The sequence below is a fragment of the Scandinavium sp. genome (assembly GCF_051650185.1).
In the GTDB taxonomy this organism is placed as follows: Bacteria; Pseudomonadota; Gammaproteobacteria; order Enterobacterales; family Enterobacteriaceae; genus Scandinavium.
This window is the reverse complement of the sequence record NZ_JBOFIN010000056.1, coordinates 1-45,111: the sequence shown is the minus strand read 5'-3', so window position 1 is coordinate 45,111 and position 45,111 is coordinate 1. Positions and strand designations below refer to the sequence as shown.

The window sequence follows — 45,111 nt, the reverse complement described above, 5'->3', positions numbered from 1 at the left end:
GTTGCGGAGGCAATGGCCATGGTGCGAGCGCTGAACAAAATGACGAAAGCAGGTATGCCAGAAAGCGTGCGTATTGCCTGAAAACACAACCTGCTTCGGGGAGACTTACCCGAAATCTGATTTATTCAACAAAGCCGTTCCACGCATCAGAGTGAAGAATGTTCCCGTCTTTATAAAGATGGGTGATTTTCTCATAGCTCAAGGAAACATCTTCCATGTGTCCTGTGCCTGTTACGTTGCGGGTATCGTGCATAATAGGGTTATGGCTAACCACTTTCACATTTTCTAAAGTGATGGTGTAGTAAATTTCTTCTTGTCCACTGTAGTTAATCCGGTAGAACTGAAATTCAGCGCTTTTAAGTGTCTGGCCTGTTGCAACGGCTTTAAACAGGTAAGGTGATGAACTGTCAATTTCTTTGGTGAAATTGAATGAGCAGTGTTGACGGCTACCAGTAACTTTACCAGTGAGCGGATCTGTGGGGATAACTACGCCATGCTGCAAACTGCGTAATTCTATGCTTCCATCACGTCCGTGAACATCGCAAGATCCCATAATCTGGGAACCGCCATCGTCTTTTAAAATCAGGTGAACAGGTACAGCCATTTATTAAGCTCCTTGCAATTAGTCGTATAACCATTTCCCGGCTTTAGCCGATTTAATAAACATGTCAATTGTGAAATCAGGAACATCTATAGGATCAGGTTTCTTGAATGGATTCCATGAATGTTTTACTTCGGGGTAATAGGTTTCAAGATGGAAATTAGACATGTCTACACCAAATTCTTTTGCAAAATCTTCAACTAACTCTTCAACATCATCCTGATCAAGCTGTACATCAAAATAAATGTTCGATTCTGCTGTATACGTGTCGTATTTCTTTTTCCTGAACATGTAAGCGCCAGCACGAACAGAAAACATGTGTAGCACTCGCTGTGCAATGTCGTCTTCACCAATTACCATAACTTATCGTTGCCTCTCGCTATGGTGTTGTATTCGCGGATCGAATTGTAGGTTATCTGTAAAACATCAGCCGAAAGAATAACCTCACCAACTAACGGAATAGTACGGCCAACCCATGTACCGACCTTCCTCACCATCCTGCGTTTTACAGTCCACGGAGTATAACCACCGATCCATGTCGGCATTTTCAACCCGAAAGGGAACATTCTATTTCCGAAAACTTTCCTCACACCTTTTGAAAGTCTGGAAGTTCCTTTCAGCGCCGTTTCTGGTTTAGCCCGAGTATCCTGATCGTTCATACCTGCATACAGTGCATAGATTGCGGCAATGTCTTTAATGCCGAACTGATCAGCCGTGTTGAAGATAAACACCATGAAAAAGAGTTCAGAGGCGGTAAGATTCGATTTTCCCGCATAGAAGTACGTTCCGTTTAGCTCTTCTACTGTATCCATCAGTAACCCTATAATCTCTAATGATTTGCTCGCTTATCGTACACCTACGCAACCGGATAGGGGAAAAAATCTTCCGGGAAAAGTCTGATTCTCTGAAACAAAATGAGGGTGATAAACCAGATCAGAACATCGTATTAGCAGCCCTGGCTAATTTGATCTCTGCTTCTTCTTCCTGCTTTCTCGCAAGCCAGGCTTTACCTTCTGGAGTTGCCAGAAATTTACGGGCGTGGATCTTACGGTTATTGCGCTTTGTCGCGGCGCTTTTGGTAGCGTTTGCCATGTTCTCACCTCGATTTGTTAATTTTTCTATACGGATCAGGACACTGGAGGCTATCCAAAATTGAGGAACAATGACAAATACAAAACCTTTGGGTAATACTCACCTTTACGTGCCGTGATGGGCACATAAGAAAACGGGGAGCATAGCGACTTCGTTAGAAGATCTGCGGCTGTCAGATTGTCTCTCTATCTTCCTGTTATCAGGTGATCGTTGTGTTCCGGTGATCGCTACCGTGGCAGAGCCGGATTCTTTCCCGATCCGGTTAGTCTTCCCATCATTTCGCCTGTTTATCCATTCAGCCATAAACCATACAAAGCCAAAGGGCTTACGAATGAGGTATTTCTGAACTTTCGGCTTTCTGGTGCTTCACAGCACGGATCGCCCACAGCCCCCGCACGAAGGGGAGAAGATAGAGTTTCGTTATCATGTTGTGTGGGCCTGGCTGCCCCATATCACGATTCAGTTTTACAAAGCAAGTGATGCTGGTCATGCAAGATTCACATGCTTCTACAGGTTGGACGCTTCGCACACCTGCCCATGCAATGTATACTGATAACCGCCCATACATTACACAGGCGTTTAAACGTGTTAAGACAGGATCAAAAGTGACGGGGAAAATCACGTAAGCCTTTGATTTTGTTGAATGGTGCCGATAAGAGGAGTCGAACCTACGACCTTCGCATTACGAATGCGCTGCTCTACCAACTGAGCTATATCGGCTTTTTGAGGACGGGAAAAAGCTTAAAACTCTGCGGGTGATGCGTCAATGGCCTTATGAATCAATCGGCTATTTTTGCATCACCCGTTTTCAGTTACGCACGAATCGTATCATCGCCGAAGCCGATCCACTTGTAGGTGGTCAGCGCTTCGAGGCCCATTGGGCCACGGGCGTGCAGTTTTTGGGTGCTGACGGCCACTTCAGCGCCGAGCCCAAATTGCCCACCGTCGGTGAAACGGGTTGAAGCGTTGACGTATACCGCTGAGGAATCCACTTCGTTGATAAAACGATTGGCGTTGCGCAGCGTGCGGGTCAGGATCGCATCGGAGTGCTGGGTACCATGCTCTCGAATGTGAGCGATAGCGTCATCGAGATCGTCCACCAGCTTCACGCTCAAATCCAGCGACAGATATTCGTCGTCGTACTCTTCCGCTTTCACCGCCACCACTTTCGCCGGGCCATTTTGCAGCAAGGCCAACGCATTCACATCGGCGTGCAGCGTCACGCCGCTTTCTGCCATTTGCTTGCTTAGCGCTGGCAGGAAAGTGTCAGCAATCGCTTTGTTCACCAGCAGCGTTTCGACCGTATTACAGGTGCTCGGGCGCTGGGTTTTCGCATTGACGATGATCTTCAGCGCTGGGTCAAACTCGGCGGAATCATCAACATAGATATGACACACGCCAATCCCGCCGGTGATCACCGGGATGGTGGACTGCTCGCGACACAGCTTGTGCAGCCCAGCGCCACCGCGTGGGATCAGCATGTCGATGTATTTGTCCATCCGCAGCATTTCACTCACCAGCGCGCGATCCGGGCTTTCAATGGCCTGTACTGCTCCGGTTGGCAATCCGCATTCTTCCAGTGCCTGCTGAATCACTTTCACCGTGGCGGCATTGGTGCGCCAGGTTTCTTTCCCGCCGCGCAGGATAGCCGCATTGCCGGTCTTCAGGCATAGAGAGGCGACATCAACGGTGACATTCGGGCGGGCTTCATAGATAACGCCGACCACGCCGAGCGGCACGCGACGACGCTCGATGCGCAGGCCGCTGTCCAGCATGCCGCCATCCATCACCTGCCCTACCGGATCGGCGAGATTGCAAACCTGACGAACATCGTCGGCAATGCTTTTCAGGCGTGCAGGCGTGAGCGCCAGACGATCCAACAGCGCTTCGCTCAGGCCGTTGCTGCGAGCTTCTGCAAGATCCTGCTCATTTGCGGAGAGGATATCGGCGGTCTGTGCTTCCAGATAATCAGCAATCCTTTCCAGAACCTGATTTTTTTCGCGAGCGGAAAGCTGCGCCAGTTTATACGAGGCCGCTTTGGCAGCTATGCCCATTTGTTCCAGCATTGAAAGCTCCTTAACGGGTGATCATATCGTCGCGATGGACAGCAACCGGGCCATATTCATAGCCTAGAATGGCATCGATTTGCTGTGAGTGGTGTCCGGCAATGCGGCGTAATGCGTCACTGTTATAACGAGAAACGCCATGCGCGATGTCGCGACCTTCAAGGTTACGGATACGAATTACTTCACCACGGGAGAAGTTACCTGTCACGCTTTTAATTCCTTTAGGAAGCAATGAACTCCCCCTTTCCAGAATTGCCGACACAGCCCCTTCATCGACGGTGATCTCACCGGCTGGCGGTGCGCCGAAGATCCAGCGCTTGCGGGTTTCCAGCGGTGAAGTCTGAGCATGGAAGCGCGTGCCAACGGCAATGCCTTCCATTACATCGCCAATCACACCAGGGCGGCTGCCAGCAGCAATAATGGTGTCGATGCCTGCGCGGCAAGCCACGTCCGCAGCCTGAAGTTTGGTGCCCATGCCACCCGTGCCAAGCCCTGAAACGCTGTCTCCGGCGATGGCGCGCAGCGCATCATCAATGCCGTGAACATCCTGAATCAGCTCAGCCTGCGGGTTATTGCGCGGGTCTGCCGTGAACAGGCCTTGCTGATCGGTCAGCAGCAGCAATTTATCCGCTCCGGCAAGGATTGCCGCCAGCGCAGACAGGTTATCGTTATCGCCCACTTTAATTTCAGCTGTCGCGACTGCGTCGTTTTCGTTAATAACGGGAACGATATGGTTATCCAGCAGCGCCCGCAGGGTATCTCGCGCATTCAGGAAGCGCTCTCTGTCTTCCATATCGGCGCGCGTCAGCAGCATTTGCCCGACGTGAATGCCATAGATAGAAAAGAGCTGTTCCCAGAGCTGAATAAGACGGCTCTGGCCTACCGCGGCCAGCAGCTGCTTAGAGGCGATGGTGGCAGGAAGTTCCGGGTAGCCGAGGTGCTCACGTCCGGCAGCTATCGCCCCGGAGGTCACAATCACTATGCGATGCCCTGCGGCATGCAGCTGGGCGCACTGACGCACCAACTCGACAATATGGGCGCGATTAAGGCGGCGCGAACCCCCGGTTAAAACACTGGTTCCCAGTTTGATAACCAGCGTCTGACTGTCACTCATGTTTCTCTGCCATTCAGTAATGAGGAAAAGGACGTTTTAGCAGGACTCAGGGCGCTTGCCAACTCCCACAACGGGTTGCGGCTGACTTTGTTGCGCGGGATCAGGAAGCGTAGCGGCAGAGAATGACTTTTTTATGACAGAAATAGCTAATCACAGTTTTTTAAAATTATTCTTACTTTGTCATAAAACTTTCATTTCTGAAGGTTACAACCCTTCCTGTTTTTTACATCGGGCGAGTTCCCAAATTACAGCGCGTTTATAAATCAGGGTTGAAAATGAAAAAGAGCACACTGGCATTAATGGTACTGGGCGTAATGTCTTCCACCGTCGCACAGGCCGCCGAAATTTATAATAAAGATGGCAACAAACTGGATCTGTACGGTCGCGTGAAAGCTGAACACTATATGAGCGACAACGATGCAGTGGATGGCGATCAGTCCTATATTCGTCTGGGCTTTAAAGGTCAGACGCAAATTAATGACCAACTGACTGGTTTTGGTCAGTGGGAATACCAGGTTGCGGCAAACAAAATTGAAGGTGACCCGGCAACCGCGAAAACCCGTCTGGCATTCGCAGGCCTGAAAGCCGGGGATTTTGGTTCTTTTGACTACGGTCGTAACTACGGCATTCTGTACAACGTCGCGGCTTACACCGATATGATCCCAGAGTTCGGTGATGACTCCTTCGTCAAGACCGACAACTTCATGACCGGCCGTGCTAACGGTCTGGCCACCTATCGCAACAACAACTTCTTTGGCCTGGTCGACGGTCTGAAGCTGGCGCTGCAATACCAGGGCAAGAACGAAAACGACGGTCGCGCCGCCACTAAAGCCAACGGCGACGGCTTCGGTACTTCCCTGAGCTATGATTTCGGTGACTCTGGCTTCACCCTGGGCGCGGCTTATGCGAACTCCAACCGTACACTGACCCAGCAGGACAGCAGCTTCGGCAAAGGGACTGACGCAGAAGCCTGGACCACCGGTTTCAAATACGATGCTAACAACGTCTACGTTGCCGCCATTTATGCAGAAACCCGCAACATGACTCCAATTTCCGGCACGGCTTCTATTGGCGGCGTGGATACGAAAGTCAGTGGCTTCGCGAATAAAAACCAGGCCTTCGAAGTGGTTGCACAATATCAGTTCGACTTTGGTCTGCGTCCGTCCATCGGTTATATCCAGTCGAAAGGCAAGGATATTGAAGGCGTAGGCGATGCAGACCTGGTGAAATACATCGACATGGCTGCAACCTACTATTTCAACAAAAACATGTCCGCCTTTGTTGATTATAAAATCAACCAGCTGAGCGACGACAATAAACTCGCCCTGAATAACGACGACGTGGTTGCGCTGGGTCTGGTTTATCAGTTCTGATTCATTAATCAGAAGCCGAAAAAAAACCCTCGATTGCGAGGGTTTTTTATTTATTCATGCTGAGAGCCGTATCGGTTGATCAACGTCATCTGCGGGCTCTAACGCCAGGTCGAACGTTTTCAGCAGTTCACGAGCGCGTTCATGGAAACCACGCAGAGTCTGTTCGAGGCGATCGGCCACTTCAGTATCCTTGATGACCGTCGGCTGCCAGACGCCGTCTTTGTCGAATAAGCCAAACTGATAGCTGTAGGTGAAACGCTTTTCCTGCGCTTCCATTTCCAGCCACCATCCCCAAAACTCACGCTTTTCCGGTGCCGGTTTGACATTGACGCACACTGCCAGGCAATCGAAAAAGAAGCGATTGTCTTCACACTGCTCTTCCCGGATGTACGGGCCAAGGGCAGTGAATTTCTTGATCAGTTTACTCTTCGGGTGTCCACTCGGTAACGTCATTGCGATCTCCTTTAGTGATGCAACTGTTTTACCAAATCAATAGAATTTAGCAAACCATTAACCTAATCTATGGTTGATCCACGCAGCAATTTCCTTCAAAGCCTTGTCAAAATTACGATATACCGGCTTAAACGGGATCTGCATCAGCTTGCCATCCGCAGAGGATGAAGTGATCAACCGCGATTCTTCTTCAGGACTAAACGGATCATTCTGCCAGTAGCCAGAAAGCATCGGCGTAGGGCAGCGGCGCCCCAGTAAGCCTTGCGTTTTCAGCGAGTAACGGTTGAGCTCAACCCGCAGCGCATCGTCGGAAGCATCATGCATGCCCAGACGTGAAGCCAGTACATCGAGGTACATCTCCGGCACATTGCCTTGACGCATCGGGTCACACAGCAAGCCGTGAACCACCGGGCCAAGACAGGCCACGGCCTTCAGGCGAGGAGATTCCAGATACGCCAGTCGTACTGCTACGTTGGCACCAAAACGGAAACCAAACGCCGCCACACGCGTGTGATCCACCCACGGAATGTTAGGTAAAGATTTGAGCACCTGCTGATGCAGGAAGCTGGAATCCTGCGTCAGTTTCCATTTCGAAGAGAAACCAATCGAAGGCATGTCCAGCGTCAGCATCGCGATGCCGAGCGGGGCAAGATAACGCTCAAACAGGGAGTAGTTGTCACTTTGCAGCGCATCCAGGCCACCGCACATCAGAACGGTCGGGAAAGGGCCTTCACCTGGTGGCATATGTAAAAAACCGCTTATCGATGCCCCACCGGGAATGGTGAATTCCAGTTCACGCATTGAGCCCGGCAGACGGTTGGCGGCCTCTTCGTAGGCACGATTTGCCAGCGCCTGCGCCTGCTCAGCCAGCTCGTCACCTTTAAGATGCGGGTATGCCGCGATGCTGTAGAGGTTCGAGGCGTGCAGCCAGTGACGGCCACTCAGGGTGTCATCCTGCTCCTGCCCGGCTTTTTGCTGCCAGAGCATCGCCTGCTTTGACCATTCGTAGATCCAGTTACCACCGCGATAGCCGACAACCGTATCGTAGAGATCGTCATCGGTACGTTCCGCCTGGCTCATGACAATGCGCGCCTGCACGTCGAGGATTTCCTGCGGCGACACGCCACGCCAGATCCACATCAGACGGTTCACCATCCGATACCAGTGCGGCACATTTTTGCCGTCCAGCGCGGACTGTACCGACGGCTGTGGGCCACGGTTGAAACGACGCACCAGCGTCGAGGTTTCCGGGTGCTTAAAGCGGGGTTTGAAAAGCACTTCGCTCAGGTTGGCTTCTGGCATCGCATAGACTCCATTAATACGACATGGCTTCTATTGTAACCCGCCGGACGCTAAAAAGGACAACGCCCGCGAAAGCGGGCGTTGTGTTTTGTCTTTTTTTGTCAGCAGAACTGAATCAGCGACCGGAAATTGGCGGCACAAACACCACGCCCATATCCCACGGCTGCTCAATCCAGGTGTCCTGCGGGATATCAATCACGTAATCGTCTACCAGCGGCTTACCAGCCGGTTTGGCGAAGATAGTGACGAAATGCGCTTTCGGGTACATCTCACGAATCGCAACGGCGGTGCCACCGGTATCAACCAGATCGTCGATAACGATAAAGCCTTCGCCATCGCCTTCAGCACGCTTGAGGACCGTCAGCTCGCGCTGGTTGTCGTGGTCGTAGCTGGAAATGCAGACGGTGTCCACATGACGAATACCCAGTTCACGAGCCAGCAGAGCGCCCGGTACCAGACCTCCACGGCTGACGGCAATAATGCCTTTCCACTGTTCGGACGGCATCAGGCGTGCAGCCAGCTTGCGTGCATGGATCTGCAACATGTCCCAGGTAACGACGTATTTTTCGCTCATGTGATTGTATCCCAGCCTGTAAAACGGCTTAAAAAATGTTCGGGGTGATTCCAGGTTGCGCGAGATTATAGAGATCTGACGCACTAAAAACCAGTGTTTCACGGCCTGTGCGGGAGTTTTTGCGCGCGATGTACTACCAGAGCAGGCAGAAAGTGGTATTCTCAACGGCATCTTGCAAGTCAGGCTGCACGCCTGTTTGCCCTCGCTAACCCATTACCTGCAAGTCACTTTTGCAGGAGCCGTAAGGAGACTTACCGTGTCTGAACTGTCTCAACTGTCCCCGCAGCCGCTGTGGGACATTTTTGCAAAAATCTGCTCCATTCCTCACCCGTCCTATCACGAAGAACAGCTTGCCGAACACATCATGGGCTGGGCGAAGGAAAAAGGCCTGCACGCTGAACGCGACCAGGTCGGCAATATTCTGATCCGTAAAGGTGCTACGGCGGGCATGGAAAACCGCAAACCTGTGGTGATGCAGGCGCACCTGGACATGGTTCCGCAGAAAAACAACGATACCGTTCATGACTTCACCAAAGACCCGATTCAGCCGTACATCGATGGCGAATGGATTAAAGCGCGCGGCACCACGCTGGGCGCAGATAACGGTATAGGCATGGCCTCTGCGCTGGCAGTGCTGGCTGACGACAGCGTTGAGCACGGCCCACTGGAAGTCCTGCTGACCATGACCGAAGAAGCCGGCATGGACGGCGCATTTGGTCTGCAGGCAAACTGGCTGCAGGCAGATATCCTGATCAACACCGACTCCGAAGAAGAAGGTGAGATCTACATGGGTTGTGCGGGCGGTATTGATTTTATCACCACTCTGCCGCTGAGCCGTGAAGCCGTACCTGCGGGCTTCGAAAGCTTCAAGCTGACCCTGAAAGGCCTGAAAGGCGGTCACTCCGGTGGCGACATTCACTTAGGTCTGGGCAACGCCAACAAACTGCTGGCGCGCTTCCTGGCGGGCCACGCTGCCGAGCTGGACTTACGTCTGGTTGATTTCAACGGCGGTACTCTGCGTAATGCGATCCCTCGTGAAGCCTTTGCGACCGTAGCGGTTCCGGCAGCTAAAGCCGATGAGCTGAAAAAAATGGCTAACGTTTATCTGGATATCCTGAAAAACGAACTGTCTGTTAAAGAGAAAAACCTGACCGTGGTGCTGGAGTCCGTTTCTGCGGATAAAGCCGCGCTGACTGCGCAGTCTCGCGACAGCTTCATTCAGTTACTGAACGCCACCCCGAACGGCGTGATCCGCAACTCTGACGTCGCAAAAGGCGTGGTGGAAACCTCCCTGAACGTCGGCGTGGTGTCCATGCATGACGACAACGTCGAAATCATCTGCCTGATTCGTTCATTGATCGACAGCGGCAAAGATTACGTGGTGAGCATGCTGGAATCACTGGGCAAAATGGCGGGTGCCAAAACCGCACCGAAAGGCGGCTACCCGGGCTGGCAGCCAGATGCTAACTCTCCGGTTATGCATCTGGTGCGCGAAACCTATCAGCGCCTGTTCGACAAAATGCCGAACATCCAGATCATCCACGCCGGTCTGGAATGTGGCCTGTTCAAGAAGCCGTACCCAAACATGGACATGGTTTCCATCGGCCCAACCATCACCGGCCCGCACTCGCCGGATGAACAGGTTCATATCGAAAGCGTGGGCCAGTACTGGACGCTGCTGACTGAACTGCTGAAAGCAATTCCTGCGAAGTAATACGCAGATTGATGAATAACGAAAGCCTCCTGATGGAGGCTTTTTTATGGGTAACGTGCCACGAATTGCCGGGCGGCACTGCGTTTGCCCGGCCTACACATTTATTCGCCCTGCAGGCCTGTGCCAGCGAAGCGCCGCCAGGCACTTCTCACAGCCCCAACACGAGCTGCCGTTCAAGCTGTGGATCCAACAACGTGACGTGAACGCCCACCAACCTGACACCGCGCCCCCCGCGTCGCTCCTGCCAGGTTTTATGCGCCGTGGCGATCAGATCGTCCTGGCTGAGCTTCGGCCAGACGTGCTCCTGGGTAGTTTGCTGGAAATCATTGAATTTGAGTTTGACCCCCTGACGTGCTATCAGCAGGTCTGGCTTCACTTTTGCCAGCCTTCGCTCCAGCTCGGGATAAAGCTGATTCACGATGATAGCCTCACACTCTTCCCACTCGTGGATATCTTCCGCCAGAGTACGCTCAACGCCGATCGATTTACGCAGACGTTCATTGTTCACATCTCGCTCGTCGATGCCGTTGCTGCGTTCCCACAGTACACGACCAAACTTCCCGAAGCGTTTAAGCAGCGTCGCCAGGTCCGCGTGCTGCACATCCTCGCAGGTTCGCAGCCCCATATTTTCAAGCTTAGCCGCCGAGACCTTTCCCACGCCGGGGATTTTCGCAAGCGCCAGAGTTTTCAGGAAAACAGGGACTTCATCAGGCGTGATGACATATTGTCCGTTGGGCTTGTTGAGATCGGAGGCAATTTTGGCGAGAAACTTCACCGGTGCCACGCCAGCAGAGGCGGTGAGGTTCAGCTCCTGGTGAATAGTCTGGCGGATCTCTTCCGCCATCAGCGTTGCAGAGCCGTGGCAGTGCAGACTGTCGGTCACATCCAGATAGGCTTCATCCAGCGAGAGAGGTTCTATCAGCGAGGTGTAGCGCGAGAAAATTTCACGGATATGCTGAGAGGCTTCTTTGTAAGCCTCAAATCGGCCCGGCAATAACGTTAAATGAGGACAAAGTTTGAGGGCCATTGCGGTAGGCATGGCGCTGCGAACGCCAAACTTACGAGCCGGATAGTTGGCGGTGCTGATAACGCCACGCCGTTCACGGCTGCCACCAATGGCAACAGGAATGTCGCGCAGGGCTGGATTATCCCGCATTTCAACCGCGGCAAAAAAGCAGTCCATATCGACATGGATAATTTTTCGCATACTCAGCCCTCAATAATTACTGGTTAAGTATACAGTAAAATAATGAGAGATGAGAAGTGCTGGAGGGTTTAGTGCGTTCTGATGCCCTCTCCCCCGGCCCCTCTCCCACAGGGCGAGGGGAGAAGAATGAGCACCGAGTGGTCCCCTCTCCCCTGGGGAGAGGGTTAGGGAGAGGGGAAACTACAGGATCCGATTTTGCTGGCGCTGCGCTTCGCGAGCCATGCGTTTTTTACGCGCATCGCACGGCTCGGGGCAATCGCACACTTTCTCCAGCCCCAGCGAGGAGATCCCGCCGCAGCTGCCCTGAATGCTTTTACGCTTCACCAGATAGCCGAGCGACATCCCCAAAATCACCAGTACAAACACGGCAAAGGTCGCCAGAAAAACCGTTAACATCATCAGCCTCCGAAATCATCCAGCATGATGTTTTCATCCTCAACGCCCAGGTCTTTCAGCATTTTGATTACCGCGGCGTTCATCACTGGTGGCCCACACATGTAGAACTCGCAGTCTTCCGGTGCCGCATGATTTTTCAGGTAATTTTCATACAACACGTTATGGATGAAGCCAGTATGCCCAGTCCAGTTATCTTCCGGCTGCGGATCAGAGAGCGCCACATGGAAGGTAAAGTTCGGGTTTTCACGTGCGAGCTGTTCGAACTCGTCGTCATAGAACATTTCACGCAGTGAACGTGCGCCGTACCAGAAGCTGATTTTACGCTTGCTTCCCAGACGCTTGAGCTGATCAAAGATGTGCGAACGCATCGGTGCCATACCCGCACCGCCGCCGATGAATACCATTTCCGCGTCAGTCTCTTTTGCAAAGAACTCACCAAACGGCCCGGAAATCGTCACTTTATCGCCCGCTTTCAGCGACCAAATGTAGGACGACATTATGCCCGGCGGCACGTCCGGCGCTGACGGTGGCGGCGTGGCGATACGGACGTTGAGCATGATGATGCCCTTCTCATCCGGATAGTTTGCCATCGAGTAAGCGCGCAGCGTCGGCTCTTTCACTTCCGATACGTAACGGAACAGATTGAATTTATCCCAGTCGCCACGGTATTCATCCGGCACGTCAAAATCGGCATAGGCCACTTTGTGTGACGGACACTCAATCTGAATATAGCCGCCCGCGCGGAACGGCACGCTTTCGCCCTCCGGAATGGCCAGTTTCAGCTCTTTGATGAAGGTCGCTTTGTTATCGTTGGAGATAACCTCGCACTCCCACTTCTTCACCCCGAAGATCTCTTCCGGCAGCTCGATTTTCATGTTCTGACGAACCGCCACCTGGCAAGCCAGACGACAGCCCTCTTTCGCTTCACGTTTGGTGATGTGAGAAAGCTCGGTCGGCAGGATGTCACCGCCGCCCTCTTTCACCGTCACACGGCACTGACCGCAGGAGCCGCCCCCGCCACACGCAGAAGAGACAAAAATCCCGTTGCTGGAGAGCGTATTCAGCAACTTGTCGCCCGCTGGCGTGTGAATTTGCTTGTCGGCTTCGTTATTGATTTCAATAACCACATCGCCGGAGTTTACCAGCTTCGCGCGCGCCGCGAGGATCAGCAGCGACAGCGCCAGTACAATCAGCGTGAACATCACCACGCCAAGAATAATTTCCATCATTTACGCCCTTATAGCTGCACGCCGGAGAATGACATAAAGCCGAGCGCCATCAGTCCGGTGGTGATAAAGGTGATCCCTAAGCCGCGCAGTCCTGCGGGCACGTTGGCGTATTTCATCTTCTCGCGGATCCCTGCCATCGCCACAATCGCCAGCATCCAGCCGATGCCGGAACCAAAACCGTAAACAATGGATTCAGGGAAGTTGTAATCACGCTGAACCATGAACGAGACGCCGCCAAAGATGGCGCAGTTCACGGCGATCAACGGCAGGAAGATCCCCAGCGCGTTATAGAGCGACGGGAAATACTTATCGAGGATCATTTCGAGAATTTGTACCAGCGCTGCGATCACCCCAATGAAGGTGATGAAGTTGAGGAAGCTCAGATCGACCCCTTCAACCAGCGCACCGTCGCGCAGTACCAGATTGTAGATGAGGTTGTTGACCGGCACGGAGATCCCCAGAACCACCGTGACCGCCACGCCCAGACCAAAGGCCGTGGAGACTTTCTTCGACACCGCAAGGAACGTACACATGCCGAGGAAGAAGGCCAGCGCCATGTTTTCAACAAACACCGCGCGGACAAAAAGACTGATGTAATGAGCCATAATCGGTTACTCCTTCTCCTGCTGTTCAGGCTTCCAGCTACGCAGCGCCCAAATCAACAGACCGATGATGAAAAACGCACTCGGCGCGAGCAGGAACAGGCCGTTTGGCTGATACCAGCCGCCGTTCTGTACCGTTTGCAGCACGGTGATGCCAAACAGTTTGCCGCTGCCGATAAGCTCACGCAGGAACCCAACAATCATCAGGATGGCGCCGTAGCCCAACCCGTTGCCGATGCCGTCCATAAAGCTCGCCAGCGGCGGCGATTTCATGGCGTAGGCTTCCGCACGCCCCATCACGATACAGTTGGTGATGATCAGGCCGACGAAGACCGACAGCTGTTTTGAGGTTTCATAGGCGAAGGCCCGCAACAGCTGATCGACCACGATAACCAGTGAGGCGATGATCGCCATCTGCACGATAATGCGCACGCTGTTGGGTATGTGGTAGCGGATCATCGAGATAAACATGCTGGAAAACGCGGTCACCAGCGTCACGGCAATGGTCATCACAAACGCGGTTTCCAGTTTGGTGGTCACCGCCAGCGCCGAACACACGCCCAATACCTGCAAGGCAATCGGGTTGTTGGCGATGAGCGGCCCCGTCAGGACGCGTTTTACTTCTTTCATATCACCGAGTTCAGCCATTGTTCAGGCCTCCTTCACGAATCTGCTTCAGGAAGGGACCAAAACCTTGCTCCCCCATCCAGAAATCAAAGCTGTGCTGTACGCCGTTTGAGGTGAGCGTCGCCCCGGACAGACCATCCACCGCATATTCGTCGCCCGGACGCGCTGCGCCTTTCATCACTTTCAGTGCTGGCATGCCGTTGTCATCGAGAATTTTTTTACCGATGAACTGTTTACGCCATGACGGATTTTCAACTTCGCCACCCAACCCCGGCGTTTCACCCTGATCGTAATAGGTGATGCCCTTCATCGTTCTGCCATCGACATCGAGCGCCACAAAGGCATACATCATCGACCACAGGCCGTTGCCGTAAATCGGCAGCACCACTTCCTGGATTTTCTGCTGCTCGTTTTTGACGAGGTAGATTTCCACGACGTTGCTGCGACGCTTGATGCCTGCCGGATCCTGATTTGCCTCTAGCACCGTGCTTTGCGCCGGATCTTTCAGTGCCAGCCCCTGGTTGAAAGAGGCGGGGTCTTTATCCAGCAGATCGCCGCTTTTCAAATCCAGCAGGCGTGGCGTGATGCGCTCAGCAAACACGGATGCAACCTCTTCCGGCTTCATCTCTGGCTGCATCAGCCCGGCAACGGAGAGAATGTTACGTTGCTTATCCAGTGCTTTCTGCTCTTGCTGGCGAGATTTCAGGCCAACTGCTGAGCCTGCCACGACTATCGAGCAGACCAGGCAAAGCACCAGCACCACCAGCAGCGTTTTGCCGATGCTATCGTTACTTTTTACTTCAGCCACGCGACTTCCTCCGCTTGATATTGGCCTGCACCACCAGGTAATCGAACAGCGGTGCGAACAGGTTGGCGAACAGAATCGCCAGCATCATCCCTTCCGGGTATGCCGGGTTCACCACGCGGATCAGCACGCACATCGCACCAATCAACGCGCCATAGGCCCATTTTCCTTTATCCGTAAACGACGCAGACACCGGGTCAGTCGCCATAAACATCATGCCGAAAGCAAAACCACCCAGCACCAGATGCCAGTACCACGGCATGGCGAACATCGGGTTGGTGGCTGAACCAATCAGGTTAAACAGGGTGGAAACGGCAATCATGCCGACCATCACCCCGGCGACGATGCGCCAGGAGGCAACGCGACCGAAAATGATGATGGCACCACCAATCAGGATCATCAGCGTCGAGACTTCACCGATGGAGCCAGGAATATTGCCGAGGAAGGCGTCCATCCAGGTCACTGGCTGGCCGGTTGAGATATTCATCAACGCTTCGCCGCCGTGGCTCGCCCACTGAGAAAGCGGCGTTGCGCCAGAGAAACCGTCTGCGGCTGTCCACACCAGGTCACCAGAGATTTGAGCCGGATAAGCAAAGAACAGGAACGCACGCCCGGCGAGCGCAGGGTTGAGGAAGTTACGCCCGGTGCCACCAAAAATCTCTTTGCCAATTACCACGCCAAAACTGATGCCCAGCGCCGCCTGCCACAGAGGCAGCGTCGGTGGCACAATCAGCGCGAACAGGATGGAGGTAACAAAGAAACCTTCGTTGATTTCATGTTTGCGCACGATGGCAAACAGCACTTCCCAGAAACCGCCGACGATAAACACGGTGATATAGATGGGCAGGAAGAACACTGCGCCTAATCCCATCATGCTTAGCCAGCCCGCATCCGGGCCAAAGTTAACGCCAAGCCATTGCGCTACGCTGTAGTGCCAGTGGCTGGCAATCACTTGCTGAAGTTGCTCCGCTCCGTAGAGTTTATGCAACGCAGGAATGGTTTGCAGACCCACGTTGTACATGCCCCAGAACATCGCCGGGAACACCGCCAGCCACACCAGAATCATCATACGCTTGAGATCGATGGCATCACGGACGTGAGAAGCGCCCTTCGTGACCAGACCCGGCGTATAAAAAATGGTGGCCGCCGCTTCATAGAGCGGGTAGTACTTTTCAAGTTTGCCGCCGTGAGTGAAGTGCGGCTCTATTTTTTCCAGCAGATTTTTCAAGCCCATCACTTATCCTTCCTGCTCAATGCGGGTTAATACTTCACGTAGCACCGGCCCGTATTCGTATTTCGCCGGACAAACGTAGGTGCAGAGCGCCAAATCTTCTTCGTCGAGTTCAAGACAGCCCAGCGCCTGCGCGCTGTCAGTGTCACCCGCCAGAAGGTCACGCAGTAGCATGGTTGGCAGAATATCGAGCGGCATAACGCGTTCGTAGTTGCCAATCGGCACCATCGCGCGCTCGCCGCCGTTGGTATCCGTCGAGAAGCTGAACAGCTTAGCTTTGAGGAAGTGACCCAAAGTGGTACGCGTGATGGAGAACTTCTCTTTGCCCGGCATCACCCAGCCAAAAAGCTCTTTGTCTCGCCCTTCTTTCACCACGCTCACCTGCAGGTGATAACGGCCAAGGAAAGCCTGTGGCCCCAGCGCGTGCGTGCCGCTTAGCACAGAGCCGGAAATCACACGGTTCTCGCCTTCCGCCAGTTCGCCCACCGTAAGCTGTTCGACGCTAGCGCCCAGCAGGGTTTTCACCAGGCGAGGGGTTCTCACCTGTGGCCCGGCCAGCGAGATAATGCGCTCAGCCCACAGCTCACCTTCAGTAAACAGTTTGCCGATGGCAATCACGTCCTGATAATTCAGATACCAGACCTGCTTATGCAGACTGACAGGCTCCAGAAAGTGAATGTGCGTGCCCGGTAAACCCGCAGGGTGCGGGCCGGTGAATTCATTAAACGTCACCTGACCCGCAGCATGGCCGCCAAGCTTGCCGCCGCTGGCCTGACAAACGTGAATTTTGCCGTCCGTCAACTGCGCCAGCACCGTTAACCCGGCGTTAAACGCCTCGCGATAGTGAAAGATGATAGGCTGCGGATCGGCAGCCAAAGGATTGGTATCCATGGCGGTGACGAAAATCGCCGTAGGCACGCTTTCAGGTGCCGGGATTTTACTGAACGGACGAGTGCGCAGGCTGGTCCATAACCCGGATTCCAGTAGCTGCTGCTGCACCTCTTCGCGCTTCAACGTTTTCAGTTCAGCGACATCTCTGCGTGCAAAACGGATGGAGTCATCGCCCTCAACATCAATCACCACAGACTGCAATACGCGACGCTCACCGCGATGAATCGCGCTGATGACGCCACTTGCAGGCGCAGTGAAGCGCACGCCCGGGTTCTTTTTGTCTTCGAACAGCAGTTGCCCTTTGGCGACGCGGTCGCCTTCCTGGACCGCCATGGAGGGGCGCATGCCAATGTATTCTTCGCCCAGCACAGCCACCCGCGTGACCTGCACGCCTTCGGCTATGTGCTGGGACGGTGCGCCAGCGATGGGCAGATTCAGCCCTTTTGTGATTTTAATCATGTCGTTAGCAGGTATCCGTAAACGTTACTGTACTGTCACTGAACCCAGCGAAGTAAAAATAAAAAAGAAAGGAAAATCCGGTGCCAGAGAGCGCTGCTGGCGGCAGTACGATGAGAGTAAAGCATCCTTTCTTAACCTGGTCGTGAGACGCGGGAAGTTTACAGGATCACTGGCATGAACGCAGCATTTGCGCGGCTTGCAGGTTGTTATTTGCGAGCAAATACGCAAAGTTCTGACTGTATCAGGGAAAAAAATGCTTTATAACGTAAAACTATCTCTGTAAACACGGCGGCCCGGACTTGCGAAAAACTTTGGTGATGCTAATGTGAGCGCACCTAATCGAGACAATTCTGATTTCGGTACCGTTTTGGCCTCCCCGGCCTTTTATCACCGTTTTATCAAGGAACATGTAGTATGCGCAAAATCGCATTGTTACTTGCGATGCTGTTGATCCCGTGCGTTTCGTTTGCCGGTTTGCTTAGCAGTAATAGCTCGACCACCCCGGTCAGCAAAGAATATAAGCAGCAGCTTATGGGGTCACCGGTTTATATCCAGATCTTTAAAGAAGAGCGCACCCTTGATCTGTACGTGAAAATGGGTGAAACGTACCAGTTGCTCGACAGCTATAAAATTTGTAACTACTCCGGTGGTCTTGGCCCAAAACAGCGCCAGGGCGATTTCAAATCTCCGGAAGGGTTCTACAACGTCTCCCGCAGCCAGCTCAAACCTGACAGCCGTTTTTATAAAGCCATCAACATCGGCTTCCCGAACGCTTACGATCAGGCACACGGCTATGAAGGGAAATACCTGATGATTCACGGTGCCTGCGTGTCAATTGGCTGTTATGCCATGACCGACACGGGCATTGATGAGATTTTTCAGTTCGTGACCGGTGCGCTGGTGTTTGGTCAGTCAAGCGTGCAGGTGAGCATTTATCCGTTCCGCATGACCGATGCGAATATGGAACGCCATAAATTCTCTTACTACAAAGATTTCTGGTCGCAGCTGAAACCGGGCTATGACTACTTTGAGCAGACCCACAAGCCGCCGATGGTGACAGTTCAGAACGGGCGCTACGTGGTCAGCAAGCCGCTGAGCCACGAAATCCAGCGCTCCCAGTTGGCGTCAAACTATACGCTCCCCGAGGCAAAATAACGCCCACTCGCCTGGCGCAATCTTGTGCCAGGTTTCGTTGCCTGTCAGCGGCTGCGTCGCAATCACAGTGACCACATCGTTCGGTGTGGTCTCTCGCTGAAAATCAATCTCCACGTCCTGATCCAACAGCGTTGCCACACCAAATGGCGCACGTCGCGTTATCCAGTAGAGATTCGTCGAGCAGAACGCCATCACATAGCGCCCATCGGATAGCAGCATGTTGAACACGCCCTTTTCCCGCAGTTCACCTGCAAGCGTGGCGATGTATTTGAACACCCCAGTCATGTTGCCGGGCGTGCGCGGGTAGCGAGCGGTGAGTTTGTTCAGCAGCCAGCAAAACGCTTTTTCGCTGTCGGTTTCACCCACAGGGCGGAACTGGCCCGTTTCCAGTGATTTGTAACCTTTCAGCTGCCCGTTATGCGCGTAGGTCCAGTTGCGGCCCCACAGCTCACGGGTAAAAGGATGGGTGTTTTCCAGCGCGACTTCACCGCGATTGGCCTGGCGAATATGCGCGATGACCGAGCAGGATTTAATCGGATAGTCCTGCACCAGTCTGGCAATCGGTGACTGATAGCTGGGTTGCGGATCTTTAAAGGTGCGACAGCCTTTGCCCTCGTAGAAGGTGATCCCCCAGCCGTCTTTATGCGGCCCGGTTCCGCCCCCGCGCTGAACCAGCCCGGTGAAACTGAAGCAGATATCGGTTGGGACATTGGCGCTCATCCCGAGCAGTTCGCACATAAATCACCTCTTGCACTTTCAGGCAGTGCCGGGTGGCGCGTCGCTTACCCGGCATCGTCGGGCGGCACTTCGTTGGCCCGACCTACGAAGGAAAACGCGCCACCCGGCACACCGCTATCAGGCTTTCACCATCTCTTTTTCGATAAGCATGATCAGGATGTGAATCACTTTAATGTGAATCTCCTGGATGCGGTCAGCGAAGCCAAAGTGCGGAACGCGGATTTCCACGTCTGCGGAACCAGCCATTTTGCCGCCGTCTTTGCCGGTCAGTGTGATGACTTTCATCCCCTGCGCGCGCGCAGCTTCAATCGCTTTGATCACGTTACCGGAGTTTCCGGAGGTGGAAATACCCAGCAGAACATCGCCCGCGCGGCCCACAGACTCAACGTAACGAGAGAAGACGTAGTCATAACCGAAGTCATTGCTGACGCAAGACAGATGGCTGACGTCAGAAATGGCAATCGCCGGGTAGCCTGGACGGTTTTCACGGTAGCGACCGGTCAGCTCTTCTGCGAAGTGCATGGCGTCGCAATGGGAACCGCCGTTACCGCAAGAAAGCACTTTGCCACCGGCTTTGAAGCTGTCCGCCAGCAGCACCGCAGCGCGCTGAATGGCGTGAATGTTTGCTTCATCAGCCAGAAAATTAGTCAGTGTTTCTGCTGCTTCGTTCAGTTCGTTACGAATCAGATCCTGGTACATGAGGAATGTCCTTCCGCTTTGATTATTAACCCCAGCAGTGTAACGGATAGCGGGTAAAGCGAGAAGTGGTCGACCCCGTTATCCCACGCTGTTTTGATTTTCCGTGCCCCGTTAAGCGGCAACAGTGTGAGCCAGGTTGTAATTATTTTGTAAACACATTGATAAAAGAAATAACATCCACTACAACCATATCATCACAAGTGGTCAGACCTCCTACAAGCAAGGGAGCATTTCTTTATGATGATTTTGAGTATTGTTGCAACCATCGTGTTACTCGGTGCGCTGTTCTATCACCGTGTTAACCTGCTGCTCAGTAGCCTCATCCTGCTGGTCTGGACGGGCGCTCTGGGCGCGGCCGGGCTGTGGAATATGTGGTTACTGCTGCCGCTGGCGATTATTCTGCTGCCCTTCAACTTCACCCCGATGCGCAAAGCGATGATTTCCGCACCGGTGTTCCGCACCTTCAGTAAAGTGATGCCGCCAATGTCGCGTACCGAGAAAGAAGCGATTGATGCGGGCACCACCTGGTGGGAAGGCGATCTGTTCCAGGGGAATCCCGACTGGAAAAAGCTGCACAACTACCCGCAGCCGCGCCTGACAGCGGAAGAACAAGCCTTTATCGACGGCCCGGTGGAAGAAGCCTGCCGCATGGCGAACGACTTCCAGATCACTCACGAAATGGCTGACCTGCCGCCAGAGCTGTGGGCTTACCTGAAAGAACATCGCTTCTTCGCGATGATCATTAAGAAAGAGTACGGCGGCCTGGAATTCTCCGCTTATGCCCAGTCACGCGTGCTGCAAAAACTCTCTGGCGTGTCCGGCATTCTGGCGATCACCGTCGGCGTACCGAACTCTTTAGGCCCAGGCGAACTGCTGCAACACTACGGCACTGACGAGCAGAAAGATCACTATCTGCCACGTCTGGCACGCGGCCAGGAGATCCCTTGCTTCGCGCTGACCAGCCCGGAAGCAGGCTCCGATGCCGGGGCTATTCCGGATACCGGCGTCGTCTGCATGGGCGAATGGCAGGGCGAACAGGTGCTCGGTATGCGCCTCACCTGGAACAAACGCTACATCACGCTGGCCCCTATCGCCACCGTGCTGGGCCTGGCGTTCAAACTCTCTGACCCGGACAAACTGCTGGGCGGCGAGGAAGATCTGGGCATTACCTGTGCGCTGATCCCAACCAGCACCCCAGGCGTTGAAATTGGTCGTCGCCACTTCCCGCTGAACGTGCCGTTCCAGAACGGCCCGACCCGCGGTCAGGACATCTTCGTACCGATCGACTTCATCATCGGTGGCCCGAAAATGGCCGGCCAGGGCTGGCGTATGCTGGTTGAATGTCTCTCTGTCGGACGCGGTATCACCCTGCCGTCGAACTCCACAGGCGGCCTGAAATCGGTAGCGATGGCGACCGGCGCTTATGCTCACATTCGCCGTCAGTTCAAAATCTCTATCGGTAAAATGGAAGGGATTGAAGAGCCACTGGCACGCATCGCGGGTAACGCGTATGTGATGGATGCGGCGGCATCGCTCATAACCTACGGCATTATGCTTGGCGAAAAACCTGCGGTGCTGTCGGCGATTGTGAAATATCACTGCACCCACCGTGGTCAGCAGTCAATCATCGATGCGATGGATATCGCTGGCGGGAAAGGCATTATGCTCGGCGAAGGCAACTTCCTGGCTCGTGCTTATCAGGGCGCACCGATTGCGATCACCGTAGAAGGTGCGAACATCCTGACCCGCAGCATGATGATCTTCGGTCAGGGCGCTATCCGCTGCCATCCGTACGTGCTGGAAGAAATGGCGGCAGCGCAGAACAAAGATTTGAACGCGTTCGACCAGTTGCTGTTTAAGCACATCGGTCACGTGGGCAGCAACAAAATGCGCAGCTTCTGGCTGGGCCTGACTCGCGGCCTCACCAGCAGCACGCCAACGCACGATGCGACCCGTCGCTACTATCAGCACCTGAACCGTCTGAGTGCCAACCTGGCGCTGCTGTCTGACGTGTCGATGGCGGTTCTCGGCGGCAGCCTGAAGCGTCGCGAACGTATCTCCGCGCGCCTCGGTGATGTGCTGAGCCAGCTGTATCTCGCCTCTGCGGTGCTGAAACGCTATGACGACGAAGGCCGCAATGAAGCGGATCTGCCGCTGGTCCATTGGGGCGTGCAGGATGCGCTCTATCAGGCAGAACAGGCGATTGATGACCTGCTGCGTAACTTCCCGAACGGGTTTGTGGCAGGCGCCATGCGCTTCGTTATCTTCCCAACGGGCCGTCACTATGCCGCGCCGTCGGACAAACTGGATCACGTTGTGGCGAAGATCCTGCAAACGCCAGGCGCCACCCGTTCTCGTATCGGCCGCGGTCAGTACCTGACGCCAAGCGAGCACAACGCAGTCGGCCTGTTGGAAGAAGCGCTGACCGATGTGATGGCAGCCGATCCGATCCATCAGCGTATCTGCAAAGAGCTTGGTAAGAACCTGCCGTTCACCCGTCTGGACGAACTGGCCCGCAACGCGCTGGCGAAAGGGCTGATTAACCAGGACGAAGCAGCCATTCTGACCAAAGCAGAAGAAAGCCGTCTGCGCAGCATCAACGTCGATGACTTTGAGCCTGACGCGCTGGCGACCAAACCGGTAAAGCTGCCGGAGAAAATTCGCAAGATTGAGGCGGCCTGACGGTTTACCACTCTAAAGCCGGGCGACGACCCGGCGACTAAACACATCACGTGTTAACACTCAAAGCGGAGATCCTCTCCGCTTTTTTTTATCGATTTGTTACAAAGCCGCATCACCTGCTGATAAGGTAGTAGAGTAATCAAACCGCCGATGACTCAGGAGCTTCTGACTGTGCCTAACCTGAAAGTAACGCTGTTGCAACAACCGCTGGTGTGGATGGACGGTCCTGCCAATTTGCGCCATTTTGATCGCCAACTGGAGGGTATCCAGGGGCGCGATGTGATTGTTCTGCCGGAGATGTTCACCACCGGTTTTGCCATGGAAGCAGCAACGCAATCTTTGCCGGAAGAGGACGTTGTGGCCTGGATGCACGAGAAGGCCAAACAGGCGGACGCGCTGATAGCCGGAAGCGCAGCCCTGCAAACCGAACGCGGCCCGGTGAACCGTTTCCTGCTGGTGGAGCCGGAAGGCAAAGTTCATCGCTATGATAAGCGCCATCTGTTCCGTATGGCGGATGAGCATCACCACTATGAGGCTGGCAATGAGCGCGTGGTGTTCGGGTGGCGTGGATGGCGAATCTTGCCGCTGGTGTGCTACGACCTGCGCTTCCCGGTGTGGTCGCGTAATCGTGATGATTACGATCTGGCGCTGTATGTGGCCAACTGGCCTGCGCCACGCTCGCTGCACTGGCAGGCGCTGCTGACCGCAAGGGCAATTGAGAATCAGGCTTATGTTGTGGGCTGCAACCGCGTAGGCACCGATGGCAACGGTCATCACTACCGTGGCGACAGCCGGGTGATTAACCCGCAGGGCGATATCATTGGTACCGCAGAAGCCCACCAGGCAACCAGAATCGATGCCGAACTGTCACTCGCTGCGCTGAAAGAGTACCGCGAAAAATTCCCTGCCTGGCAGGATGCGGATGCCTTTACCCTCGACTAGCCCTCCCCTTAGCGCTTCTTTCAACGAAGCGCTAAAAAAAAATCCTATCCGTGCAGTAGATCCTGATTTGAGACAAAGATTAGGCTGCTAACTTGCTGACCGGCCTCGTTGTTCTAGCTTTGAAGATGGCGTGTTTATTCTATCGCCACCTCTGGTTACGTCTGAACAGTCGAGGACAGAATGAAAAAACTGACGTTAAGTCTTATTACCTTAGCGCTGGCGGGTGTTGCTAACACTGCGCTTGCCGATACCCTGCGCATGGAATGCCCGATTTCGCCTGGCGGTAAGGAATACTGCAACTACGTCAAAGATCGTTTTGAAAAGCAGACCCACAACAAGCTGGAATTTATCGAATTCCCGGCGGCTTCCGACGAGAAGCTGGCCCTGCTCCAGCAGTTGTTTGCCGCGAAAGATGAAAAAGCGGTGGATCTGTTCCAGTCCGACACCATCTGGGTTGGCCTGCTGGATAAGCAAACGCTCGATCTGACCGATGCGGTCAGCTCAATGAAAGGCGATTTCTTCCCCGGCCCGTGGGCGAACGACACCGTAAATGGCAAGGTCAAAGCCATTCCAGCCTATCTGGACACCGGCGTGCTCTATTACCGCAAAGATCTGCTGGAGAAATACAGCGAGCAGCCGCCAAAAACCTGGGAAGACCTGACCCGTATCGCCACCAAAATTCAGGCCGAAGAACGCAAAGCCGGGCATAACAATTTCTGGGGGATGATCTTCCAGGGCAAATCCTATGAAGGCCTGACCTGTAACGCGCTGGAGTGGATTGATTCCTACGGTGGCGGCACCTTTATCGACGAAAAAGGGAACGTGACCGTGAACAATCCAAAAGCGGCTGCGGCACTCGATATGGTCGCAGGCTGGATTGGCAAAATCACGCCAAAAGGTGCGCTGGGCTATAAAGAGGAAGAGTCCCGCGCGGTGTTCCAGAACGGCGATGCGCTGTTTATGCGCAACTGGCCGTACGCTTACCTTCTTTCACAAGGTGCTGACAGCCCGCTGAAAGGCAAAGTAGGCGTCGCACCGCTGCCTGCTGGCCCGGATGGCAAATCCGCCAACGCGCTGGGCGGCTGGCAGTGGTCGGTGAATGCCAATACTAAAAACAAAGATGCCGCCATCGCGCTGCTGAAAATCCTTACCGATGCTGACTCACAGAAAATGCAGCTGAAATACCTCGGCTTCGCCCCAACGCGTTCGGCGCTGTATGAGGACAAAGCGGTGATGGAGAGCGCGCCCTATCTGACGATGTTTAAAGAAATCTTCGCCAATGCGGTACCTCGCCCGGCGACAGCCACCAAGAGCCAGTACCCGCGCGTCTCTAACGCCATTTTTAACGTCACCTTTAAAGTGCTCAATGGCGGCAGCGATGGCAAAACGGCCGTGGCCGATCTGCAAAAACGCCTTGAGCGCATCAAAGGTAAGGACTGGCATTAATTGGCGCACTTAGGCTATCAGAAACGGCGGCGTCGACTGGCGTGGTGGCTGGTGACGCCAGCCCTTTTGTTGCTGGTGCTGGCGGCCGGATGGCCGCTGGCGAGAACCTTTTTTTTCAGCTTAACCAATGCGATGCTCGACAACCCGAGCGAGTATCAGATGGTGGGCCTGGCAAACTATTACCTCAACCATGACGGGGAAATCAGCGGCGTGCTGGCCGACCCGCTGTGGTGGCAGGCGGTCGGAAATACGCTGTGGTTTACCGTGGTGTCCGTCTGCCTTGAGCTGGTTTTTGGCATGCTGCTGGCGCTGCTGATGAACGAGAAGTTTCGCGGTCAGGGGCTGGTTCGCACGGCAATCCTGGTGCCCTGGGCTATCCCGACCATCGTTAGCGCCAAAATGTGGGGCTGGATGTTCCACGATCAGTACGGCGTGGTGAACGATCTGCTGGCGAAACTGTTTGGCTATCAGGCGCACCTGGCGTGGATAGCAGAACCATCGCTCTCGATGTGGGCAGTGGTCATTGCAGATGTCTGGAAAACCACGCCGTTTATGGCGCTGATGCTGCTGGCCGCCTTGCAGCTGATCCCTGGCGACTTGTACGAGGCAGCGCGAATCGACGGCGCAAGCGCATGGCAGCGCTTTAAACGGATCACGCTGCCGCTGATCCTCCCTGCGATGGTGGTCGCACTGATCTTCCGCGTGATGGATGCAATGCGTATCTTCGATCTGATCTTCGTGCTGACCTCCAACAGCGAAGCCACCATGTCCGTTTCCGGCTACGCCCGCGAGCAGATCATTTCCTATCAGGATATGGGCGCAGGCTCTGCGGCATCGGTGCTGGTGTTTATGATGGTGGCGGGCATTGCCGCTTGCTTTATCCGTGTCGCAAAACTGAATGACAAGGAGAAGCGCTGATGAAAACAACTCGTGCCCAGCGGCGCTTCGGCAGAAACATGGTGGTCTACGCCGGAGCCACTTTCGCCGTGCTGTTCTGCGTCTTTCCCTTTTACTACGCCATTCTGACTTCGTTACGCACCGGGCAAGAGCTGTTTCTCCCGGCGTATCTGCCGAGCGGCTGGCACTGGCATAACTACGTGGTGGCGCTGGTGGATAACGGCATTGCGCGCAGCCTGCTCAATTCCGTGCTGGTAGCGACAATTACCGTTGGCATTTGCCTGCTGGTTTCCGTCACCGCGTCTTTCGCGCTTGCCCGCGTGCCGTTTCGCGGCAGGCGATTCCTGCTGTTCACCATTCTGTGCGTGTCGATGTTCCCCCAGGTCGCGGTGCTGACCGGGATGTTCGAACTGGTGCGTTTTCTGGGCTTGTACGATTCGCTCGGCGCGCTGGTGCTTTCCTACACCACCTTTTCGCTGCCTTTTACCGTCTGGGTTCTGACGACGTTTATGAAGTCGATTCCGGTCGAACTGGAGGAAGCGGCAATTGTCGATGGCGCAGGCACCTGGACCATTATCCGCCGCGTCTTTGCGCCGATCCTGGCTCCGGCACTGGTCACCACAGGGCTGCTGGCTTTTATCGGCGCGTGGAACGAATTCATGTTCGCTCTCACTTTCATCATTTCAGGCGACAAACGCACTGTACCGGTGGCTATCAGCATGTTCAGCGGCGCGTCTACCTTCGAACTGCCGTGGGGCAGCATTATGGCAGCGTCCGTGGTCGTCACTCTGCCGATTATCGTGCTGGTGCTCATCTTCCAGAAACGCATCGTCAGCGGGCTAACCAGCGGAGCAATTAAGGGATAACTATGGGGCAACTGGTACTCGACAAAATCAGCAAACGTTACGGCAGCTCGTCGGAAGTGATTAAACCCCTGGATTTGACCGTGGATAACGGCGAGTTTGTGGTGGTCGTCGGCCCGTCCGGCTGCGGGAAATCGACGCTGCTGCGCATGGTGGCGGGGCTGGAAGAGATTAGCGACGGCGAGATGCGCATTGATGGCGTCTGCGTCAACGATGATTCGCCCGCCGAACGCGGCATTGGCATGGTGTTTCAGTCCTACGCGCTCTATCCGCACATGACGGTTTATCAAAACATGGCCTTTGCGCTGGAAATGGCAAAACTGCCGCCCGCTGAAATAGACAAAAAAGTGCAGGCCAGCGCACGCATATTGCAGCTTGAAAAGCTGCTCGACAGACGCCCGAAAGACCTTTCCGGTGGGCAACGCCAGCGCGTGGCGATTGGCCGCGCCATCGTACGTGAACCGAGCCTGTTCCTGTTTGATGAACCGCTTTCCAACCTCGATGCCTCGCTGCGCGTGCAGATGCGGATGGAAATCGCCGCCCTGCATAAGCGCATCAACGCCACGATTTTGTATGTCACCCACGACCAGGTGGAAGCCATGACGCTGGCCGACAGAATTGTGGTGCTAAACCAGGGGCAAATTGAGCAAGTCGGCTCCCCGCTGGAGCTGTACGACCATCCGGCGAACCTGTTTGTCGCCCAGTTTATTGGCTCACCGAAAATGAACCTGATTGCCGGCACGCTGGCGGAAACCCGTGAGCGTGAAAGCGTGGTCGATCTCGAAAACCGTCAGCGCATTGTGCTCCCTGTAGATACGCATCGTGGAAAAACAGGCGATCGCGTGTGGCTGGGCATACGCCCGGAGCATGTCGAGCTGTTTGATTTAGCAATGGCCGACGTAGAAGGCGAAGTGCTGTTCGTTGAGCAAATGGGCAACGAAACCCTGCTGTACGTCAACAGTGGTTACGGCAGCGAACCGCTGGTCATACGCCTGACTTCGCGGCTGGAGATCAACCCTGACCAGCGCATCGGCCTGCGGTTGCCGCCTTCTGGCTGTTATTTGTTTGATGATGCGGGGCGGGCATTCAGGCGCGTTTGCCCCTGAGATTTAGTCCCCTCTCCCTTGAGGGAGAGGGTTAGGGGCGCGTACCCTCTCCCCGGCCCTCTCCCCAGGGAGAGGGAGAAGGTCAAAACCGACACAGACGCTATCAGGAGCATCCCATGCAAACAAAATGGTGGCACAACGCGGTGGTGTACCAAATCTACCCGCGCAGTTTTATGGACAGCAACGGCGACGGCATTGGCGATATCGGGGGGATCATCAGCAAGCTCGATTACCTCCACCAGCTTGGCATTAACCTGATTTGGCTTTCCCCCGTTTACCGCTCGCCGATGGACGACAACGGCTATGACATCTCCGACTACGAAGACATTGCCGCCGAATTTGGCACGCTGGCGCAAATGGACGCGCTGATTGCGCAGGCCAAAGCCCGTGACATCCACATCCTGATGGATTTAGTGGTGAACCACACCTCCGACGAACATCCGTGGTTTGTTGAAGCGCTGAAAGGCAAAGATAACCCGTACCGCGACTTCTACATCTGGCGCAAACCGGCGGCAGATGGCGGCCCGCCGAACGATTTCCACTCTTATTTCGGCGGCAGCGGCTGGGCGCTGGATGAAGCCAGCGGCGACTATTATCTGCACCAGTTCTCTAAGCGTCAGCCGGATCTCAACTGGGATAACCCGCGCGTTCACGCCGAAGTCCACGCCATGATGAACCGCTGGCTTGCCAAAGGGATCGGCGGTTTCCGGATGGACGTTATCGACCTGATCGGCAAAGAAGTCGATAAGCAAATCATGGCCAACGGCAAAAATCTGCATGCACTGATCCGCCAGATGAACCGCGCCACCTTTGGCAAAGGTGACTACGTGACGGTGGGCGAAGCCTGGAGCGCCTCGCCGGAAGATGCCTTGCTTTACAGCGCCGATAACCGCGAAGAGCTGTCGATGGTGTTTCAGTTCGACCACATCAAACAGTTCTGGGATGAAACAGAAGGCAAATGGCGCAGCAAACCGTTTGATTTAGCGGGATTCAAAGCCGTTATCAGTAAATGGCAAACCGCGCTGGCGCATGAGGGCTGGAACTCGCTGTTCTGGAGCAACCATGACCTGCCCCGCGCGGTATCGAAATTTGGTGATGAAGGCGAGTTTCGCGAAGCCTCCGCCAAAATGCTCGCCACCGCCCTGCACTGCCTGAAAGGCACGCCCTATATCTATCAGGGCGAAGAGATTGGCATGACCAACGTGCGTTTCGGGACGGTCGAGGAATACCGCGATATCGAAAGCCTGAATCTGTATCAGGAGCGGTTGCAGCAAGGCGTGCCTCACGAAGACATGATGAGCGGGATCCACGCCAACGGGCGCGACAACGCGCGAACGCCAATGCAGTGGGATTCAAGCGAAAATGCAGGTTTTACAACCGGAACGCCCTGGATCGGTGTGAACCCGAATTATCGCGATATCAACGTGGCCGCGGCCCTGGCGCAACCTGACTCCATTTTCTGGCACTACCAAAAACTGGTAGTGCTTCGTAAGCAGCATCCCATTCTGGTGTACGGCGACTTTCAGCAGGTCCTGACTGAGCATCCTCAGGTTTTCGCCTGGCTAAGAAAGCTTGGCGACGACACGCTGCTGGTGGTGAACAATTTCAGCCGCGAGCCCGCCACGCTCCCCCTGCCGGAATCATTACAGAACTGGCACGGCGAATGCCTGATTAGCCACTACGCGCCACGGCATACGCTGGCTGTCAGCCTGGAACTGCAACCCTATGAATCTTTTGCCTTACTGAAAGGGAGATAACGATGGCGACCTGGTGGAAAGAGGCTGTGGCCTACCAGATTTACCCGCGAAGCTTTAAAGACAGCAACGGCGATGGTATTGGCGATCTCAACGGCATCACCGAAAAGCTCGACTATCTGAAAGCACTCGGCATCGATCTCATCTGGATCTGCCCGATGTACAAATCCCCGAACGACGATAACGGCTACGACATCAGCGATTATCATCAAATCATGGCTGAATTTGGCACGATGGAGGATTTTGACCACCTCCTTGCCGAAGTTCACGCCCGTGGTATGAGGCTTATCATTGATTTAGTGGTCAACCATACTTCCGATGAGCATCCGTGGTTCCTGGAATCACGCGCTTCACGCACGAATCCGAAGCGCGACTGGTATATCTGGCGTGACGGTAAAAACGGCGCGGAGCCGAACAACTGGGAAGGCATTTTTAAAGGATCGGCCTGGGAATATGACCCGCTGACAGAGCAATACTTTTTGCACCTGTTTACCCGCCGTCAGCCGGATCTGAACTGGGAAAATCCACAAGTCCGGACGGCGGTGTACGCCATGATGCACTGGTGGCTGGAGAAAGGCATTGACGGTTTCCGCATCGATGCCATCTGTCATATGAAAAAAGAGCCGCTGCTGGCCGATGTGCCAAACCCGGATAATCTGCGCTACGTGCCTTCCATGAAGAGCCACCTGAATTACGACGGGCTGCTGGATTACGTCGACGACATGAGCCAAAAGGTCTTCCGGCATTACGATATCGTCACGGTCGGCGAAGTGAACGGGCTGGATTCTGCGCATGCCGAAGAGTGGGTCGGCGAGCACCGCGGACGGCTCAACATGGTTTTCCAGTTCGAGCATGTGAGGTTATGGGAACCCGAAGCAGGCTTACGCCCTGACCCAGCGGTGCTGAAGAAAATCTTCAGTGCCTGGCAGGAAACGCTGGAGGGCAAAGGCTGGAATGCGCTGTATGTCGAGAACCACGATTTAACTCGCATCACCTCACGCTGGGGCGACACACAGCATCACTGGCGGGAAAGCGCCACCTGCCTCGCGGCCCTCTATTTTCTGATGCAGGGCACGCCGTTTATCTATCAGGGGCAGGAAATCGGCATGACCAACACCCGCTTCCAAAGCCTTGCCGATTTTGATGATGTCTCGGCGAAAAACATGTGGCGTGAAATGGCGGCGGCCGGAAAAAGTGAAGATGAGATTATCGCCTTCCTGACGAACACAGGCCGCGATAACTCCCGAACGCCAATGCAGTGGAGCCACGCACCGAACGCCGGTTTCAGCGAGGCAAAGCCCTGGTTGCAGGTCAATCCGAACTACGAAATCATCAACGTCGCCAGCCAGCAGCTGGACCCGGATTCCGTGTTCAATTTCTACCGCGCGCTGATCGCCCTGCGTAAAAAAGAGCGCACGCTGATTTATGGTCGCTATCAGCTGGCGCTGGCAGACCATCCGCAGATCTACGCTTATTACCGCGAGCTGGGGGAAGAGACATTTTTAGTGCTGTGCAATATGTCATCCAAAGCCGCCGAGTGGCCGGAAAGCGAGCTCAGGCTTGAGGGGGCGAAGTGCGTGCTGGGGAATTATGCGCAGGTGGAGGAACCTTATCGGCTGCATCGGTGGGAGGCCCGGGTTTATAAGTTTGGGTTGTGAGGATCCCCCTCTCCCTAACCCTCTCCCAAAGGGAGAGGGAATAAAAATGTGCACATATTCTTCCCCTCTCCCTGTGGGAGAGGGGCCAGGGGAGAGGGCATCAGACATTTGCAATCTCTCAAGATCCCCGATACGTCGACCAGCCCCAGGGCGCAATCAAAAAAGGCAGATGGTAGTGCTCACCGCTGCGTGGCAACACCACATCAAGCTGCGCTATCGGATAGAGCGTTTCCCGCTCTGTGTTCGCAAACCATTGTCCGATGGCTGCGGTAAGACGGTAGCGCCCCGGCGGCAGTTCATCTTTCGCCATTGATGTCACTCGTCCATCCGCATTCGTTACCTCTTCCTGCACCAGCGCCCATCCCTTCTCCGTTTGGCGCTCCAGACGAATGGCGACGCCGGCGGCCGGTTTGCCCAGTGAGGTGTCCAGAATATGGGTAGAAATATGGCTCATCGGGCGAACACTCCTTCCAGTCGCAATAACGTGATTTGGCGTAGCTGATTCAGTGCCTCGCCCGTTTCTTCTGCTGCGCTGAGAGTCAGTCGTTGACGCAACAGCGTCAGGATCTCGTCGCCACTGCGACCTTTAGCGCGGATCAGGAAGACGCGGTTGAATTTGGCTACATAGTCAGCATTCCCCTGCGCCAGCGCTTGTGTCAGCGCATTGTCATGGCTGTTGACTGCGGCCTGCTCCTGTCGTGAGAGCGCCGATTCAGGCGAGGCGTCTTTGGGTTTATCACCAATCCTTGGATGTGCTTGCAGCGCCGCATCCAGATCGGCCGGTTTCCAGCGTTCGCTGATGGCTGCGGCTTTCGACAGCAACGTTTCCATGCTGGCGTAAGGCCGCCCCGAAACGAGTTCAGTTTGCCAGTCAGGTAAAGCCACGCAGGAGGCAATCATCGCAATAGCTTGTTCACTGCTGGCTGCGTTGAACTGCTGTAGCGCCGAAGGTTCGAGAAGCTCACTGACCGCTGCGCTCCAGGCTTGCAGCGCCGTTGCCACATCGTCCACCAGCACAGATTCCGCAGGATGGTGACTGACACCGCCTTTGCAGCGTACAAACAGCATGCCGACCGGCCAGCGTTCCGCCAGCGCCATCGAATCGTGCCCTGCGCCACTGGGCAGCGCCAGCGCCCTGCCCTGAACAGCTTCACAAGCACGCAGCAACGTGGCCTGCAAATTCGGATCGCACGGAGTGGCTGGCGTGGTGTAGAAAATATCATGAGAGAACGCTAACCCGCGCTGGCTGGCAATGGCCTGCGCTTTTGCCAAAAGCGTGGTCAGCAGGGCTTCACGAGTCTCATCAGAAGGACTGCGGATATCGAGCGACAGCGTGACGCTGCCGGGGATCACATTGACTGCGCCCGGCACACACTGAAGTGTGCCAACGGTCGCGACTAACGTGGGATCGCTCGCTTTGGTCAGCGTTTCAATCGCGCTTATCCACTCCGCTGCCCCCGCGAGAGCATCACGCCGATGCGCCATCGGTACCGTTCCGGCATGACCAGCCTCGCCGTCAAAACGACAATGCAAACGTCGTGCGCCATTGATGGCCGTCACTACGCCAACCGCCAGATCAGCCTCTTCCAGCACCGGCCCTTGTTCGATATGCAGCTCAAGGCAGGCGCTGAAATCACCGGCTGGCCTGGAGGCACTGGCGATACGCGAAGGATCAAGCCCCGCCTTCACTAACGCCTGTTCCACGCTGACGCCCTGCGCATCCTGACAGGCCAGCCATTCCTGCGGCCAGGTTCCTGTCACTCCCCGGCTTCCCAGCAGGGTGATACCAAAGCGCGTGCCTTCCTCATCGGCAAAACCGACGATTTCGATGGCCTGCTCAGCCCGGACTTGCTGGCGGTTCAGCCAGTCGACAATCTCTATCGCCGTGAGCACACCCAGCATGCCGTCATAGCGTCCGGCATTGCGGACGGTGTCCAGATGCGAACTCAGCAGCAGCGCGGGAGCCCCTTCAGCCGCCGCTTCATAACGGCCACAAATATTGCCCACCGCGTCCTGCCAGGTGGTCATGCCCGCCGCCTCCATCCATTGCGCCACCAGGCCATTCGCCCGCAAATGCTCTGGCGAGAGATACACCCGGGTCAGTTCGCCGGGCGTTTCACTGATTTCCGCTAAGCTGTCACTTCGCACCATCACGCGTTCAGCGGCAAGACGGGCCTCTTCGGATGTCATCTGCATGAGCTTAGCCCTCGTAGGTGTCCCAGGCGGCCTGCATCGCAGCGCCCTGCGTGGTCTTATAGCCAAGACGGTTCAGCACCGCTTCCAGCGCGGTCAAGGTTTGCAGCACGCAGTCTTTGCGAGCGTTATACCCCATGGTGCCGATACGCCAGATTTTGCCCGCCAGTGGCCCAAACGAGGTGCCAATTTCGATATGGAAATCGTCGAGCAGACGCTTACGCACCTCTTCGCCGTGTACGCCAGCCGGGATCACCACGCCGAGGACGTTATTCATTTTGTGGGCGATATCGCCAAACACTTCAAGCCCCATTCCCTGAATGCCGTTGAGCATCGCGCGGCCATGCAGTTCGTGGCGGGCAATCAGCTGATCCATGCCCTCTTCCAGCATGATCCGCGCACATTCGCGGGCGGCGAACAGCATGCTGGTGGCTTCGGTGTGGTGGTTCAGGCGCTCTGGCCCCCAGTAGTCCATCACCATGCCGAGATCGAAATAGTTCGACCAGATCATTTCGTCTTCGCCATTCTGATGCGCCTCGGTACGGATGCCTTGCTCCACGCATTTCCGCGCACGGATAACGGCTTCCATTTCAGCACTGAGGGTGACAGGAGAACTGCCGGACGGGCCGCCGAGGCATTTTTGCAATCCGGCTGACACCGCATCCAGACCCCAGGCGTCACTCTCCAGAACATTCCCGCCCAGCGAAGCCGTGGCATCGGTGTAAAACAGCACGCCATGGCGACGGCAAATCACGCCTAAATCCTGCAACGGTTGCAGCATGGTGGTAGAGGTGTCGCCCTGAACGGTCAGCAGCAAACGCGGCTTCACGCGCTTGATGGCATCCTCAATCCGATCGGCGGTGAAGACTTCGCCCCACGGCACTTCGAGGGTATGAACTTCAGCGCGACAGCGGCGAGCAATTTCGCACAACAGGTGGCCGAAGCGGCCAAAAACAGGCACCAGCACTTTGTCGCCGGGGCGTATAGCGGACACCAGAATGGCTTCAATTCCCGCACGCGAGGTGCCATCGATGAGCATCGTCCAGCGGTTTTCCGTGCGGAACACGCCGCGATAAAGCGCCATCACTTCGTTCATGTAGCCCGTCATCACCGGATCGTATTGCCCGACAAGCTGACTCGCCATCGCGCGCAGCACGCGCGGATCGGCGTTGATCGGCCCAGGCCCCATCAGTAAACGGTGAGGCGGATTGATCTGAGAAAACGACTGAACATCGGGCATAGACACATCCTTTGAGCGGGAAAGGGAGGGAGTGAAACGAATGATTCTTTAATAGCGTTTTTGCAACGAACGTGCCAGAGAATTTTTTTCCGGCCTCTGCGGTTCACCGCGAAAGGCCGAGGTTATCTCAGCGTCGCTGTATCAAAACGGCACACTGCGGGAGTGCAATTGCACCATGATGGTTCACTAACGCTGCTCCAGCTCATCCAGCGACTGATAAATATCGGCAATGCGATGGATGCGCTGGCGGCCTTCGCTCAGGGTGTTATGCAGCAAGGCGTTAGCCAGTAAGTTCACCAGGCTCATGGCGCTGCTGTAGCTGTCGAACGCAGAAACGCTGTCCAGCGGGGCCGCGATATGCCAGCGGCAACGTGTTTTCAGACCTGTGGCCTGCGGTTCGCTTAGCACCAGCACCGGCACCTGCTGGCTTTGCAGGGCTTCCAGCAGCGGGCGAATCACCCGAGGACGACGCCGGAAAGCGACGACAATCACCAAATCCTGCTCGCCGAGATCAACCAGCTCTTCCGCCAGCGTCTGCCCTGGCTGCGGCATCAGGGACACGTTGCCCCGGCTTTGCAGCAGCTGCTGGCGCAGGTGAAGCGCAACCGGCGCACTGTTGCGCAGGCCAACGATAGCGATGCGTTTCGCCGTCTGCATCGCCGTGATCACCTCAGCAAACTGGTCTGCATTCAGCGCGTTGACCCATTGCGTGAGGTTTGCCATCTCCTGCTTGTAATGCCGCGCCAGCAGCGTGTTCCCCTGCACCGCATCACGGTCGCCGGTCAGCGGCATTCCGCTTTGGCGCAGGGTTCGCAGCTCATCGCGCATATCTTTGAAACGCTCATAACCGAGGTGGCGAAACAAACGGCTAACCGTTGCCTTCGATACCCCGCTAAGCCGCGCCAGTTCGGCGCTGTTGTAGCTCACCAGATCGTCGAAGTGATCCATTATAAAGGAGGCAACGCGTTGTTCCTGCGGTGATAGTTCGGTGTAACACGCCCTCAGGCGCTCATCCAGCTGCTGCATACCCTCTCCTGCAACTTTTGTTTCATCTCAGGCTGACACAGCCCGGCGCGGCTCGTCAATCTGGAACAGTTTTTGCCTGACTCCTTGCACGACGGAAGGAAGGAGCAAAAACCATGCAAAGTAATATGGCCCCGGGCGCGATGGCGGTGACCCCGCACCATCTTGCCAGTGAATCGGCGTTATCCGTGCTGCGCCATGGGGGGGATGCCATTGAAGCGATGGTCGCTGCGGCGGCCACCATCGCCGTGGTTTACCCGCACATGAACGGGATTGGCGGGGACGGTTTCTGGCTGATTGTTCCGCCGCAAGGTGAGCCCATCGCCATTGATGCCAGCGGTGCGGCAGGCGCTCTGGCGACGCTTGAGTATTACTCGGGTTACTCTGCCATTCCGCATCGCGGAGCCAAAGCCGCGTTAACGGTGCCCGGCACCCTAAGCGGCTGGGATGAAGCACTGAAAATCTCAGCCAGCCTGGGCGGCGGGCAACTCCCGCTTTCTCGTCTGCTGGCCGATGCGATTCGCTATGCGGGCAACGGCATTCCCGTGACGCAGTCACAGGCCAGTGCGACCCAGAGCAAATATCATGAACTCTCCGGGGTGCCTGGATTTGCCGGAACCTTTTTACAGCGAGGCGAAGTGCCCGCCGCAGGCACTCGTTTCTGTCAGCCACGATTAGCGAAAACGCTGACGCGCTTAGCAACGGAAGGGCTGGACAGTTTTTACCGGGGGCCGCTGGCGCAGCTTGTTGCCGAAGAGTTTCAGGCCACAGGTTGCCCGTTAACCGCTCAGGATCTTGCCAGCCATCGCGCACGCCGTCGTGTGCCGCTGAAACTCAGCCACCAGCAGGGCGAGATTTTCAATATGACGCCGCCGACGCAGGGTCTGGTCTCACTGGCAATCCTCGGCATCACCGATCATCTCGATATGGCGAATGCCGACGAGGTGCAGACCATCCATCGCATTGTCGAAGCCACGAAGCAGGCATTCGGGCTGCGCGATCGGTACATCACCGATCCGCGCCATGTCACGCTTCCCGTCCAGACGTTGCTCGAACGTGTGCCGCTACAGACCCTGGCCGAAAATATCGACGACCATCGCGCCGCGCCATGGGGAACGGGTAAAGGCCCCGGCGATACCGTCTGGCTGGGTGTCATCGACGGTAACGGGCTGGCGGTGTCGTTTATTCAGAGCATTTATCACGAGTTTGGCAGCGGCGTGGTGCTACCGGAAAGCGGCATCCTGCTGCAAAACCGTGGGGCTGCATTCAGCCTGAAGCCCGACCATCTGCTGGCGCTTGCGCCCGGTAAGCAGCCCTTCCATACGTTAAACCCGGCTGCGGCTCGCCTGAAAGATGGCCGAACCATGGTGTATGGCACGATGGGCGGCGACGGGCAGCCGCAAACGCAGGCCGCCATTTTCACTCGTCATGTGATTCAGGGCATGCCGTTGCAGGACGCTGTCTGCGCGCCGCGCTGGCTGCTCGGGCGCACCTGGGGGCAATCGACCGATTCTTTGAAGCTGGAAGGTCGTTTCAGCGAAGCCACCTTTACGGCGCTGCGAGAGAAAGGACACGACGTTGAGTGGCTGCCGGGCATGAGTGAAGCGATGGGGCATGCAGGGGCGATTGTGCGCCACCCGAACGGCATGCTTGAAGGGGCGTTTGATCCGCGCAGCAACGGCAGCGCGGCGGGATATTAAGGAGCGACAATGAACACTGACGATGTTAACTGGCCGGACTACATCCACCTGATGGAACACCTGCTCGACGTGCCGCTCGACGATCAACGTCGTGAAGAGCTGGCCTTACAGCTGAGCCGCATTGCCACCCTCGCCGCGCCCTTGATGGCTTTTCCGCTGCCGCACCGCCAGGAAGGTGCAGGAGTGTATTCACTATGACATTGAGTATTCGGGATATTCAGCAAGGATTGCGCTACAAACAATTCAGCGCCGTTGAGCTGGCGCAGCAAACCCTGGCGCGCATCGAGCGGGATAATCCGCAGGTCAATGCCTTCACGGAAGTGACCACAGCACGGATGCTTGCCGAGGCCGCAGAGGTCGATGCGAAGATCGCGAAAGATGAAGCACTCCCTCCGCTGGCGGGCGTCCCTTATGCGGTCAAAAATCTCTTTGATATCGAAGGGATTACCACGCTTGCCGGGGCGAAATTATTCAGTGACGCCCCGCCAGCCTCGAAGGATGCGTTTGCAATACGACAACTTCAGCAAGCAGGGGCTACGCTTGCGGGTGCGCTGAACATGGATGCTTATGCCTACGGTTTTACGACGGAGAACAGCCATTACGGCGCGACACGTAATCCGCGCGATCTCAATCGTATTGCCGGGGGATCGTCTGGTGGCTCCGCCGCAGCCGTCGCGGCAAAGCTGGTCAACTTCACGCTGGGCACCGATACCAATGGATCGATTCGCGTTCCGGCATCGCTTTGCGGCGTGCTGGGGCTGAAACCTACGTTTGGCCGCCTTTCCCGTTCCGGCAGCCATCCGTTCGTCGCAAGCCTCGATCATATCGGCCCGCTGGCGCGATTTGTGGACGACCTGGCGCATGTTTATGACGTCTTACAGGGGCGCGATGGCAGCGATAAGTGGCAATCGGAAAGACCCACCTCCCTGACAGTAAAATCGCTTTCTTCCGGGAAAACGCTTCGCTGCGCGGTACTGGGCGGCTGGTTTGAGCAATGGAGCGATGGCGACGCCCATAACGCAGTGGCTCGCGTCGCACGTGCGCTGCAAGCGAGTGAAGGTCTGGATCTTCCCGAAGTCGCGCTGGCCCGCTCTGCGGCTTTCCTGCTTTCCGCCGCCGAAGGCGGAAATCACTATTTGCCGGCCCTGCGTAGTGATGCCGATCGCTTTGAACCGAACTCGCGAGAAAGGCTGCTTGCTGGAGCGATGACCCCATCAGCCTGGTACACGCAAGCCCAGCGTTTCCGCGCCTGGTTTCGCGACCGGACGCTGCCTTTATTCAACGATTTTGACCTGCTGATTGCTCCCGCCACGCCCTGTTGCGCCACGCTGATTGGCGAGCCAACGATAAAGATTAACGGCGCTGAGCTTCCCACCAAAGCCAGCATGGGGATGCTGACTCAGCCCATTTCTTTTCTCGGACTCCCGGTTGTGACCGTGCCGCTAAAAGCGCAAAGTGGCTTGCCGATTGGCGTACAGCTTATCGCGGCACCGTGGCAGGAAGCACATTGCCTGCAAGCCGCCTGGCAACTGGAGCAGGCGGGAGTCCTTTATCAACAGGAAGACGTATGAATCGGGAAAATATTGACCGTCCGGCGGTGCTGAACGACGTGACCGCCGCGTTTTATCGTTATGAAGAAGCCCTGATCAGCAATGATGTCGCGGTGCTGGATGAGCTGTTCTGGGACGATGCCAGAACCGTTCGCTATGGCGCGACGGAGAATTTGTACGGGATCGCAGAGATCCGGGATTTTCGCAATTCACGCCCTTCGCAAGGTCTGGAGCGCCTGCTACGGCATACCGTCATCACCAGTTTTGGCGATGATATGGCGGTGGCGAGCACGGAATTTACGCGTGAGAACAGCGAGCGTGTGGGCAGGCAGATGCAGACATGGGTGAAGTTTCCCTGCGGCTGGCGGATTGTGGCGGCGCATGTGAGTTTGATGGGGTGAGATTGGTGCGGTCTGCTCCCCCTCTCCCCTGCCCTCTCCCTCAAGGGAGAGGGAGAAAACACAATCCCCTCACCCCGACCCTCTCCCCAAAGGGGCGAGGGAGAAAACCGGTCACTCTCTCCGGCTCTCTCAAAAGGGGCGAGGGAGAAAACCAGCTCAGAATAGTCCCCTCTCCCTTTTAGGGAGAGGGTTAGGGTGAGGGTAAAGTTACACGGCAGGGTTATACGGATGATGCTCAACCCAGTGGCGGGCGATATCTTCCCGGCGGCAAATCCACACCGCATCATGGCTTTGCACGTAGTCGAGAAAACGTTGCAGTGCCCTGAAGCGCCCCGGACGGCCTAGCAGTCGGCAGTGCATGCCGATGGACATCATCTTCGGCGACGTTTCCCCTTCTTCATACAGCACATCAAAACTGTCTTTCAGGTAGGTATAAAACTGCTCGGCCGTGTTAAAGCCCTGCGCGGTGGCGAAGCGCATGTCGTTGGCGTCGAGCGTGTACGGCACTATCAAGTGGGGCTTGCCTTCAACCGCAGTCCAGAACGGCAGGTCATCGCCGTAGTAGTCGCTGTCATACAGGAAATCGCCCTGCTCAACCACCAGCTGGCGGGTGTTTGGGCTGTCGCGTCCGGTGTACCAGCCTAGCGGTTTCTCGCCAAACAGCCTTTGCAGGATTTCGACCGCCTGCTGCATGTGCTGACGCTCGGTTTGAATATCCAGGTTCTGATAGTGGATCCAGCGCCAGCCGTGGCTGACCACGTCGTAATTCGCGGCTTTAATCGCCTCGACAATCGCTGGGTTACGCGCCAGCGCCATCGCTACGCCAAACACCGTCAGCGGCAGACCGCGCTTTTGAAATTCCTGATGAATACGCCAGAAGCCCGCGCGGGAACCGTATTCGTACAGCGAGTCCATCGACATATGCCTGTCCGGGAAACTCGCTGCGCCGATGATGTCGGAAAGAAACTGCTCGGAGCCGCTGTCACCATGGAGGACGTGATTTTCTCCGCCCTCTTCGAAATTAAGCACAAACTGGACGGCGATGCGCGCCCCGCCCGGCCATTTCGCATGGGGCGGTTGGCCGGCATAACCGGCCATATCACGAGGGTAGTTTTCGGTAAAAGGCCAAACGGGCTTGTCCGTTGCTGATTGCATGCTGATCCCACCTCTTTATCTGATGGCCGCTGGCGTCAGCTCAGGTGCCCGAAGCGTCCGCTCAGCGGCTTTTTATTAGGGTACGCAAGGTCGCCGTATTTGCTGGTGCCAAAGCCAAGCGCCAGCAGCGATTCCACCATTTTCACCGCGGCAGTGACGCCATCAATCACCGGGATCTCCAGTTCCTGAGTTAATTCCCGGGCCAGGTTCGCCATCCCGCCACAGCCCAGCACAATCGCGCCGCTGCCGTCTTCGCGCTTAGCCTGAATACAACGCTCACGTACCTTTTCCTGAGCAAGACCCGTGCCATCTTCTAGCGCGAGGACCGGTAAATCGATGGCATGCAGCGCGGCGCAGTGATGTTCAAAGCCATACTGGCGCAGCAAATGGCGCGCGATGATCACGGTGCGTGGCAGCGTGGTGACGATGGAAAAACGCGTCGCCACAAGCGTGGCCATATGCATCGCCGCTTCTGCTATGCCCACCACCGGCCCGCTTGCCAGCTCGCGTGCCGCCAGCAATCCCGGATCGCCAAAACAAGCAATGACATGGCCCTGTGCGCCCTGCGCCTGCCCTTGCTTTATTTGTTCCAGAACACCAAGAGCAGCAATGGCTTCATCGAAATGCCCTTCAATAGACTCCACGCCCTGTGTCGGGCAAGTCGCGAGGATCGTAGTGCCGGGAGCAACAACGCTGCGCGCCGCTTCAGCAATCGTATGGGTCATGGCAACGCTGGTATTCGGGTTGATCACTTGTATACAGACTGCTGACATCAGTTCTCTCCCATTCCGCCAAACAGGCGGGCAAAATCGGGTAATGTCTCTCCGCCACGTTCAAAACGCAGGCTTGAGACGATATCGTCAAAGTGGTGTTCCATTGCATGGGTCAGGGCCGCAAGATCCTTCCTTCGTAAAAGGTCGATTAGCGTGGCGTGATCGTGGCAACGACATCCTCGCTGCCACGGTGCGCCCCACGTGGCTATCACTAACGAAGAACGCTGCGTTAATCGGGTGAGCATTTCGGTCAGCACCGCGTTGCCGGAAATGGCCTGAAGCTGGATATGAAAGGCGGCAGAACAGCGTAATGCTGATGCGCCGTCGTGAGCCAGGTGCGCCTCATCTTCTTCACTCACGATGCTCTCGAGCCCGGCAAGATGCGGCGGCTGGAGATGTTCCAGCACAAACGGCAAGTTGGCGCACTCGATCATTTTTCGCGTGGCGAAGATCGCTCTGGATTCTTCCACATCCGGCGTGGCGACAAATGCACCGCGTCTGGGCGTCATGGTGATCATTTGCACTGTTGCGAGGCGAGTCAGCACTTTGCGGATCCCGGTTCGGCTGACGCCAAATACCTCCGCCAGCGCCTCTTCCGGCAGTTTACTGCCCGGTGGCAGCTGGTGTTCCACTATCGCCGTCATCAACGATTGCCAGATAAAGTGCTCTTTGTCTTCCGCCTCCGGCGAGGCGTGCAGCCCCGTTTCACGTTTCATTTCGCGCTCCCGATATCGCGTCTAAAAATCAATTTTGTATACAGTACAAGAAGTCTTCGTATACAAGAAAGCAAAAACTGGCCTGGTTCCTGCAACACCTGTCACAGAGACAACATATCTGTTTTCAGAGGAGCAGATCCCATGCCAAACCAGGAAGCAAACTACAAAGCGGGCTACAGCCCAAGACTGACCAATAATGATTTGGCCCCGACCCGCAAGCAAAGCTGGTCGTGGTACAACATCTTTTCGTTCTGGATGTCCGATGTGCACAGCATGGGGGGCTATGTGGTGGCCGCCAGCTTCTTTACGCTTGGGCTCGCCAGCTGGCAGGTGCTGCTTTGCCTGTTAGTCGGGATCTGTATTGTGCAGCTGTGCGCCAATCTGGTGGCAAAACCCAGCCAGATGGCCGGCGTGCCTTACGCCGTCATTAGCCGTCAGGCCTTTGGCGTGTTTGGCGCGAATATTCCTGCGGTCATTCGCGGGCTTATCGCCTTTGCCTGGTACGGCATCCAGACCTATCTGGCCGCCAATGCGCTGATGCTGGTTGGCCTCAAGTTTTGGCCTTCTCTCTCTTCGCTCACCGTCGGTCATTTTTTAGGGCTGTCGCACCTGGGCTGGATTTGCTTCAGCATTATGTGGGTGTTGCAGGCACTGGTGTTCTGGCACGGTATGAGCGCTATCAAACGCTTTATCGACATCGCCGGGCCTGCGGTTTACGTGGTGATGATGGCGCTGGCAGGCTGGATCCTTTGGCAAACCGGGCTGGATGGCATCTCATTTACGCTCGCCAGCAAAGAGCTCACCGCAGGGCAGCAAACCTGGCAGATGATCACCGCCACGGCCCTTGTGGTGTCTTATTTCTCCGGCCCGCTGCTGAACTTTGGCGATTTCTCTCGCTATGGGAAAAACATGCAGGAAATCCGTCGCGGCAACCGCTGGGGGCTGCCGTTTAACTTCCTGCTGTTCTCTGTGGTGACAGTGATTATTGTCTCAGGATCGCAGTCCCTGTTTGGCCGCATGATAACCGACCCTATCGAAACCGTGAGCCATGTCGGCAACAGCGTGGCGATGGCTATCGGCCTGCTGACAATGATCACCGCCACTATCGGGATCAACATTGTGGCGAACTTTGTCTCCCCGGCATTCGACTTCTCAAACTGCTCGCCGCAAAAGATAAGTTTCCGCACCGGTGGGATGATTGCTGCGGTAGGTTCCGTGCTGCTCACACCGTGGAACCTGTTCCAGTCGCCGGAACTGATTCACTACACGCTCGATGTGTTGGGCTCATTCATCGGGCCACTGTTTGGTATTTTACTGGCGGATTTTTACCTGATTAAGCGTGGCAACGTGGTGGTCGACGACCTGTTTACCGTCTCAGAACAAGGACGCTATTGGTATAAAAAGGGGTTTAACCCGAAGGCTATTGCTGCGCTGATTCCATCGGTAGGCGTTTGTCTGACCCTCAGCTTTATTCCCTCCCTGCACGAAGTTGCGAATTTCAGTTGGTTCATCGGCGCATTTCTTGGCGCAGGGTGCTACCGCTGGCTGGCTCGTCATGAGCGTGAAGGGGTGAGTGAAGGATTGGGCGATGTGGACGTCGTGAAAGACTAAAACGACGAAGGCCTGAACCATTGCTGATTCAGGCCTTCTGAATAGTGGCGGAACGGACGGGACTCGAACCCGCGACCCCCTGCGTGACAGGCAGGTATTCTAACCGACTGAACTACCGCTCCACTGTTCCCTTGGGAACGCAGCGAATATTACGGATTCCCTTCCGAGGCGTCAACGATTTTTCTCTGCTTTTGAATCGTTTGCTGCAAAATTACCCGTTCGAATAAGTAAAACACAGGGAGCCCGCTCTCAGGCGCGCCACAGGCAGCTTCCGCCTTTCTTCTGCACCAGATCGAGACGGGATTCATGGGCTGCCAGCTCTTCGTCAGTGGCTGAAATGACCCGTAACTGACTGGCAGCACGCACAACACGCTGAATCCCCATGTCTTGCTGCTGTTGGCTCTCGCCTTCCATCGAAAATTTCATCGACGTCTGACCGCCGGTCATCAGCAAATAGACGTCTGCCAGAATCTGGCTATCGAGCAATGCGCCGTGGAGAGTACGTTTGCTGTTGTCTATTTCGTAGCGGGAGCAGAGCGCATCAAGGCTATTACGCTTGCCGGGGAACATTTTACGCGCCAGCGCCAGGCTATCCGTCACCTTACAGAAGGTGTTGGTCCTGGCGATGCCCCGATTGAGTTTGGCAAACTCGTAGTCCATAAAGCCGATATCGAACGACGCGTTATGAATGACGAGCTCGGCGCCCTGAATGTAGTCGATAAACTCATCGGCGATATCAGCGAACGTTGGCTTATCGAGCAGGAACTCATCGGCAATACCGTGAACGGTAAACGCCTCCGGGTCCACCAGCCGGTCTGGTTTCAGATAGACATGGAAGTTGTTACCCGTCAGACGGCGGTTGATCACTTCGACCGCACCGATCTCGATGATCTTGTGCCCTTCGTAGTGCGCGCCAATCTGGTTCATCCCCGTGGTTTCGGTATCGAGGACGATCTGTCGGGTAATTGCAGTGCTCATATCGCTCATTTATGTCAGACTTACCGTTTACGTCGATTTCAATTACAGGAAGTCTACCAGAGATGCTTAAACAGGTAGAAATTTTCACCGATGGT

The 45,111-nt window shown here is 55.6% G+C and carries 43 protein-coding genes, 2 tRNA genes and 3 pseudogenes; 18 read left to right on the top strand and 30 right to left on the bottom strand.

The window, feature by feature from the left end; all coding sequences use genetic code 11:
* The coding region (locus tag ACRCWW_RS06750) for a hypothetical protein (RefSeq protein ID WP_259293634.1) at window positions 1–81 on the top strand (81 nt) is incomplete at its 5' end.
* Window positions 82–121: 40 nt separating this feature from the next.
* Here the strand turns inward: ACRCWW_RS06750 and ACRCWW_RS06745 are convergent.
* The 7 genes from ACRCWW_RS06745 to proB all read right to left on the bottom strand — a co-directional run bounded on the left by ACRCWW_RS06745 (window position 122) and on the right by proB (window position 4,873).
* Window positions 122–604 (bottom strand): Hcp family type VI secretion system effector, encoded by a 483-nt coding sequence (locus ACRCWW_RS06745; RefSeq protein WP_438681715.1) that lies wholly within the window; start codon window positions 602–604, stop codon window positions 122–124.
* Between the two features lie 18 nt (window positions 605–622).
* Window positions 623–961: a DUF1493 family protein gene (locus ACRCWW_RS06740; RefSeq protein WP_369938695.1), complete on the bottom strand. Its 339-nt coding sequence runs from the start codon at window positions 959–961 to the stop codon at window positions 623–625.
* Window positions 955–1,413 carry an STM2901 family protein gene (locus ACRCWW_RS06735; protein WP_438681714.1) on the bottom strand — a complete coding sequence of 153 codons (459 nt, stop codon included), beginning with the start codon at window positions 1,411–1,413 and terminating at the stop codon, window positions 955–957. The genes ACRCWW_RS06740 and ACRCWW_RS06735 overlap by 7 nt, the downstream gene beginning before the upstream one ends.
* A 121-nt stretch (window positions 1,414–1,534) precedes the next feature.
* A complete protein-coding gene (locus ACRCWW_RS06730) occupies window positions 1,535–1,693 on the bottom strand; it encodes a hypothetical protein (protein ID WP_438681713.1) in 159 nt (52 codons plus the stop codon).
* A gap of 644 nt (window positions 1,694–2,337) precedes the next feature.
* Window positions 2,338–2,413 (bottom strand) — tRNA-Thr (locus ACRCWW_RS06725).
* A 92-nt stretch (window positions 2,414–2,505) separates the two neighbouring features.
* Window positions 2,506–3,759, bottom strand: a complete 1,254-nt coding sequence (gene proA / locus ACRCWW_RS06720) for a glutamate-5-semialdehyde dehydrogenase (RefSeq protein WP_438681712.1) — start codon at window positions 3,757–3,759, stop codon at window positions 2,506–2,508.
* A gap of 10 nt (window positions 3,760–3,769) precedes the next feature.
* Window positions 3,770–4,873 (bottom strand): glutamate 5-kinase, encoded by a 1,104-nt coding sequence (gene proB, locus ACRCWW_RS06715; RefSeq protein WP_330985849.1) that lies wholly within the window; start codon window positions 4,871–4,873, stop codon window positions 3,770–3,772.
* A 275-nt stretch (window positions 4,874–5,148) separates the two neighbouring features.
* Here proB and ACRCWW_RS06710 point away from each other — a divergent pair, with 275 nt between their 5' ends.
* Window positions 5,149–6,246 carry a porin gene (locus tag ACRCWW_RS06710; RefSeq protein WP_438681711.1) on the top strand — a complete coding sequence of 366 codons (1,098 nt, stop codon included), beginning with the start codon at window positions 5,149–5,151 and terminating at the stop codon, window positions 6,244–6,246.
* Window positions 6,247–6,300: 54 nt separating this feature from the next.
* Here the strand turns inward: ACRCWW_RS06710 and crl are convergent, their stop codons facing one another.
* The 3 genes from crl to gpt all read right to left on the bottom strand — a co-directional run bounded on the left by crl (window position 6,301) and on the right by gpt (window position 8,575).
* Window positions 6,301–6,699 carry a sigma factor-binding protein Crl gene (gene crl / locus ACRCWW_RS06705; protein WP_330985847.1) on the bottom strand — a complete coding sequence of 133 codons (399 nt, stop codon included), beginning with the start codon at window positions 6,697–6,699 and terminating at the stop codon, window positions 6,301–6,303.
* A gap of 57 nt (window positions 6,700–6,756) precedes the next feature.
* On the bottom strand, window positions 6,757–8,001 hold the full coding sequence (gene frsA, locus ACRCWW_RS06700) for an esterase FrsA (RefSeq protein WP_438681710.1): 1,245 nt from the start codon (window positions 7,999–8,001) through the stop codon (window positions 6,757–6,759).
* Window positions 8,002–8,116: 115 nt separating this feature from the next.
* Window positions 8,117–8,575, bottom strand: coding sequence for a xanthine phosphoribosyltransferase (gene gpt, locus ACRCWW_RS06695; RefSeq protein WP_040077024.1), 459 nt, complete (start codon window positions 8,573–8,575; stop codon window positions 8,117–8,119).
* A gap of 256 nt (window positions 8,576–8,831) precedes the next feature.
* On the opposite strand from gpt, the gene pepD reads away from it, so the two are divergent.
* A complete protein-coding gene (gene pepD / locus ACRCWW_RS06690; protein WP_438681709.1) occupies window positions 8,832–10,289 on the top strand; it encodes a cytosol nonspecific dipeptidase in 1,458 nt (485 codons plus the stop codon).
* Window positions 10,290–10,437: 148 nt separating this feature from the next.
* Here the strand turns inward: pepD and dinB are convergent, their stop codons facing one another.
* From dinB to ACRCWW_RS06650, 8 genes are all read right to left on the bottom strand, one after another.
* Window positions 10,438–11,496 (bottom strand): DNA polymerase IV, encoded by a 1,059-nt coding sequence (dinB, locus tag ACRCWW_RS06685; protein ID WP_438681708.1) that lies wholly within the window; start codon window positions 11,494–11,496, stop codon window positions 10,438–10,440.
* 180 nt (window positions 11,497–11,676) lie between these two features.
* Complete coding sequence (nqrM, locus tag ACRCWW_RS06680; protein ID WP_404659867.1) at window positions 11,677–11,892, bottom strand: (Na+)-NQR maturation NqrM; 216 nt, start codon at window positions 11,890–11,892, stop codon at window positions 11,677–11,679.
* A 2-nt stretch (window positions 11,893–11,894) separates the two neighbouring features.
* On the bottom strand, window positions 11,895–13,118 hold the full coding sequence (gene nqrF / locus ACRCWW_RS06675) for an NADH:ubiquinone reductase (Na(+)-transporting) subunit F (protein WP_438681717.1): 1,224 nt from the start codon (window positions 13,116–13,118) through the stop codon (window positions 11,895–11,897).
* An 11-nt stretch (window positions 13,119–13,129) separates the two neighbouring features.
* Window positions 13,130–13,726: an NADH:ubiquinone reductase (Na(+)-transporting) subunit E gene (nqrE, locus tag ACRCWW_RS06670; protein WP_110511594.1), complete on the bottom strand. Its 597-nt coding sequence runs from the start codon at window positions 13,724–13,726 to the stop codon at window positions 13,130–13,132.
* A gap of 6 nt (window positions 13,727–13,732) precedes the next feature.
* Window positions 13,733–14,371: an NADH:ubiquinone reductase (Na(+)-transporting) subunit D gene (locus ACRCWW_RS06665; protein WP_438681707.1), complete on the bottom strand. Its 639-nt coding sequence runs from the start codon at window positions 14,369–14,371 to the stop codon at window positions 13,733–13,735.
* Window positions 14,364–15,158, bottom strand: coding sequence for a Na(+)-translocating NADH-quinone reductase subunit C (locus ACRCWW_RS06660; protein WP_438681706.1), 795 nt, complete (start codon window positions 15,156–15,158; stop codon window positions 14,364–14,366). Before ACRCWW_RS06660 ends, ACRCWW_RS06665 begins: the two co-directional genes overlap by 8 nt.
* Window positions 15,151–16,389: an NADH:ubiquinone reductase (Na(+)-transporting) subunit B gene (locus tag ACRCWW_RS06655; RefSeq protein ID WP_438681716.1), complete on the bottom strand. Its 1,239-nt coding sequence runs from the start codon at window positions 16,387–16,389 to the stop codon at window positions 15,151–15,153. Before ACRCWW_RS06655 ends, ACRCWW_RS06660 begins: the two co-directional genes overlap by 8 nt.
* A gap of 3 nt (window positions 16,390–16,392) precedes the next feature.
* A complete protein-coding gene (locus ACRCWW_RS06650; protein ID WP_438681705.1) occupies window positions 16,393–17,736 on the bottom strand; it encodes a Na(+)-translocating NADH-quinone reductase subunit A in 1,344 nt (447 codons plus the stop codon).
* 414 nt (window positions 17,737–18,150) lie between these two features.
* Between ACRCWW_RS06650 and dpaA the strand changes: the two genes are divergently transcribed.
* The gene (gene dpaA / locus ACRCWW_RS06645) at window positions 18,151–18,891 is read left to right on the top strand and encodes a peptidoglycan meso-diaminopimelic acid protein amidase (RefSeq protein ID WP_438681704.1); all 741 of its coding nucleotides are present in this window, start codon (window positions 18,151–18,153) and stop codon (window positions 18,889–18,891) included.
* Here dpaA and ACRCWW_RS06640 read toward each other — a convergent pair.
* Together ACRCWW_RS06640 and lpcA are read right to left on the bottom strand one after the other, a co-directional pair.
* Complete coding sequence (locus ACRCWW_RS06640; RefSeq protein ID WP_438681703.1) at window positions 18,862–19,629, bottom strand: class II glutamine amidotransferase; 768 nt, start codon at window positions 19,627–19,629, stop codon at window positions 18,862–18,864. The genes dpaA and ACRCWW_RS06640 overlap by 30 nt on opposite strands.
* A gap of 117 nt (window positions 19,630–19,746) precedes the next feature.
* Complete coding sequence (gene lpcA, locus ACRCWW_RS06635; protein ID WP_330985835.1) at window positions 19,747–20,328, bottom strand: D-sedoheptulose 7-phosphate isomerase; 582 nt, start codon at window positions 20,326–20,328, stop codon at window positions 19,747–19,749.
* A 237-nt stretch (window positions 20,329–20,565) separates the two neighbouring features.
* On the opposite strand from lpcA, the gene fadE reads away from it, so the two are divergent.
* The 8 genes from fadE to ACRCWW_RS06595 all read left to right on the top strand — a co-directional run bounded on the left by fadE (window position 20,566) and on the right by ACRCWW_RS06595 (window position 31,676).
* Window positions 20,566–23,010, top strand: a complete 2,445-nt coding sequence (fadE, locus tag ACRCWW_RS06630) for an acyl-CoA dehydrogenase FadE (protein ID WP_438681702.1) — start codon at window positions 20,566–20,568, stop codon at window positions 23,008–23,010.
* A 171-nt stretch (window positions 23,011–23,181) separates the two neighbouring features.
* Window positions 23,182–23,952 (top strand): amidohydrolase, encoded by a 771-nt coding sequence (locus ACRCWW_RS06625; RefSeq protein ID WP_438681701.1) that lies wholly within the window; start codon window positions 23,182–23,184, stop codon window positions 23,950–23,952.
* Between the two features lie 180 nt (window positions 23,953–24,132).
* The gene (locus ACRCWW_RS06620) at window positions 24,133–25,398 is read left to right on the top strand and encodes an ABC transporter substrate-binding protein (RefSeq protein ID WP_438681700.1); all 1,266 of its coding nucleotides are present in this window, start codon (window positions 24,133–24,135) and stop codon (window positions 25,396–25,398) included.
* Window positions 25,399–26,316 carry a carbohydrate ABC transporter permease gene (locus tag ACRCWW_RS06615; protein WP_438681699.1) on the top strand — a complete coding sequence of 306 codons (918 nt, stop codon included), beginning with the start codon at window positions 25,399–25,401 and terminating at the stop codon, window positions 26,314–26,316.
* Window positions 26,316–27,161: a carbohydrate ABC transporter permease gene (locus ACRCWW_RS06610; RefSeq protein WP_438681698.1), complete on the top strand. Its 846-nt coding sequence runs from the start codon at window positions 26,316–26,318 to the stop codon at window positions 27,159–27,161. The genes ACRCWW_RS06615 and ACRCWW_RS06610 overlap by 1 nt, the downstream gene beginning before the upstream one ends.
* Before the next feature lie 2 nt (window positions 27,162–27,163).
* Window positions 27,164–28,264 (top strand): ABC transporter ATP-binding protein, encoded by a 1,101-nt coding sequence (locus tag ACRCWW_RS06605; protein ID WP_438681697.1) that lies wholly within the window; start codon window positions 27,164–27,166, stop codon window positions 28,262–28,264.
* A gap of 116 nt (window positions 28,265–28,380) precedes the next feature.
* Window positions 28,381–30,021, top strand: coding sequence for a glycoside hydrolase family 13 protein (locus ACRCWW_RS06600; protein WP_438681696.1), 1,641 nt, complete (start codon window positions 28,381–28,383; stop codon window positions 30,019–30,021).
* 2 nt (window positions 30,022–30,023) lie between these two features.
* Window positions 30,024–31,676 (top strand): alpha,alpha-phosphotrehalase, encoded by a 1,653-nt coding sequence (locus ACRCWW_RS06595; RefSeq protein ID WP_438681695.1) that lies wholly within the window; start codon window positions 30,024–30,026, stop codon window positions 31,674–31,676.
* Between the two features lie 118 nt (window positions 31,677–31,794).
* Here the strand turns inward: ACRCWW_RS06595 and uraH are convergent, their stop codons facing one another.
* The 5 genes and pseudogenes from uraH to ACRCWW_RS06570 all read right to left on the bottom strand — a co-directional run bounded on the left by uraH (window position 31,795) and on the right by ACRCWW_RS06570 (window position 36,135).
* Window positions 31,795–32,130 carry a hydroxyisourate hydrolase gene (uraH, locus tag ACRCWW_RS06590; RefSeq protein WP_438681694.1) on the bottom strand — a complete coding sequence of 112 codons (336 nt, stop codon included), beginning with the start codon at window positions 32,128–32,130 and terminating at the stop codon, window positions 31,795–31,797.
* Window positions 32,127–32,615: pseudogene (gene uraD, locus ACRCWW_RS06585) on the bottom strand (2-oxo-4-hydroxy-4-carboxy-5-ureidoimidazoline decarboxylase); the annotation flags it as partial. The gene uraH and the pseudogene uraD, both read right to left, overlap by 4 nt.
* Before the next feature lie 18 nt (window positions 32,616–32,633).
* Window positions 32,634–33,866 (bottom strand): annotated as a pseudogene (gene hpxK / locus ACRCWW_RS06580) (allantoate amidohydrolase); the annotation flags it as partial.
* A 10-nt stretch (window positions 33,867–33,876) separates the two neighbouring features.
* Window positions 33,877–35,109 (bottom strand): pyridoxal-phosphate-dependent aminotransferase family protein, encoded by a 1,233-nt coding sequence (locus tag ACRCWW_RS06575; protein WP_438681693.1) that lies wholly within the window; start codon window positions 35,107–35,109, stop codon window positions 33,877–33,879.
* Between the two features lie 186 nt (window positions 35,110–35,295).
* Complete coding sequence (locus ACRCWW_RS06570; RefSeq protein ID WP_438681692.1) at window positions 35,296–36,135, bottom strand: MurR/RpiR family transcriptional regulator; 840 nt, start codon at window positions 36,133–36,135, stop codon at window positions 35,296–35,298.
* Window positions 36,136–36,248: 113 nt separating this feature from the next.
* On the opposite strand from ACRCWW_RS06570, the gene ACRCWW_RS06565 reads away from it, so the two are divergent.
* Genes ACRCWW_RS06565 through hpxZ form a run of 4 tightly spaced genes read left to right on the top strand, consistent with a single transcriptional unit; the run spans window position 36,249 to window position 39,783 of the window.
* Window positions 36,249–37,832 carry a gamma-glutamyltransferase family protein gene (locus tag ACRCWW_RS06565; RefSeq protein ID WP_438681691.1) on the top strand — a complete coding sequence of 528 codons (1,584 nt, stop codon included), beginning with the start codon at window positions 36,249–36,251 and terminating at the stop codon, window positions 37,830–37,832.
* Window positions 37,833–37,841: 9 nt separating this feature from the next.
* On the top strand, window positions 37,842–38,030 hold the full coding sequence (hpxX, locus tag ACRCWW_RS06560) for an oxalurate catabolism protein HpxX (RefSeq protein ID WP_438681690.1): 189 nt from the start codon (window positions 37,842–37,844) through the stop codon (window positions 38,028–38,030).
* Window positions 38,027–39,403, top strand: a complete 1,377-nt coding sequence (locus ACRCWW_RS06555) for an AtzE family amidohydrolase (RefSeq protein WP_438681689.1) — start codon at window positions 38,027–38,029, stop codon at window positions 39,401–39,403. The genes hpxX and ACRCWW_RS06555 overlap by 4 nt, the downstream gene beginning before the upstream one ends.
* Entirely contained in the window at window positions 39,400–39,783 is a 384-nt protein-coding gene (gene hpxZ, locus ACRCWW_RS06550; protein WP_438681688.1) for an oxalurate catabolism protein HpxZ, read from the top strand. Before ACRCWW_RS06555 ends, hpxZ begins: the two co-directional genes overlap by 4 nt.
* Before the next feature lie 207 nt (window positions 39,784–39,990).
* Here the strand turns inward: hpxZ and puuE are convergent, their stop codons facing one another.
* From puuE to ACRCWW_RS06535, 3 genes are read right to left on the bottom strand one after another with little or no spacing between them, the layout of a single operon-like run.
* A complete protein-coding gene (puuE, locus tag ACRCWW_RS06545) occupies window positions 39,991–40,938 on the bottom strand; it encodes an allantoinase PuuE (RefSeq protein ID WP_438681687.1) in 948 nt (315 codons plus the stop codon).
* Between the two features lie 35 nt (window positions 40,939–40,973).
* Complete coding sequence (hpxA, locus tag ACRCWW_RS06540; protein ID WP_438681686.1) at window positions 40,974–41,711, bottom strand: allantoin racemase; 738 nt, start codon at window positions 41,709–41,711, stop codon at window positions 40,974–40,976.
* A complete protein-coding gene (locus tag ACRCWW_RS06535) occupies window positions 41,711–42,427 on the bottom strand; it encodes a GntR family transcriptional regulator (RefSeq protein WP_438681685.1) in 717 nt (238 codons plus the stop codon). Before ACRCWW_RS06535 ends, hpxA begins: the two co-directional genes overlap by 1 nt.
* 141 nt (window positions 42,428–42,568) lie before the next feature.
* Between ACRCWW_RS06535 and ACRCWW_RS06530 the strand changes: the two genes are divergently transcribed.
* Window positions 42,569–44,038, top strand: coding sequence for an NCS1 family nucleobase:cation symporter-1 (locus ACRCWW_RS06530; protein ID WP_438681684.1), 1,470 nt, complete (start codon window positions 42,569–42,571; stop codon window positions 44,036–44,038).
* A 45-nt stretch (window positions 44,039–44,083) separates the two neighbouring features.
* Here ACRCWW_RS06530 and ACRCWW_RS06525 read toward each other — a convergent pair.
* Together ACRCWW_RS06525 and dnaQ are read right to left on the bottom strand one after the other, a co-directional pair.
* Window positions 44,084–44,160 (bottom strand) — tRNA-Asp (locus tag ACRCWW_RS06525).
* A 127-nt stretch (window positions 44,161–44,287) separates the two neighbouring features.
* Entirely contained in the window at window positions 44,288–45,016 is a 729-nt protein-coding gene (gene dnaQ, locus ACRCWW_RS06520; RefSeq protein ID WP_438681683.1) for a DNA polymerase III subunit epsilon, read from the bottom strand.
* On the opposite strand from dnaQ, the pseudogene ACRCWW_RS06515 reads away from it, so the two are divergent.
* Window positions 44,970–45,111: pseudogene (locus tag ACRCWW_RS06515) on the top strand (ribonuclease HI); the annotation flags it as partial. The gene dnaQ and the pseudogene ACRCWW_RS06515 overlap by 47 nt on opposite strands.

Excerpts from the sequence above, each read along its gene's own strand:
- ACRCWW_RS06745 (WP_438681715.1), bottom strand. The coding sequence starts at position 604 with ATGGCTGTACCTGTTCACCTGATTTTAAAAGACGATGGCGGTTCCCAG.
- ACRCWW_RS06740 (WP_369938695.1), bottom strand. The coding sequence starts at position 961 with ATGGTAATTGGTGAAGACGACATTGCACAGCGAGTGCTACACATGTTT.
- ACRCWW_RS06735 (WP_438681714.1), bottom strand. The coding sequence starts at position 1,413 with ATGGATACAGTAGAAGAGCTAAACGGAACGTACTTCTATGCGGGAAAA.
- ACRCWW_RS06730 (WP_438681713.1), bottom strand. The coding sequence starts at position 1,693 with ATGGCAAACGCTACCAAAAGCGCCGCGACAAAGCGCAATAACCGTAAG.
- proA (WP_438681712.1), bottom strand. The coding sequence starts at position 3,759 with ATGCTGGAACAAATGGGCATAGCTGCCAAAGCGGCCTCGTATAAACTG.
- proB (WP_330985849.1), bottom strand. The coding sequence starts at position 4,873 with ATGAGTGACAGTCAGACGCTGGTTATCAAACTGGGAACCAGTGTTTTA.
- ACRCWW_RS06710 (WP_438681711.1), top strand. The coding sequence starts at position 5,149 with ATGAAAAAGAGCACACTGGCATTAATGGTACTGGGCGTAATGTCTTCC.
- crl (WP_330985847.1), bottom strand. The coding sequence starts at position 6,699 with ATGACGTTACCGAGTGGACACCCGAAGAGTAAACTGATCAAGAAATTC.
- frsA (WP_438681710.1), bottom strand. The coding sequence starts at position 8,001 with ATGCCAGAAGCCAACCTGAGCGAAGTGCTTTTCAAACCCCGCTTTAAG.
- gpt (WP_040077024.1), bottom strand. The coding sequence starts at position 8,575 with ATGAGCGAAAAATACGTCGTTACCTGGGACATGTTGCAGATCCATGCA.
- dinB (WP_438681708.1), bottom strand. The coding sequence starts at position 11,496 with ATGCGAAAAATTATCCATGTCGATATGGACTGCTTTTTTGCCGCGGTT.
- nqrM (WP_404659867.1), bottom strand. The coding sequence starts at position 11,892 with ATGTTAACGGTTTTTCTGGCGACCTTTGCCGTGTTTGTACTGGTGATT.
- nqrF (WP_438681717.1), bottom strand. The coding sequence starts at position 13,118 with ATGGAAATTATTCTTGGCGTGGTGATGTTCACGCTGATTGTACTGGCG.
- nqrE (WP_110511594.1), bottom strand. The coding sequence starts at position 13,726 with ATGGCTCATTACATCAGTCTTTTTGTCCGCGCGGTGTTTGTTGAAAAC.
- ACRCWW_RS06665 (WP_438681707.1), bottom strand. The coding sequence starts at position 14,371 with ATGGCTGAACTCGGTGATATGAAAGAAGTAAAACGCGTCCTGACGGGG.
- ACRCWW_RS06655 (WP_438681716.1), bottom strand. The coding sequence starts at position 16,389 with ATGGGCTTGAAAAATCTGCTGGAAAAAATAGAGCCGCACTTCACTCAC.
- ACRCWW_RS06650 (WP_438681705.1), bottom strand. The coding sequence starts at position 17,736 with ATGATTAAAATCACAAAAGGGCTGAATCTGCCCATCGCTGGCGCACCG.
- dpaA (WP_438681704.1), top strand. The coding sequence starts at position 18,151 with ATGCGCAAAATCGCATTGTTACTTGCGATGCTGTTGATCCCGTGCGTT.
- ACRCWW_RS06640 (WP_438681703.1), bottom strand. The coding sequence starts at position 19,629 with ATGTGCGAACTGCTCGGGATGAGCGCCAATGTCCCAACCGATATCTGC.
- lpcA (WP_330985835.1), bottom strand. The coding sequence starts at position 20,328 with ATGTACCAGGATCTGATTCGTAACGAACTGAACGAAGCAGCAGAAACA.
- fadE (WP_438681702.1), top strand. The coding sequence starts at position 20,566 with ATGATGATTTTGAGTATTGTTGCAACCATCGTGTTACTCGGTGCGCTG.
- ACRCWW_RS06620 (WP_438681700.1), top strand. The coding sequence starts at position 24,133 with ATGAAAAAACTGACGTTAAGTCTTATTACCTTAGCGCTGGCGGGTGTT.
- ACRCWW_RS06610 (WP_438681698.1), top strand. The coding sequence starts at position 26,316 with ATGAAAACAACTCGTGCCCAGCGGCGCTTCGGCAGAAACATGGTGGTC.
- ACRCWW_RS06605 (WP_438681697.1), top strand. The coding sequence starts at position 27,164 with ATGGGGCAACTGGTACTCGACAAAATCAGCAAACGTTACGGCAGCTCG.
- ACRCWW_RS06600 (WP_438681696.1), top strand. The coding sequence starts at position 28,381 with ATGCAAACAAAATGGTGGCACAACGCGGTGGTGTACCAAATCTACCCG.
- ACRCWW_RS06595 (WP_438681695.1), top strand. The coding sequence starts at position 30,024 with ATGGCGACCTGGTGGAAAGAGGCTGTGGCCTACCAGATTTACCCGCGA.
- uraH (WP_438681694.1), bottom strand. The coding sequence starts at position 32,130 with ATGAGCCATATTTCTACCCATATTCTGGACACCTCACTGGGCAAACCG.
- ACRCWW_RS06575 (WP_438681693.1), bottom strand. The coding sequence starts at position 35,109 with ATGCCCGATGTTCAGTCGTTTTCTCAGATCAATCCGCCTCACCGTTTA.
- ACRCWW_RS06570 (WP_438681692.1), bottom strand. The coding sequence starts at position 36,135 with ATGCAGCAGCTGGATGAGCGCCTGAGGGCGTGTTACACCGAACTATCA.
- ACRCWW_RS06565 (WP_438681691.1), top strand. The coding sequence starts at position 36,249 with ATGCAAAGTAATATGGCCCCGGGCGCGATGGCGGTGACCCCGCACCAT.
- hpxX (WP_438681690.1), top strand. The coding sequence starts at position 37,842 with ATGAACACTGACGATGTTAACTGGCCGGACTACATCCACCTGATGGAA.
- ACRCWW_RS06555 (WP_438681689.1), top strand. The coding sequence starts at position 38,027 with ATGACATTGAGTATTCGGGATATTCAGCAAGGATTGCGCTACAAACAA.
- hpxZ (WP_438681688.1), top strand. The coding sequence starts at position 39,400 with ATGAATCGGGAAAATATTGACCGTCCGGCGGTGCTGAACGACGTGACC.
- puuE (WP_438681687.1), bottom strand. The coding sequence starts at position 40,938 with ATGCAATCAGCAACGGACAAGCCCGTTTGGCCTTTTACCGAAAACTAC.
- hpxA (WP_438681686.1), bottom strand. The coding sequence starts at position 41,711 with ATGTCAGCAGTCTGTATACAAGTGATCAACCCGAATACCAGCGTTGCC.
- ACRCWW_RS06535 (WP_438681685.1), bottom strand. The coding sequence starts at position 42,427 with ATGAAACGTGAAACGGGGCTGCACGCCTCGCCGGAGGCGGAAGACAAA.
- ACRCWW_RS06530 (WP_438681684.1), top strand. The coding sequence starts at position 42,569 with ATGCCAAACCAGGAAGCAAACTACAAAGCGGGCTACAGCCCAAGACTG.
- dnaQ (WP_438681683.1), bottom strand. The coding sequence starts at position 45,016 with ATGAGCACTGCAATTACCCGACAGATCGTCCTCGATACCGAAACCACG.